This is a genomic window from Candidatus Clostridium radicumherbarum (genome assembly GCF_045310525.1).
In the GTDB taxonomy this organism is placed as follows: domain Bacteria; phylum Bacillota; class Clostridia; order Clostridiales; family Clostridiaceae; genus Clostridium_AT; species Clostridium_AT radicumherbarum.
Window position 1 is genome coordinate 807,399 of the sequence record NZ_JBJHZY010000001.1, and the last position, 43,620, is coordinate 851,018.

At 31.5% G+C, this 43,620-nt stretch carries 52 protein-coding genes and 1 tRNA gene (1 of these 53 cut by a window edge); 40 read left to right on the top strand and 13 right to left on the bottom strand.

What is annotated here, in order from left to right; translation table 11 throughout:
• The 4 genes from ACJDUH_RS03835 to ACJDUH_RS03850 all read right to left on the bottom strand — a co-directional run.
• Positions 1–245: the 5' portion of a hypothetical protein gene (locus ACJDUH_RS03835; RefSeq protein ID WP_406763833.1), read on the bottom strand. Its footprint begins 181 nt before the window's first position; the window shows 245 of its 426 coding nt (coding positions 1–245); the start codon lies at positions 243–245; its stop codon lies beyond the left edge, outside the window.
• Positions 246–659: 414 nt separating this feature from the next.
• Entirely contained in the window at positions 660–1,016 is a 357-nt protein-coding gene (locus ACJDUH_RS03840) for a hypothetical protein (RefSeq protein WP_406763834.1), read from the bottom strand.
• A 145-nt stretch (positions 1,017–1,161) separates the two neighbouring features.
• A complete protein-coding gene (locus ACJDUH_RS03845; protein WP_406763835.1) occupies positions 1,162–1,515 on the bottom strand; it encodes a hypothetical protein in 354 nt (117 codons plus the stop codon).
• Positions 1,516–1,794: 279 nt separating this feature from the next.
• A complete protein-coding gene (locus tag ACJDUH_RS03850; RefSeq protein WP_406763836.1) occupies positions 1,795–2,076 on the bottom strand; it encodes a YmaF family protein in 282 nt (93 codons plus the stop codon).
• Positions 2,077–2,448: 372 nt separating this feature from the next.
• Between ACJDUH_RS03850 and ACJDUH_RS03855 the strand changes: the two genes are divergently transcribed.
• Positions 2,449–3,486, top strand: coding sequence for an alpha/beta hydrolase (locus tag ACJDUH_RS03855; protein ID WP_406763837.1), 1,038 nt, complete (start codon positions 2,449–2,451; stop codon positions 3,484–3,486).
• A gap of 276 nt (positions 3,487–3,762) precedes the next feature.
• Here the strand turns inward: ACJDUH_RS03855 and ACJDUH_RS03860 are convergent, their stop codons facing one another.
• On the bottom strand, positions 3,763–4,014 hold the full coding sequence (locus tag ACJDUH_RS03860) for a hypothetical protein (RefSeq protein ID WP_406763838.1): 252 nt from the start codon (positions 4,012–4,014) through the stop codon (positions 3,763–3,765).
• Between the two features lie 163 nt (positions 4,015–4,177).
• On the opposite strand from ACJDUH_RS03860, the gene ACJDUH_RS03865 reads away from it, so the two are divergent.
• The 9 genes from ACJDUH_RS03865 to ACJDUH_RS03905 all read left to right on the top strand — a co-directional run bounded on the left by ACJDUH_RS03865 (position 4,178) and on the right by ACJDUH_RS03905 (position 7,286).
• Entirely contained in the window at positions 4,178–4,348 is a 171-nt protein-coding gene (locus ACJDUH_RS03865) for a hypothetical protein (protein WP_406763839.1), read from the top strand.
• Between the two features lie 75 nt (positions 4,349–4,423).
• Positions 4,424–4,588 (top strand): hypothetical protein, encoded by a 165-nt coding sequence (locus ACJDUH_RS03870; protein WP_406763840.1) that lies wholly within the window; start codon positions 4,424–4,426, stop codon positions 4,586–4,588.
• A 40-nt stretch (positions 4,589–4,628) separates the two neighbouring features.
• Positions 4,629–4,904 (top strand): hypothetical protein, encoded by a 276-nt coding sequence (locus tag ACJDUH_RS03875; RefSeq protein WP_406763841.1) that lies wholly within the window; start codon positions 4,629–4,631, stop codon positions 4,902–4,904.
• A gap of 113 nt (positions 4,905–5,017) precedes the next feature.
• The gene (locus tag ACJDUH_RS03880) at positions 5,018–5,155 is read left to right on the top strand and encodes a hypothetical protein (RefSeq protein WP_406763842.1); all 138 of its coding nucleotides are present in this window, start codon (positions 5,018–5,020) and stop codon (positions 5,153–5,155) included.
• A 72-nt stretch (positions 5,156–5,227) separates the two neighbouring features.
• The gene (locus ACJDUH_RS03885) at positions 5,228–5,482 is read left to right on the top strand and encodes a hemolysin XhlA family protein (protein ID WP_406763843.1); all 255 of its coding nucleotides are present in this window, start codon (positions 5,228–5,230) and stop codon (positions 5,480–5,482) included.
• 55 nt (positions 5,483–5,537) lie between these two features.
• Positions 5,538–6,266 (top strand): peptidoglycan recognition protein family protein, encoded by a 729-nt coding sequence (locus ACJDUH_RS03890; RefSeq protein ID WP_406763844.1) that lies wholly within the window; start codon positions 5,538–5,540, stop codon positions 6,264–6,266.
• A 238-nt stretch (positions 6,267–6,504) separates the two neighbouring features.
• A complete protein-coding gene (locus ACJDUH_RS03895) occupies positions 6,505–6,663 on the top strand; it encodes a hypothetical protein (protein WP_406763845.1) in 159 nt (52 codons plus the stop codon).
• A gap of 190 nt (positions 6,664–6,853) precedes the next feature.
• Positions 6,854–7,063, top strand: coding sequence for a hypothetical protein (locus ACJDUH_RS03900; protein WP_406763846.1), 210 nt, complete (start codon positions 6,854–6,856; stop codon positions 7,061–7,063).
• Between the two features lie 55 nt (positions 7,064–7,118).
• Positions 7,119–7,286: a hypothetical protein gene (locus tag ACJDUH_RS03905; RefSeq protein WP_406763847.1), complete on the top strand. Its 168-nt coding sequence runs from the start codon at positions 7,119–7,121 to the stop codon at positions 7,284–7,286.
• Between the two features lie 213 nt (positions 7,287–7,499).
• On the opposite strand, the gene ACJDUH_RS03910 is transcribed toward ACJDUH_RS03905, so the two are convergent.
• Positions 7,500–7,919, bottom strand: coding sequence for a hypothetical protein (locus tag ACJDUH_RS03910; protein ID WP_406763848.1), 420 nt, complete (start codon positions 7,917–7,919; stop codon positions 7,500–7,502).
• Positions 7,920–8,742: 823 nt separating this feature from the next.
• On the opposite strand from ACJDUH_RS03910, the gene ACJDUH_RS03915 reads away from it, so the two are divergent.
• The 8 genes from ACJDUH_RS03915 (at position 8,743) to ACJDUH_RS03950 (ending at position 13,040) form a co-directional block, all read left to right on the top strand.
• Positions 8,743–8,877 (top strand): hypothetical protein, encoded by a 135-nt coding sequence (locus tag ACJDUH_RS03915; RefSeq protein WP_406763849.1) that lies wholly within the window; start codon positions 8,743–8,745, stop codon positions 8,875–8,877.
• A gap of 17 nt (positions 8,878–8,894) precedes the next feature.
• The gene (locus ACJDUH_RS03920; protein ID WP_406765008.1) at positions 8,895–9,320 is read left to right on the top strand and encodes a DUF1064 domain-containing protein; all 426 of its coding nucleotides are present in this window, start codon (positions 8,895–8,897) and stop codon (positions 9,318–9,320) included.
• Positions 9,321–9,570: 250 nt separating this feature from the next.
• Positions 9,571–9,834, top strand: a complete 264-nt coding sequence (locus ACJDUH_RS03925; RefSeq protein ID WP_406763850.1) for a hypothetical protein — start codon at positions 9,571–9,573, stop codon at positions 9,832–9,834.
• A gap of 385 nt (positions 9,835–10,219) precedes the next feature.
• Positions 10,220–10,732, top strand: a complete 513-nt coding sequence (locus ACJDUH_RS03930; protein WP_406763851.1) for a ferritin family protein — start codon at positions 10,220–10,222, stop codon at positions 10,730–10,732.
• An 89-nt stretch (positions 10,733–10,821) separates the two neighbouring features.
• Positions 10,822–11,634 (top strand): alpha/beta fold hydrolase, encoded by an 813-nt coding sequence (locus ACJDUH_RS03935; protein ID WP_406763852.1) that lies wholly within the window; start codon positions 10,822–10,824, stop codon positions 11,632–11,634.
• A gap of 91 nt (positions 11,635–11,725) precedes the next feature.
• The gene (locus ACJDUH_RS03940) at positions 11,726–11,932 is read left to right on the top strand and encodes a putative HNHc nuclease (RefSeq protein WP_406763853.1); all 207 of its coding nucleotides are present in this window, start codon (positions 11,726–11,728) and stop codon (positions 11,930–11,932) included.
• A gap of 583 nt (positions 11,933–12,515) precedes the next feature.
• A complete protein-coding gene (locus tag ACJDUH_RS03945; protein WP_406763854.1) occupies positions 12,516–12,779 on the top strand; it encodes a hypothetical protein in 264 nt (87 codons plus the stop codon).
• A gap of 18 nt (positions 12,780–12,797) precedes the next feature.
• Positions 12,798–13,040, top strand: coding sequence for a hypothetical protein (locus tag ACJDUH_RS03950; RefSeq protein ID WP_406763855.1), 243 nt, complete (start codon positions 12,798–12,800; stop codon positions 13,038–13,040).
• A 76-nt stretch (positions 13,041–13,116) separates the two neighbouring features.
• On the opposite strand, the gene ACJDUH_RS03955 is transcribed toward ACJDUH_RS03950, so the two are convergent.
• Positions 13,117–13,191: transfer RNA gene (locus tag ACJDUH_RS03955), tRNA-Trp, on the bottom strand.
• A 127-nt stretch (positions 13,192–13,318) separates the two neighbouring features.
• On the opposite strand from ACJDUH_RS03955, the gene ACJDUH_RS03960 reads away from it, so the two are divergent.
• On the top strand, positions 13,319–13,528 hold the full coding sequence (locus ACJDUH_RS03960; RefSeq protein WP_406763856.1) for a hypothetical protein: 210 nt from the start codon (positions 13,319–13,321) through the stop codon (positions 13,526–13,528).
• A 50-nt stretch (positions 13,529–13,578) separates the two neighbouring features.
• On the top strand, positions 13,579–14,853 hold the full coding sequence (locus ACJDUH_RS03965) for an NAD(P)/FAD-dependent oxidoreductase (protein WP_406763857.1): 1,275 nt from the start codon (positions 13,579–13,581) through the stop codon (positions 14,851–14,853).
• A 16-nt stretch (positions 14,854–14,869) separates the two neighbouring features.
• On the opposite strand, the gene ACJDUH_RS03970 is transcribed toward ACJDUH_RS03965, so the two are convergent.
• Positions 14,870–15,493, bottom strand: a complete 624-nt coding sequence (locus ACJDUH_RS03970) for a RusA family crossover junction endodeoxyribonuclease (RefSeq protein WP_406763858.1) — start codon at positions 15,491–15,493, stop codon at positions 14,870–14,872.
• 90 nt (positions 15,494–15,583) lie between these two features.
• Between ACJDUH_RS03970 and tsaD the strand changes: the two genes are divergently transcribed.
• On the top strand, positions 15,584–16,603 hold the full coding sequence (gene tsaD, locus ACJDUH_RS03975) for a tRNA (adenosine(37)-N6)-threonylcarbamoyltransferase complex transferase subunit TsaD (protein ID WP_406763859.1): 1,020 nt from the start codon (positions 15,584–15,586) through the stop codon (positions 16,601–16,603).
• A 72-nt stretch (positions 16,604–16,675) separates the two neighbouring features.
• The gene (locus ACJDUH_RS03980; protein WP_406763860.1) at positions 16,676–17,962 is read left to right on the top strand and encodes a LysM peptidoglycan-binding domain-containing protein; all 1,287 of its coding nucleotides are present in this window, start codon (positions 16,676–16,678) and stop codon (positions 17,960–17,962) included.
• Between the two features lie 90 nt (positions 17,963–18,052).
• Here ACJDUH_RS03980 and ACJDUH_RS03985 read toward each other — a convergent pair whose 3' ends face one another.
• On the bottom strand, positions 18,053–19,186 hold the full coding sequence (locus ACJDUH_RS03985) for an HD-GYP domain-containing protein (RefSeq protein ID WP_406763861.1): 1,134 nt from the start codon (positions 19,184–19,186) through the stop codon (positions 18,053–18,055).
• A 260-nt stretch (positions 19,187–19,446) separates the two neighbouring features.
• On the opposite strand from ACJDUH_RS03985, the gene asnB reads away from it, so the two are divergent.
• Positions 19,447–21,288, top strand: coding sequence for an asparagine synthase (glutamine-hydrolyzing) (gene asnB / locus ACJDUH_RS03990; RefSeq protein ID WP_406763862.1), 1,842 nt, complete (start codon positions 19,447–19,449; stop codon positions 21,286–21,288).
• A 118-nt stretch (positions 21,289–21,406) separates the two neighbouring features.
• Entirely contained in the window at positions 21,407–23,155 is a 1,749-nt protein-coding gene (locus tag ACJDUH_RS03995) for a MutS-related protein (RefSeq protein WP_406763863.1), read from the top strand.
• A gap of 69 nt (positions 23,156–23,224) precedes the next feature.
• Here ACJDUH_RS03995 and lepB read toward each other — a convergent pair whose 3' ends face one another.
• Positions 23,225–23,788, bottom strand: coding sequence for a signal peptidase I (gene lepB, locus ACJDUH_RS04000; protein WP_406763864.1), 564 nt, complete (start codon positions 23,786–23,788; stop codon positions 23,225–23,227).
• A 542-nt stretch (positions 23,789–24,330) separates the two neighbouring features.
• Between lepB and ACJDUH_RS04005 the strand changes: the two genes are divergently transcribed.
• The 12 genes from ACJDUH_RS04005 (at position 24,331) to ACJDUH_RS04060 (ending at position 36,094) form a co-directional block, all read left to right on the top strand.
• Positions 24,331–25,170, top strand: coding sequence for a hypothetical protein (locus ACJDUH_RS04005; RefSeq protein ID WP_406763865.1), 840 nt, complete (start codon positions 24,331–24,333; stop codon positions 25,168–25,170).
• A gap of 238 nt (positions 25,171–25,408) precedes the next feature.
• Positions 25,409–26,701, top strand: coding sequence for a trigger factor (gene tig / locus ACJDUH_RS04010; protein ID WP_406763866.1), 1,293 nt, complete (start codon positions 25,409–25,411; stop codon positions 26,699–26,701).
• Positions 26,702–26,779: 78 nt separating this feature from the next.
• Positions 26,780–27,364, top strand: coding sequence for an ATP-dependent Clp endopeptidase proteolytic subunit ClpP (clpP, locus tag ACJDUH_RS04015; RefSeq protein ID WP_406763867.1), 585 nt, complete (start codon positions 26,780–26,782; stop codon positions 27,362–27,364).
• Between the two features lie 18 nt (positions 27,365–27,382).
• Complete coding sequence (gene clpX / locus ACJDUH_RS04020; protein WP_406763868.1) at positions 27,383–28,675, top strand: ATP-dependent Clp protease ATP-binding subunit ClpX; 1,293 nt, start codon at positions 27,383–27,385, stop codon at positions 28,673–28,675.
• Positions 28,676–28,838: 163 nt separating this feature from the next.
• On the top strand, positions 28,839–30,518 hold the full coding sequence (gene lonB, locus ACJDUH_RS04025; RefSeq protein WP_406763869.1) for an ATP-dependent protease LonB: 1,680 nt from the start codon (positions 28,839–28,841) through the stop codon (positions 30,516–30,518).
• Between the two features lie 131 nt (positions 30,519–30,649).
• Entirely contained in the window at positions 30,650–32,971 is a 2,322-nt protein-coding gene (gene lon, locus ACJDUH_RS04030; protein ID WP_406763870.1) for an endopeptidase La, read from the top strand.
• Position 32,972: 1 nt separating this feature from the next.
• Positions 32,973–33,554: a ribosome biogenesis GTP-binding protein YihA/YsxC gene (gene yihA / locus ACJDUH_RS04035; protein WP_406763871.1), complete on the top strand. Its 582-nt coding sequence runs from the start codon at positions 32,973–32,975 to the stop codon at positions 33,552–33,554.
• Positions 33,555–33,635: 81 nt separating this feature from the next.
• Positions 33,636–34,373, top strand: a complete 738-nt coding sequence (locus ACJDUH_RS04040) for a CPBP family intramembrane glutamic endopeptidase (RefSeq protein ID WP_406763872.1) — start codon at positions 33,636–33,638, stop codon at positions 34,371–34,373.
• 111 nt (positions 34,374–34,484) lie between these two features.
• Positions 34,485–34,844, top strand: coding sequence for a hypothetical protein (locus ACJDUH_RS04045; protein ID WP_406763873.1), 360 nt, complete (start codon positions 34,485–34,487; stop codon positions 34,842–34,844).
• 73 nt (positions 34,845–34,917) lie between these two features.
• On the top strand, positions 34,918–35,205 hold the full coding sequence (locus ACJDUH_RS04050; RefSeq protein WP_406763874.1) for a hypothetical protein: 288 nt from the start codon (positions 34,918–34,920) through the stop codon (positions 35,203–35,205).
• A 46-nt stretch (positions 35,206–35,251) separates the two neighbouring features.
• The gene (locus tag ACJDUH_RS04055) at positions 35,252–35,581 is read left to right on the top strand and encodes a hypothetical protein (protein ID WP_406763875.1); all 330 of its coding nucleotides are present in this window, start codon (positions 35,252–35,254) and stop codon (positions 35,579–35,581) included.
• A gap of 273 nt (positions 35,582–35,854) precedes the next feature.
• Complete coding sequence (locus ACJDUH_RS04060; RefSeq protein WP_406763876.1) at positions 35,855–36,094, top strand: hypothetical protein; 240 nt, start codon at positions 35,855–35,857, stop codon at positions 36,092–36,094.
• Positions 36,095–36,135: 41 nt separating this feature from the next.
• Here ACJDUH_RS04060 and ACJDUH_RS04065 read toward each other — a convergent pair whose 3' ends face one another.
• A complete protein-coding gene (locus ACJDUH_RS04065) occupies positions 36,136–36,507 on the bottom strand; it encodes a bactofilin family protein (protein WP_406763877.1) in 372 nt (123 codons plus the stop codon).
• Positions 36,508–36,772: 265 nt separating this feature from the next.
• Positions 36,773–37,720, bottom strand: a complete 948-nt coding sequence (locus ACJDUH_RS04070; RefSeq protein WP_406763878.1) for an FG-GAP repeat domain-containing protein — start codon at positions 37,718–37,720, stop codon at positions 36,773–36,775.
• A 122-nt stretch (positions 37,721–37,842) separates the two neighbouring features.
• Between ACJDUH_RS04070 and ACJDUH_RS04075 the strand changes: the two genes are divergently transcribed.
• On the top strand, positions 37,843–39,069 hold the full coding sequence (locus ACJDUH_RS04075) for an ABC transporter substrate-binding protein (protein ID WP_406763879.1): 1,227 nt from the start codon (positions 37,843–37,845) through the stop codon (positions 39,067–39,069).
• 55 nt (positions 39,070–39,124) lie between these two features.
• Here the strand turns inward: ACJDUH_RS04075 and perR are convergent, their stop codons facing one another.
• The gene (perR, locus tag ACJDUH_RS04080; protein WP_406763880.1) at positions 39,125–39,559 is read right to left on the bottom strand and encodes a transcriptional regulator PerR; all 435 of its coding nucleotides are present in this window, start codon (positions 39,557–39,559) and stop codon (positions 39,125–39,127) included.
• Positions 39,560–39,773: 214 nt separating this feature from the next.
• Between perR and ACJDUH_RS04085 the strand changes: the two genes are divergently transcribed.
• From ACJDUH_RS04085 to ACJDUH_RS04095, 3 genes are all read left to right on the top strand, one after another.
• Positions 39,774–41,150: a PhoH family protein gene (locus ACJDUH_RS04085; RefSeq protein ID WP_406763881.1), complete on the top strand. Its 1,377-nt coding sequence runs from the start codon at positions 39,774–39,776 to the stop codon at positions 41,148–41,150.
• 205 nt (positions 41,151–41,355) lie between these two features.
• Positions 41,356–42,381 carry a phosphodiester glycosidase family protein gene (locus tag ACJDUH_RS04090; protein WP_406763882.1) on the top strand — a complete coding sequence of 342 codons (1,026 nt, stop codon included), beginning with the start codon at positions 41,356–41,358 and terminating at the stop codon, positions 42,379–42,381.
• Between the two features lie 26 nt (positions 42,382–42,407).
• Positions 42,408–43,457 carry a hypothetical protein gene (locus tag ACJDUH_RS04095; RefSeq protein WP_406763883.1) on the top strand — a complete coding sequence of 350 codons (1,050 nt, stop codon included), beginning with the start codon at positions 42,408–42,410 and terminating at the stop codon, positions 43,455–43,457.
• Positions 43,458–43,620: the final 163 nt, after the last annotated feature.

Sequence of the window (43,620 nt, forward strand, 5' to 3'; positions counted from 1 at the left end):
AAATCAGCACATTCTTCTGTATTCCTTCTCATTGTTTCTCTTCTTCTTTCATCTGTACAACAATTGCCAAGTGCACATCCTGGAGCAGAACCAATTGCGCTTATTAATCTAACAAAACATCTATTAACAGATATAAGAACTCCTGTAAAGCCCTCTCCCGAATCTCCACCGCTAGTTGTAAATATAGTGACAGTTTGTCCAATATGACGTGCTAAATGAGCTGCAAGGCTATTTCCATCTGGCATATTAAAGTCCTCCTTATTATATAAAAATAGTTGAATAACTTGTCCTGCTTCATATTATGCTGTTAGCTTAAAATTGCTACTCCTAACTTTAGTTGGCAGATTAAATTTTATCAAAAGTAATTTTAGCAATATTTTCTTGGCTACTACCGGAATTGGTGTTCTTGCTTTCTTATTCTCAGTACTACCCCAATGTATCCAGAAAAAAGTTTGTCTTTAAGATGACCATGACGATTATCCATTAAAATCTTTTATAGTGGCATTCAATAAGTATTGATAAATTAGCCGGAGCTTTATTTTTAAAACTTAACATACGAGCAAAAGAAGAAAGCACTATCAAATTTAAAGCTTGATAGTGCTTTTTTAGGAAAATTTTTAGGCTAACAAATAATGTTAGCTAAATTATTTTAATCTATCCTAACGAAAGAATGGGAAAAAGGGGAAAAAAGGACGGAAAAAATGGTGATGAAAATGGTGATGAAAATGGTGAAAACGACGACGCCCAAAGCGAGGATCCGGGTCACCAGGATCCATTTGAGACATCATATTAGATTCTCCCATCATAGGACAACTTTCCTTCATTGGACATGTTTCCATTGAAGGACAATAGGACATTGGAGCCATCATATAAGGCATAGCGTACCCCATGTGATGATGGCCTGTTTTGTGATGATGGTCTGTTCCATGGTGATGGTGCTCTGTTTTCCAACGATCTTGTTCTGTTTGAATATTTAACTCTCCAGTGTTGTTTTGGTCTTCAGAACTATAATACATTAATAACCCTCCATAAAATTTACCTACAATAATATGATATTCAATTAGATTAGATTGTGATACATAAGTTATATTAAGTTGAAAGCCTAGAGGAATAATTCTCTCTAGGCTAAAATTTTCTTTTATTAGAACATATAGTATAAATTTATTGCCAACCAGTACTTCCAACAGCATTATGAACAAAGGCTGCAATTCTGTCAATTGGAATATCAACTACTGCACCAAGAGTTCTGCCACTACAATCAAATCTACCCGTAGTTCTCCTTCTGTCTGTATTTCTTCTTGATGTGCTCCTTCTTCTTTCATCTGTACAACAATTACCTAATGCACATCCTGGAGCAGAACCAAGATTAACAATTAATCTGACAAAACCTCTACTAACTGAAGCAAGAACTCCTGTAAATCCTTCTCCTGATTCTCCACCACTAGTTGTAAAGATAGTAACAGTTTGTCCAATATGACGTGCTAAATCACCTGCAAGACTAAATCCATCTGGCATATTAAATCCCTCCTTATTATATAAAAATAATCGCATAACTTGTCCCGCTACATATTATGAATGCAGCTTAAAATTGATACTATTCATGATGAGGTAGAATAAATTTTTTTCGATTATGAATATACGTTACGTATAAAATGTAGGCATTTAGGGTGGAAGTTGAGATAGATGAGATTAAAGAATAGACTTACCGTTTGAAATAAGGAAAAAGGTTCTAAATATAAATAGCTGTCATGCAAACGGCAGCTATTAATAAAAATTTATTAAAAGGTTTTTAAATTAATCGGCACTTGTAAAGCCTTGGATATAGTGAATATGGCCATTCGCAATTTCAACTCTAGTTTCGAAACGGTGATAATGTCGGCCATCTTGTATTTGAATAGCAGGACCAGTTCTTGTGGTATATTTATGATCATGGTCAGTGTAATAGCTTGTTTTACCTTCCATATTGTGTGCATGAGGTACTCCACTTGTTGCTTTAGTAGTAACTCCACCGTAGTGATGGATATGTCCATTATCATATGTAGTTGCGCCTGAAAAACTGTGAGAATGCTCTTTCATACGAATTCCTCCAAATAATATCTTTTATTCTAATAATATATGTCAACATAATTTAGTTGTTACAATCAGAAATTTGTTTTGAAAAATTCAAGTTATAAAAGAATTTTGAAGCAGTAAGCGAGCTTGAAAAAGATTATTTAATCAAGGAGAGGATAAAAAGTAGAAAGGAAACCACATATCAAAAACTGATTGTATGATTATTGAGTAATAAAATTAAAAATTGTTCTTTGAATATTGAATAATACGGTATTAAAATAATTTAATTTTTTTTATTGATGATAGTTAAGTATAATAAAGTGCTATTCGTATAAAATACGTAATGAAATTTATATTCATAGAATGAATTTATGCATACTATTGGAGGCTGACTAAATGAAGAATAAGAAAGGTATTTGGATATTTTTAATTCCAGTTATAGCAATTATTATTGTGGCTTTTTTATTTATTAAAAACTTAATAACAACAAGTTATGGAAAGGCAGATATGAAGATTGCTGTAATGATGAGGATTAATAAATATTTAAATCCTAACTCTATTAATGGAAAGCCAGTAAAAGAAATACGCCAAATTTTAAATAATGACGCCACCAAATGGAGTGCGAAACCTATACCTTTTTCTAATATAAAAAATGTTAGTATAGATACTCCTATAAATAAGATTCCTGTACGCATATATACACCTGAAGGTACCAGTAAGTATCCTATAATTATTTATTCACACGGAGGTTATTGGATTGAAGGAAATGTAGACTCTCGTGATAATGTATGCAGGAAGCTTGCAAAAAACACAAAAGCAATAGTAGTCTCAGTTGAATATCGGCTTGCCCCTGAAAATCCTTTTCCAGCTGGTTTAAATGATGTTTATAATGTTGTCCAGTGGGTTTATAAGAATGCTGAAAGCATTAATGGGGACGCAGGACATATAGCTGTTGCAGGGGATAGCGCTGGTGGAAATATTTCAGCTGTAGTTTCTCAAATGGTTCGTGACAAAAATGGACCGCACATAACTTGCCAAGTTTTAATATACCCATCTACAAATATTTATGAATTAAATAGTAAATCTTGGTCTTATGTGTCCGATGAACTTACTATTTCTCGAGAGGATATGGAGAAATTTATATCTCTATATGTGCCAAAGAAAGAAGATAGAAAAAGTCCATATGCATCTCCTTTGTTAGCTAAGGATTTTAAGGATTTACCTCATACACTTATAATAATAGCTGAAATTGATCCATTGCGTGATGAGGGGAAAGCCTATGGTCAAAAGTTGAAGGAAGAGGGTAATCAGGTAGTTGTAAGTATGTATAAAGGCTGCCCACATGGCTTTCTTACAATGGATAGAATTTCAAGTGCAGGGGATAAAGCTATAAACGAAATTTCTTTATATCTTCAAAAAGAGTTTCAGAGATAAACTTTGATTTTAAATTTATAAGGTTTAAGGGTAATTTATAATATAAAACCGAATAGTCAATAAGAATACCGTATAATTCAGAAGAAATGGCTACTACGGTATTTTTATTTTTAAAATTAAGGAGATGATAAATTGAATATTGTGTAAATAATTACAAAAGTAAAACCTCTTATTTATAGTTTTCATTTTTTAGTCTCCAATTTTATTTTTGGCGGCTGCTTTTTATTTTGAAGAAATAATAGCATCAGAATTACCTGAAGCTATTATTTAATTTACCTATAGAATGAAGAACCACCACCAAGGAAAGCCGCCACCAGGAAAAAATGGGCGTCTACGCCTATGGTGACGTCGTCTAAACATATCGTCATATGCAGGATATTCAGGATATTCATCAGTCGGATACATCATAGGATTATAATATCCAGGATATTGACGTAAGTAAGGACAATCTAGGCAAGGATATTCCCCATAATCCATATATTCAGGATTATTATAGCTATTATCTTGTGCTACTTCGTTATTATTCATTGTTTACCTCCAATAAAAATTAGCTCACATTAACATATTATGAAAAACATTGATAGTGGTTACTGTTTTATTTTGGATTCCCTCCAGGCTGTAGAAACTTTAGAAGCCTACAGCTTTTATTATATAAAAAAGCAAGTAGGAACCTTTTTGAAATAAAAGCATTATGTTAGTAGAATGTGAGAAGATTATAAAATCTTACAATGGCCTTACATTTGATGTTGCATTACCTAAATTTCAAGATAAATTATGGGCAATAGCTAAAATTTATAATACTACTGGTCCAGAATTATTAAACCTTACCATGAAAAGATTAATTAAGAACAACATCAATTGAGCTCTTAAGAGGGCTCTTTTTTTATATACACATATTAAACATCATCTTGGTAATGATAATAAATGAGGTGGTAATATGAAAAATAAAGAAAAAGTAATTAATTATCAAAATATGGCAATAGTAAAGCAGTTAAATACCATGACTGCTTATGGAATTGGTGGATTAGGCAATACACCAGTACCGAAAGAAATAATACATAATGAAGATATTGAAACAGGCAAAGAAAATTCGAAAGAGTAATTGCTCTCTTTTTTTGTACAAAAAATTAAGAGGTGAGCCTATGTCAAAACCTAAATGGGAAGATGTTAAAGAAAAGTTAGTATTAGTAGAAGGATGGGCCAGAGACGGGCTCACAGATGAAGAAATAGCTAAAAATTTAGGCATAGGTAAGACAGCGTTTTATAAATACAAAAAGGAACATGCGAAGTTTGCGAACACCCTAAAAAGAGGAAAAGAAGTTATTGACTATGAAGTAGAGAATGCATTACTTAAAAGAGCTCTAGGTTATGAATATACTGAAGTAAAAGTGTATCTAAGATACTTGCGGGTGATATAAGCACAACTAAGTTCCGAGTTGTCACTGATGCGGGCAATCTTCTTATCTCGGACAATACTATTCAGATAAAAGATGCTATATGTATCTAAGGGGCTACCTTAGATACATGAAATATGAATTTAAGCTTAAATGCTAACACAGTAAATAAAGCACTTGTTACAGCTAATGCAGCTGATGTAAAGGATCAATATTCAGAATTCGAAGCTGAAGTTAAAGCTAGGGCAACCGCTCTAGGATATGCAATATTTTAATAAAGCAAATATAAAATATTTTAAGAGAGTAGAAAAGTCTACTCTCTTTTATTTTAAGAAAGTTGGTGCAAAATGAGCGAAAACTATAACGAAGTGCTATGCCAAGAGAAACATAAAACCATAACCGAGACTTTAAAAGATCATATAAAGAGGCTTGATGGACATTCTAAAAGACTTGATGATTTAGAAAAAGATAGTACAGAATTTAGAACTGATATTAAAAATCTAATAAAGAAAATAGATGATTTCATGATAACCATAAGATGGGGACTTGGCATATTTGTCACAGTCTCTATTTTTGTTATTGGAATTTTATTAAAGAAATAAATTTCACAGAATAATATAAAGTTCATATTATACAGTAATAAAGGAGGAATGGTCTATGTCTTACGAAATTATACAAAAGTATATAAGCAAAAATCGTTCAGGACAAGCTTTAACAGCTATAGGAATGGTATTGCATGACACAGATGATAAGGGAGCTACAGCACAGAATGAGCAATCTTACTTCAATAATAATAATGTTTCAGCTTCAGCTCATGCTTTTATCGATTGGTCAAGCATAATAGAGACAGTTCCAGATAATGAAGTTGCTTGGGGAAGTGGTCCTACCTCAAACCATAAATTTTTACAAGTAGAGCTTTGTGTGCCAACAACGCATGATGTGACTAAATTCAATGAAGTTTGGAATAGAGCTGTATGGTACTTTGCTTATAAGTTTGTAAATAAGCTTAATGTTAATACTATAACTAAGGACAACCTTATGAGCCATGCAGAAGTTTCAAATAAGTGGCATGAAACTGACCACCAGGATCCAATAGCTTACTTTAATGAATATGGAAAAACAGTAGATCAATTTAGAAGTGAAGTTCAAGTTCAAATAAATATTATATTAGGAAAGGGAGTATCTGATATGAAAAAAATAGTAGTTTATTATGGTGATGCAGATGTATTTGCAGCTTTAATAGTATCTCAAAAAAATCAATGTCCTTTGATGTCAAAGGCTGATTTTGTAGCTAGCGGCTTGCAAGCAGATCAAGTTATCGAAATAGGAGGAAAACCTAATAGTACAAGATATTCAACATTTAAAGATGCTGCTAATTTAGTTTAAAAGGGTGCTTGAAGCACTCTTTTATTTTTTAAAAATTAAGAAAGAAGGAATATTAAAATGTTAAATCAAATTCTATCAAATTCTTATTACTAACACTCTTTATTATAGCTATTGCACTTATTGCTATTACAATTGTATATATAGTAATTCCTGCTTAGGTGAAACAGTAACTAGCTTAGAAAGTATAGTAAAAAACTGCGGCAAGGGTGTCACAATACAGAATGTCAGAACTGCTTTAGTGCGATTTGAAAAACTCGGGTTTTTAACAAATAAATCAACAAAGACTGGAAGGCTTATAACTATTGATAATTGGGAGCTTTATCAAGTTGAACTAAAGCAAACTAACAAAGGTTCTAACAAAGACCTAACAAAGAGCCAACAAAGACCTAACACCTAACAATAATGATAATAATGATAAGAATGTAAAAAATGATAAGAAGTATATATATTCGTCGGAATCTAACGAATACCTACTAGCTGTTTACCTCTATAAATATATTAAAAGTAATAATGATAGGACTAGGGAACCTAATTTATATACCTGGTCTAAGGAGTTTGATAAGATTCTTAGATTAGACAATCGGGACTTGGAAGAAGTAAAGCAAGTAATAAGGTTCTCACAAACGGATAGCTTTTGGCTTGCAAATATCTTAAGCCCAAGAAAGCTTAGAGAGAAATATGACCAGCTGCTATTAAAAATGAAAAATGATAAACCTCAAAAAAATTACGGTAAGAAAGTTAGTAACTTTAATAATTTTGAACAACGCAAATATGACTTTGAAAAGCTAGAAAGATAGTTATTAGGGTGGGAAGAACCAGAGCAAACTCAAAATTGATGGAAGGGGGATAAATATGAAAGAAGATGTTATTAAAGAGCTAGAAACTGAAATAGACAACCTAAAGCGTCAAGTAATATTCCACATGAAAAGAGCTCATGAAGCTGAAATGCTGCTTAGAGAAGTACAACCTTATTGCATACCGGAGGACAGGCAGAAGATTAGTGAGTTCTTTAAGGGATAGGACTGAATCTGAGAAAAATGCGACGTAACTATAGAAATTAATAATACGAATAATGTTCTTTGAAAATTGAATAATGCGGTGAAAAAATAGTATGAAGATCTTCTGTAATCTATAAGATGCATGAAATTAATTTTATTATGAAGAAGAGACTGCCTAAAAAACAGCCTCCATATCTTAGTTCTAAACTTTCTACAGTATAAAAATGAACCCTGCTTATTTTTTACAGATATTAAATGTTTTTGAGAAAGTTCCACTTACAGATATAATGACGTTATTTGTGTCATCTTTAAGGGTTACGCCAGTATAGCTTACATCTAACAATTCTTGGTGTTGTCCATTAGGACAAAAAGGATTTACTTGAGGTGGAGATACTTGCAATGAAGCAGTAACTTGTCCATTTTTACCGGAGGAAAAACTACCTGTAGAGCTTACTGGACCTGTAGCAGTCTGTTTATTTGCAGCTTGCGGACACCCTCCTCCATTATTAACACATTGATATACAGCCATTGCAGATGCTGAGAGTGTATAGTCAATCAATACGTTATCACCCAATCCAGCTTCCTTAAATGTGACAGTAAGAACACCTTTATTATCTATAGATCCTTTAGCATTGATAAAATGAGGTTGTGCCATATCGATTCAAACTCCTTCTTATTAAATATTTAGGATAATAAAACATTATTATTGAAATACTTTCTAATAGAATTACAAAAGTTTTGTTTTACTGTATAGGAATATTATAAGCTACTTTTTTATATTTCAAGCTTGTCCTTTATCCTAATTTAATAATATGACCAAGCACACAAATTGTTACAGTTTCTATATTATTTAATATTATGAAATCTTTAGATGCTCCGATGTGTACAGCTAAATGCAGATCCACTTTGAAGCAAGATTTAGAAACGTCTGAGTAAATAATTAGTTCGTAACTTTCATATTTAACATAACAATAATAAAAAAATGAATAATTATTTTGAACACCGCAATATTCATGATTGAATTTTGTGGCGTTTTTTCGTCGCAATACAAATATAAAAACCAACAAGAGTTTGCTTCTTCATAAGGGGGAATGTAGATGATAAGCTCATAGTACATATTACAAACTCTTGTTAGGAGATATAAATTTGGTGCTTAATACCATTCTATGATTAGAACTTAAATATGTTACGAAAATCAAAGTTTAGACGACGAAAGAATGTTATTTATCTTTATTAGACGTACCTAGAAAATAGAGGCCACATAGAACAATTAAAATCCCTATGAATGTAAATATACCAACAACCAGGTTGTTATAATCACCTAAGAAATCCACTATATTATTCATAATTATCCTATCATTTAAAGGGTGCTTATGTTTATTATTACAAAAGATATATTTTGTATGTATATAAGCATTTTGGGATATGGTTATAACTTTAAATTCTCATATGAAAATCAAATGAAAGAAGATAATTAAGTGACAAATAAAGATAAATTCATGAATAATGCTAGAAAAAGACTTTCTGATAAAGCATATAAAGCAAGAAAGGCAACTCAAGAAGCAATACAAACACGTATTGAGGGCTATGAAAGATGTGCAAAAGGAAGATGAAGGGCAGGGCAACAATAATGGCAACTAGTAAATATGGATCTAAGAAAATTGTTATTGATGGAATTACATTTGACAGCAAAGAGGAAGGTAGATTTTATGAGTACCTTAAGAAATTAAAAGCTAAAGATAAAATACTTAATTTTGAGTTGCAACCTAAGTACATTTTACAGAAAAGTTTTAAGAAATATGGAAAAACTCATAGGGCTATTACATATACCCCTGATTTTCTTATATACCACTTAGATGGAAGCTTAGAGCTTATAGATGTAAAAGGCTCAAATACTCAGCAGGGCGACATGAGAAGAAAGATGTTTGATTTTAATTACCTAGATTTAAAACTTACTTGGATAGCTAGTAATTATAAATGGGGTAATGAAGATGGCTGGGTAAATTATGATGAATTAAAGAAAAAGAGAAAGAATAAGAAAAATGTTATCAGATAATTTAAAAATAGAACTAGAGGAAATTTGTAATGATAATGATTTGACTATAGATTTTGACTTTAATCACCCAATTAATGTGACAGTAAGATTTTAAAATATAGTAACATATTAATATGCGATTGGATTATTTTTGGTAGTTATGTCAAATATCCGAAAAAGGATCTGTAAACTATAATTTAAAGTTTGTAACAAGGGTTACTTCGCTTCATATAATATAAATGTAGGTAAAATTATTTGTGGGGTGTAATTATTGAAAACTAATATGAGCTATCCAATGCAAGGTATGCATTCAATGATGGGAATGCAAGGTATGTGCCCAATGATGATGCAAGGTATGTATCCAATGATGGGGATGCACGGTATGCATCCAATGATGATGCAAGGTATGTGCCCAATGATGATGCAAGGTATGCATCCAATGATGATGCAAGGTATGTATCCAATGATGGGGATGCATGATATGTATCCAATGATGATGCAAGGTATGTGGCCAATGATGGAGTATGAAGAATAAAATCGCTGAGATTTTGTGAAAAAATCTGAATGAGTTAAGTTAATTAACTCAACACCTTTCGGTTTATATTGGTAAAATAACTTTTATTATGTCTTTAAAGTAAAATGAAGATGGAAATATGCTACTGGAGCATATATAGAGCATTAGATCTAATTGAAGAATATTCATTTATAACTATCAGTAATAACAATCCAAAACTATCTTAAAATACCGTATTATTCAGAAATGAGTACTACGGTATTTTTATTGTTCTTTGAAAACTGAATAATACGGTATTAAATAATGAAACCCTTATAAAATGAATGGATATAATCGAACATCGATGAATAATATATTAATAACAGTGTCTGGTTAATCAAAGTAAGTTCTATTATAGGAGGTAAAAATGAGTTATACCAATCCCAATGGAATGCCACAAGGGAATGCAAGATTTGACACAAATAAATTAAGGGAGATATTAATAGGTGAAATTATTGCGATAAATGGTTATGCTGAACATATTGCAAATTCAAACATGGAAGATATTAACGCAGCTTGGAAAAGTATAATGGGAGATGAAAAAAAGCACTATGGTATGATTCTTTCATTATTGCGTAAATATGACCCATCACAATATCAAGCATATAAGGAACATATTGGAGATAAATCAGGACCAAAGTCATCAATGCAAAAATATACACCCAAATACGATAAACAGATTATTTTAAATAATATAAGAGAAGACATAAAAGGTGAATTTGAAGCCGTTATCTTGTATGAACAGCATTTAGCAAGTATTTCTTACAATGATGTTAGGCAGGTATTGTATTCAGTAATTAATGAAGAAAAGGGGCATGCCGAGCATTTAACTCAGTTATTGTTAAAATATGATACAGATAAATATAACAGTCTTGAATAAAAGAAAACAAATAAATCAGTTTGGTCATTCATAAATTTATTATTTTTAGAATAACCTATTATTAGTTGATTATTTATTGGAGGTTATGAATGGGTTACTATGTTAAAGTAGAACCTAATGTAAAAATTTATGTAGAGGATCTCAACCCAGAGGGCAATAAGACAATCTTGTTTTTACATGGTTGGCCTGGAAGTCATAAGCTGTTTGAATATCAGTTTGATCAGCTACCAAAGATGGGATTTAGATGCATTGGAATAGATACAAGAGGATTCGGAAACTCAGATAAGCCTTGGACTGGCTACGGTTACGATAGACTATCAGATGATGTTCGGTGTGTGGTTGAAGCACTTTCTTTACATGATTTTACATTAGCAGGACATTCAACTGGAGGAGCAATGGCTGTTCGATACATGGGTCGCCATAAAGGTCACGGAGTATCTAAGCTAGTTCTTATTGATGCAGCAGCTCCTAGCCTTATAAAGCGTCCTAATTTTCCCTATGGAGTAGATAAAGAAACCGTTTTGCAATTGATTCAAGGGACATATACTGACCGTCCTAAAATGTTGAGGGGTTTCGGCGACATATTTTTCTTTCAGTATATAACTGAACCATTCTCTGATTGGTTTTTTCAATTGGGATTGCAGGCAGCCGGTTGGTCAACTGCTGCTATTGAAAATACTTGGATAAAAGAAGTACTGTTTTCTGATTTAGAAACAATAAATGTTCCTACTTTAATTATCCATGGTACTCATGATAAGGTTGTTCCATTTGAACTAGGCGAAATACAAAATAAGAGCATTAAAAATTCAAAACTTATACCATTTGAATATAGTGGTCATGCAACATTCTATGACCAGCGTGACAAATTCAACGAAGAAATAGTCAAGTTTATTCAAGAATAAATTATTTATGGATACCGTATTATTCAGAAAAAAATGAGTAATTACGGTGTTTTTATTTATAAAATTAAGGAGCTGATAAAGTGAAGCAGCTATGGCAACCTGTAAAGATTATAGGAATAAAAGAACGGAGGAAGTCCTGAGATACTCAACTAATGGAAGTTTACAAGGTGAATTAAAGCTAGATGATGGAAGGTTAATTAGTGCAGAGCAAAGGAAAAAGGTCTTTGCCTGTGTAAAGGATATTTCACTCTATACGGGATATGAAGCAGAGTATATAAGAGATTTATTGCAATTTTAACTGGTAATGGATATGTTGAAATTAAAAGTACAGACGTTGCTGTTAAATTAACAGGAGTTACTTTAGAGCCTATTAAACTTGATGATCTAAAACCAGCCTTAAAGAATGAAGCTTCTGATGGAATATACTTAATAGGATATGACTTAGCACCAGGTACTTATAAAGTAGAAGTAACAGATACAACAACAAAAAAGGGATATGTAGAAAGGTCAAAAAGTGTAGCAATGGGTCTAGATGATATTATTGCAAACGAAATTCAGCAAGGACCAGGATATGTAAAAATAGTTAAAGGTGATTTTGCGGTTAGATTACAGGGTGTAAAAATTACTCTTCAAAAATAATATAAATACATTTAAAAAGCTCTGATTACTCAGGGCTTTAATTTTTACTTTGACTACGAGCAAAATAAATCAGCACTATCAAATTTAAAATTAGATAGTGCCTTATTTAGGAAAATATTTTGGGCTAACAAATAATGTTAGCCCAAAATATTTTCATAAAAAGATAGAATAAATTGTCATTGACACACGAACAAACATTCTCGTATAATATAACCATTATGTCGCACTTGGAAGGTGAAAACATGAAAATCCTAGCTACACCTATAGATATGGTCTGTTGGTTCGAGAAATCAGGTTTACCGCATCCAGTTAGATTTAAACTCTTAGCTGATGATGAAAGCCAAGTAGTTATAAAAGTTGATAAAGTTAAATTTATAGACAAAGAAAAGATAGCCGGCAATGAAATGCTAATATTTAAGTGTGAGAGTGTATTTGGTAACCAACAAAAGATATTTGAATTAAAGTATGAGCTAAGGACTTGCAAGTGGATCCTTTGGAAAATATAAAGTGGATGGGGTTAATAAATGACAAATGGGGAAGTAAAAAAATCTTATTATGGATTGAAAGCATTTTTGATATTAAATGGTATTAATAGAAAAGAACGTGCCAAAACTATGAAGATTAGTACAAGAACTCTTAATAACAAATTGAATGGTTATTCTGATTTTACATTTGATGAAGTTATGATTTTTTGCAATAAATATAACAGTTGTAGTGATCTATTTTCAAAAAGTTCAAAATTTAAAATAACTAAAATAAAGGAGTAGAAATTATTTCTACTCCTTTTAAATTCCGGTTTTAAACATTCTGTCCGTTTTTTGTCCGGTATTAATTTTAAGAATATGGCAGGGGTACTAGGACTCGAACCTAGGCCAACGGTTTTGGAGACCGCTACTCTGCCAACTGAGCTATACCCCTAAGACAAGAAATATTATATAACATGATTAATAAAAAAGCAACAGTTTTTAAATATAATATTTTAAAATATATTTCAATAAGAAATTGTGGTAAAATGGTAATAGAAAATTGATGGAGAGGATAACATATGAGAAAGAATAAAAATTTGGCATTTTTGATACTAATATTTGGTGTTTTAGGGCTTGCTGCAACAGCATATTTTATAATAAATTCTTATTTTAAAGCTAAAAATATGGAGGCACTTTTGAAACCTGTGGCCATTGGCTTTATTCCGTTTTTTATATCCTTTGCGTTTTTAAGAATAGGAATAGATGGATTGATTAAAAAAAATAGCTAATTTACATTTCTAGAAAAATGCTAACATTCATAAAGAAATGAGAGGATATTATGCAGAATTTTGATATAGTTATAATAGGTGGAGGTCCTGCTGGGCTTTCAGCAGCTATAGCAGCAAAGGAGAAGGAAGTTCAAAAGGTATTACTAATAGAAAGAGAAAACGAACTTGGTGGAGCTTTAAATTATTCTATTCATTGTGGCTTTGAAAGAATTAAGGATAATAAGATTCTTACAGGACCGGAATTTGCACAAAACCTTATAGATAAAGCAAATAAACTTAATGTTTCTTATATATTAAATACTGAAGTAATTGATATTTCTAAGGACAAGATAATTACAGCAGTTAATGAAAATGGGATATTGGAAATTGGTGCAAAAACAATTATTCTAGCCCTTGGAGGAAGAGAAAAGCCGAAGGGGACTATTAATATTCAAGGAAAAAGCTGTGCTGGAATTTTTACTGCTGGAGCTGCTCAAAGATTTATCGTTAATGAAGGATATATGCCTGGAAAGCAAGTAGTTATTATTGGATCTGGGGATACTGGACTAATTGCTGCTCAGAGAATGGTCCTTGAAGGAGCTTCTATTAAATCAATAATTGAAAGCGCATTTTTTCCCAAAGGATCAAAGAAAAACATTGAGGATTGTATTAATGATTTAGATATTCCACTAAAACTTGGATATAAAGCTATAGATATAAGAGGTAAGGACAGAGTTGAAGGAGTAACTGTTATAAAAGTAGATAGTGACAATAAAGCTATTATTGGCACAGAAGAATATATACCTTGTAATACCGTAATTTTATCTATGGGTCTTCAACCTGAAAATGAACTACTAAAAAAGGTTGGTATTAATATTTCAAATTCAACAAATGGCACAGTAATTGATGAAGAACTTAACACAAATGTGGAAGGCATATTTGCCTGCGGCAATGTAATTAACATTCATAACACGGTAAAAAATGTAACAATAGAAGGCTATAAAGCAGGAGGAAATGCTGCAGATTATTGCACAGGTAAGACTTTTTCTGCAGATAGAATTGAAGTTTATGAAGGTGAAGGCATAAAATATGCCGTACCAAAATTTATTAATTTAGATAAATTGGATGAAAAGGTAAATATAAGCTTCAAAACTGATAAATTATATAAATCTTCCTCGGCAGTTTTATATATTAATAATAGAAAGATACAAGAAATATTTAAAGAAGAATTCTCTCCTGGTGAAATAGAAAACATGACATTAGAAAAAAAACATTTGAAAACAGATGAAGGAAAAATGAGTATTGCGATTAAAATTGAGAATTTACAAGGACAGAAGGTTAATTAGCCCTCTGTCTTTTTATTTAGAAAAGCTTTTTAAAACAATCTTTGCAAATTATCATTTTACCATTATTTGCAGTTACGGCACTGCTTGGACTAATAGACTTTTCACAAATTTCACATACCTTTAAACTTTTATCTTTTTCGGTTTTTTTGCTTTTAATTCCCATAACTCGCTTTTTATTACTTGGAGGATTGTATTTTATTACCTCTTTTTCATGTTCATTTTTAATTATATTATAATTCATAGAATATGTACTTTCACAAAACAACTCCAATTCAAATCTAGGATTCTCCGAGTCATAAAACTCTTCAATTATAAGTCTCCTGACCTGAGCATCATTTACTATCAGACCACTTTTTTCTATTCCATCAAAAATACTCTTTGTAATGTTATTTGTATCTGGATGCCTAAGTTTACTTTTGTAGTAGACTTTAAGTACTGCAATAAGAGCTTCAGCCAGTATTACACCAGGATTTTGTGATCTGGCTTCATAGGCAATTTCCTCTTCATATAAGGCATATCTGTCGTGATATTTACCTGAATTATATGGGAGTATCGCCCGACCCTTAAGATTAAAGAGCTTAAAATTAGATTTTGATATTGGAGAACCTTTTACTACAACCCTTGCGTAACGATTATTCATAATTTGCTCCTTTTTTGTAAGATACACATTTGATTATAACATATATTTTTGTGTATAATAAAATTTAGTTATACAAAAGGGAGTGTTCTTATGAAGGACTTAAAAATACTTGCAATAGAAAGTAGCTGTGATGAGACCTCAGCTGCTATAGTAGTAAATGGAAGACAGGTTCTTTCAAATATAATCTCCTCTCAAATTGATATTCATACCAAATTTGGTGGGGTTGTACCTGAGGTTGCCTCAAGGAAGCACATTGAGGTAATAAGTGAGGTGGTAGAAGAGGCCTTAAATAAGGCAAATGTATCTTTTGAAGATTTAGATGCCATTGGAGTAACCTATGGCCCAGGACTTGTAGGAGCATTATTAGTTGGGCTCCAGTATGCAAAATCCTTAGCTTATGCATTAGATAAACCTCTTATTGGAGTAAATCATATAGAAGGACATATTTGTGCAAATTTTATAGAGCATCAGGAGCTTAAACCACCCTTTGTATGTCTTGTAGTTTCGGGAGGACATACATTTATCGTTTATATGAAGGACTTTGGAGATTTTGAGGTTATCGGAAAGACTAGGGACGATGCAGCAGGGGAAGCCTACGATAAGGTTGCTAGAGCTATTGGGCTTGGATATCCAGGAGGCCCTAAAATAGATAAAATATCAAAAGAGGGAAACGAAGATGCAATAAAGTTTCCAAGAGCTAATTTTCATGATGATTCATTAGATTTTTCATTTAGCGGCTTAAAGTCAGCAGTACTTAATTATTTAAATAAAATGGAAATGACTAAACAGGAAATAAACAGGGCAGATGTTGCTGCATCCTTTCAAAAGGCTTTAGTTGGTGTGCTAGTTGATAATGCAATTAAAACCTGTAAGATGAGAAATGTTTCTAAGATAGCAGTTGCAGGTGGCGTTGCCTCTAATTCCAAGCTTAGAGAAAATCTAATAGAGGAGGGAAGGAAAAATGGCATAGAAGTATTGTTTCCATCTCCAATATTATGTACAGACAATGCGGCAATGATTGGAAGTGCGGCTTATTTTGAATTTATTAAGGGAAACACTGCTGATCTATCACTTAATGCCATTCCTAATTTAAAGCTTGGTGAGAGATAATATTTTTTAGTCACTCCTTAAAAATTTTAGAATATAATAATTATTGATAAAAAATATTTGGGAGTGTAAAACTTGAAAATACACGTTGTTTCTGGGGGAGATACTGTATACAGTATTTCAAAAACTTATAACGTTCCTGTTAATAGTATTATTAATGTAAACGCAATAAATCCAAATAGAAATTTAGTAATAGGCGAAGCTTTAGTGATTCCTGGGATAAAGAGGGAGTATACTGTAAAGCCCGGTGACAGCCTTTGGAGTATTTCAAGAAAGTTTAATGTAAGTGTTGACAGTATAGCAGATTTAAATAAGATTGCAAGGCCAGCTGATATTACACCAGGCCAGGTAATAATGATACCTGAGTTTTCTAAGAATTATGGCTATATTGAGACTAACGGCTATGTTAAACCTTCCACACCTGAAGCTGAAACAAAAACAGTCAGCGATGTAGGCAGCTACTTAACTTACGTCAGTGCTTTTAGCTATCAAGTTACTGAAAATGGGTCTCTTACACCAATGAAGGATGAGGCTATACTTAACGCTGCAAGAATCTATAAAATAGCCCCTATAATGGTTATTACAAATATTAAAGACGATGCTTTTGATACGGTACTTGTTAATACCATACTTAATAATGAAGCTCTGCAGCAGACTTTAATAAATAATGTTTTAAAAACTTTAAAGGACAAAGGTTATTATGCTTTGACAATAGATTTTGAGAAGATTTCCCCAGAAAACAGGCAGAAGTATAATGCTTTTTTAAGAAAAGTAGTAGCTGCTCTCCACCCTCAGGGCTATTTAGTTGGAACAGCTTTAGCACCTAAAACCTATGATATAACTGAAGGTTCTTGGCATGGAGCTCATGATTACAAGGCACACGGAGAAATAGTAGATTTTGTAGTATTAATGACATATGAATGGGGCTGGTCTGGAGGACCACCTCTTCCTGTAGCACCAATAAATGAAGTAAGAAAAGTTTTAGATTATGCTATTTCAGTAATTCCAAAGAAGAAAATATTGATGGGAATGCCTCTTTACGGCTATGACTGGATTCTTCCTTATGTTCCAGGAGGAGGCTATGCAAAGGCAATAAGTCCTTTAGCAGCTGTTGAACTAGCAGCGAAGTTTGGTGCCCAAATTAAATATGATACTAAGGCGCAAGCTCCATTTTTTAACTACTTTAATCAAGGAAGAGAGCATGTAGTTTGGTTTGACGATGCAAGAAGTGTTCAAGCAAAATATAGAATGGTTAGTGAATTAGGTCTTAGAGGTGTAAGTTATTGGGTACTTGGCTTAGATTTCCCACAAAACTGGGCAGTGCTTGAGGATATGTTTAAAATAGTTAAAGTTATTAAATAAGAATAAAAAGGAAGAGTCTTGAAATGCATACAAATGTTAGACAAAAAATATCTAATATTTGCTATGGATTTCATTTAGACCTTCCTTTTGTTATTCTGAAAACTTTGGAACTTCATATTGAACTCCCTGGATTACTAAATTAAGTTCTTCCAATAAATCAACATGTGTATTTCTTTTTATGGTTGGATCAATTGATTTTACTATTTTAAGCTTTGGTCTTAATGGATAATTGGGATGATTTTCTTCAACAATAGCAATATCACCATTTGTTAACCTTACCAGTGTTCCTTCTGAATAGGGGACTACTACTTTAGAAAAAGCCAGAACCATATTGTAATCAAATAAAGTTCCTCCACCTGCCATAATATATTCAAGGGCTTCATTTGGACTTAGAGCTCTTCTTTGGGGTCTGTCAGAGGTTAAAGCATCATAGACATCAGCTATTGCCACAATTTTTGCTAATTTATTTATATCATTACCTTTTAGAGACTCTGGATACCCATAACCATTAATTCTTTCATGATGTTCAAGGGCAATTATTCTTGCTGGGGCGGAAATATCAGGGCTTCCTTTTAGATATTCATAGCCCTTTAGTGAATGCTCTTTAACAATATTATATTCTACTTCTGTCAGTTTATCATATTTTTGAATTATTTCATTTGGTATAAATACCTTGCCTATATCATGCAGCAAAGCTCCAAGACAAAGAGAATATAATTCTGCTTTAGAAAGCTGAAGCTGCATTCCTATAATTAATGATATTACAGCTACATTAACACTGTGTTGATAAGTGTAACTGTCTAAGTTCTTTATATCTACAACATTTATAAGAACATTTTTTTGTGCAAATATTTCCTCCAAAATACTGGCAGCAATTTCTCCAATAGATAAGAAATATTTTTGCTTTTCTTGAATAAATTTAGAATCCTTATTGGAGCTAGTGCCTTTTGAAGCGTAGGTATTATACTTTTCAAAGCTTACAAATGTATCCTTGATGGTTTTAATTGCCTTTTGCCTCAGTTCAGGCTTAATTACTTCTTCTATAATGTCATCGCTATACTCATCATTTATGTATATAGAAAATATTTTAATATGTCTTATTCTTTTCAATAATGTATCATTAAGTTTTACTCCTTCCCTAAGTAAAACTCGACCTTCACTATCGTAGATGGTTTTAGCCAAACTACTACCTTCATTTACACATTCAACTGGAACAAGTCTCATAATATGGCCCCCAAGATTATTATTATTGAAATATAAATTTATTTATAATAAAAAGTGATATTAATAAAATATTTGAATCTTTTTCTTTATTATAACAGGTTAAAAATAATAATTCCATATTATAACTATGTAATTTTAAGTAACTACAAAGTACTAATAATTGCGAAAATAATTCTAAAGCTTTTTAATATGCACCCTTTACCCATCAAATCATAGTATGTAATTGAATATATGAAATTTGATTATTAGGAGATGATACTATGTGTGGTATTGCTGGATGGGTGGATTACGATAAAAACCTTTTAGGATTTGAGCAAATTATTGAAAACATGACAGCTGCACTTAAAAAGAGAGGACCAGATGCGTTTGGAATATATAAGCACAAGCATGCACTGCTGGGACATAGAAGACTTGTGGTGGTAGATCCTTCCGGTGGAGCACAGCCTATGACAAGGGAATTAGGAAGAAATAAATACACTATTGTCTATAATGGAGAACTATATAATACTGAAGAAGTTAGAAATAAATTAAAATCAGAGGGTTTTTCTTTTAAGTCCTATTCAGATACGGAGGTTTTATTAATTGCCTTTATTGCTTGGGGTGAAGAATGCTTAAGGTATATTAACGGTATTTATGCCTTTGGAATTTGGAATGAAGCTAACAATTCACTTTTTTTAGCACGGGATCCTCTTGGAGTAAAACCACTATTTTATACTAAAAGGGAGAATTCTATTATTTTTGGTTCTGAAATTAAAACTCTGCTTAGCCACCCAGATGTAGAGGCTGTAGTGGATAAAGATGGGCTTACTGAGTTATTCGCACTTGGACCAGCTCGTAATCTTGGAAGCGGTATTTTTAAGGATATAAAGGAGGTGCCCCCAGCTCATTGTCTTGTGTTTAATTCTCATAGCTTAAAGCTTAAAGAATACTGGAAAATTGAAAGTAAACCTCATGAAGAAAGCTTTAAACAAACTATTGAGCATACAAGAAGTTTAATAATTGATGCAGTAGAAAGGCAGCTTATTGCTGATGTACCTGTCTGCACATTTCTATCAGGAGGACTTGATTCAAGTGCCATTTCTTCAATAGCTTCTAATTATTTTAAAAACAATAATATGCATAAGTTAAATACTTATTCTATAGATTATATTGGAAATGATAAATATTTTAAAGCAAATGAATATCAGCCTAATGCTGATAGTTCATATATAAAATTAATGTCAAATTATATTGACAGTAACCATCACAATATAATAGTTGATAATGAAGCTGTGGCTATGGCTTTAAAAGATGCTGTTTTAGCAAATGATCTGCCTGGTATGGCTGACATAGATTCTTCATTATATTTATTTTGCAAAGAAGTAAGAAAGGATGCAGTTGTTGCTCTCTCAGGAGAATGTGCTGATGAAATTTTTGGGGGCTATCCATGGTTTAGAAGAGAAGAGGATATAAATGCAAAAACCTTTCCTTGGTCAAGATATGTAAATGAGAGAAAAGATATTTTATCAGAGGATTTAAAAAAATTGCCCTTAGAAGAAAATTCAAAAGAAAAGTATGAAGAAGCCATAAAAAGGGTTCAAAGGCTTTCTGGAGAATCTGAAAGGGAGCATAGAATGAAAGAGTTATTCTATTTAAATATTAAATGGTTTATGGTAACTTTATTAAACAGAAAAGATAGAATGAGTATGTCAAACAGCTTAGAGGTAAGAGTACCCTTTGCAGATTATAGAATTGTAGAATATGCTTTTAATGTGCCTTGGAATATTAAATATTATGGCAATATTGAAAAGGGACTTTTAAGAAAGTCACTTGAAGGTTTACTGCCAGAGGAAGTCTTATATAGAAAAAAGAGTCCTTATCCTAAGACTCATAATCCCACATATACAAAATTCGTGCAAAAATGGCTTAAAGAAATTTTGGAGGATAAGAGCTCACCTATTTTAAGTCTAATTGATACTAACAAAGTTAATGAACTAATAGAATCAGAAGGAAAGACTTTTAAAAAGCCTTGGTATGGTCAGCTAATGACAGGTCCTCAGCTTATGGCTTATTTAATTCAAATAAATATATGGCTAAAGGAATATAAGGTTAGATTGATTTAATTGGAATGTCAAAAGGTCAGCGTAAATGCTGACTTTTTATCTTTTGTTGCAAAGAAATCCTCTATGGTATATAGTATAAACTATGAAAATTTAGGAAAAATTGATAGGGGGGAGCACCTTGAATGAAAAAGAAATGCTTATACAAAAGGCAAGCTATATGAAATTTGCTATGTGGAGCTTTATTGTGTTAATAGGCATATCCGCTTATGCCGCTCTTTTATTAGGTGAACAAATAGGTAAAGAATATTATTTAGGCTTTATTTTAATTATTCCTTTAGGGATTTTAGTCTTATATTTCAGAAGAAAAATGCTTAAATACAAGGCTCTGTATAGTATTAAAAATAACTGGGCAAATAAGGATACTAGAAAAAGGAAATTTGAGGATATAAAAAAGCTCTATGATTATATAAAAGGAGAAAATAAAGATGTATTTTTCATAGATGATCAAACCTGGGATGACTTTACTATGAACAAGATATTTGAAGAAGTAGACAGAACTTTTTCAGCACCAGGTGAACAATTACTCTACCATATGCTAAGAACTCCAAAGTTTAATGATAAGGAACTCTCAAAAAGAAAGTCTCTTCTAAAGTTTTTTAAAGAAAATAAAGAATTAAGAGAAAAAATACTAGTGGAGCTTTATTATCTAGGAAGACAGACAAAAAATAGAATAACTGATTTGCTCTGGGGGGAACTTCCGAAAAAGAGCAGGATAAGTATCTTTTTCAACTTTATGGCTCTTCTTCCTATTATAATTTTGATATTCATTCCTTTTATGGGGATTAAAATTGGAATTTATATAGTATTAGTTTTCATTATTAACATGTACATAAGTTTTAAGTTTAGAAATGAAATATCGGCTCATGTTGAAGCTATGTCATACCTTAGTGCAGTTGTTAATACAGGAAAAAAACTTGGGGAAATTAACTCTAGTGATTTAAGTGATTTTACAGAAGGGCTAAAGTCTAGCCTAAAGCATATTAAGGCTTCTAAATCAGCTTCCTTATTAGGAAATATAGAAGCAGATGTTATAATACAATATTTTAATATATTATTTCTAACAAAAGAAAGAAGCTTTTTTAAAGTTATAGGAGAACTTACAAAATACAAAAAGGAACTTCAGAATGTTTACATTACAATAGGTGAAATAGATGCCTTAATTTCTATTGCCTCCTTTAGGGAAGGACTGACCTTTTATGTGGAACCTGAACTTGTATCAGGAGAAAGGGTTCTAGAAATAAGCAATTTAGTTCATCCTCTAGTTAATAATCCAATAGCAAATTCAATTTCTATATGTAATCAGGGTATAGTACTTACTGGCTCTAATATGTCAGGTAAATCTACCTTTTTAAGGACAATAGGTGTAAATGCATTGCTAGCGCAAACAATAGCTACCTGTCTAGCAAAAAACTACAAAGGAAGCTACTTTAAAATATTGTCCTCAATAAGTCCAAATGATGACATACTTCAAGGGAAAAGTTATTATCTAGGAGAAGCTGAAGCTGTACTCAGAATAATCAATAATTGTGAAGTGAGCATTCCTTCATTATGTATTATTGATGAAATTTTCAGGGGAACGAATCCTATAGAAAGGATATCAGCTTCCGCGGAAATTTTAGATTATCTAATTAACCACAACAGTGTTCCTATTGTTGCAACACATGACCTAGAATTAACTGAAATAGTTGATAGATCTTATGAATGTTATTACTTTACAGAGGATGTTGGAGAAGATGGCCTTAAGTTTGATTATTTAATAAGAAAAGGAGTATCAAAAACTACGAATGCCATAAAATTATTAAAGTTTCTAGGTTATCCGGATAACATAATAGAGAATACTTATAAGAGAATAGTAAATTGTTTTTAAAATAATAAAAGCTGCAATATATAAAATATACTATTTTATATATTGCAGCAAACTTTTCTGCCAAATTTTTTAAAAGAATCTCATAGTATTAAAAGGGTAAGCTCGTAAAATTACATGGCCCTTTATATCATTTATAGATATGGGTCCCAGAATTCTACTGTCTACGCTGTCCCCTCTATTGTCACCCATAACAAAAATGTAGCCGGGTTTTATGGTATAAAGCTGATTTTCAGTCAAAAATGGACCGGGGTTTGTTATTATATTTTTATCTAAATAAGGTTCATTTATTTCTTTATTATTTATATACACCTTTCCATTTTTAACCTCAATTTGATCCCCTGCTGTAGCTATAACTCTTTTAACGTAAATATCATGTGTGGGGTTTTGGGAATCAAAAATAATAATTTGTCCTTTACTTATACTATGTGTCAAAAGGCTGAGCTTTTCTACGAATAATACATCCTTATTATTTAAGGTGGAATACATAGATTCACCTTCAACATCCGCTCTTGCAAAAACATAATTTCTAAAAGTAAGTGCAATTAATATGGCAATGACTATGGAAATAATATAATCTTTAATTTGGGATTTTTCTTTAGTTGGTTTCTTTTTAATGTTATCATCATTTTCCATTTATTTTTCTCCTTAAATCAAAATACTAGATAACTAATTACAGTGGTATATAAATATGTAATATAAAAACAGTTTAATATTTTTTACTAACCTTGTCAATTTAACAATGAGCTACATAAATATATATATATAATATGCAGAATATACAACATTTATTTTATTTTTTTTTATATTTACTTGCAAATTATAGTAAATTATATATAAAATTAAAACAGGAAGTAAAAGCAAAATCCAAAATTCGTATTAATTGTAAATCAAATTCAAAAATTGCTAAAATTATTTAAAAAATTGAATTTACAAAACTATTTTGTGACATAATAAATAGACTATGATGCTGTTTATAAGAAAGCAAGTTGTTTAGCTGTAAGGAGGTAAATGTCCTAAATGGACATTTACGAGCAATTATCGAGTGGAACGAGAGAGCTTAATTGCTCAGTGTTCCGACGAAGGAGGAAAATGTCCTAAATGGACATTTACGAGCAATTATCGAGTGGAACGAGAGAGCTTAATTGCTAAGTGTGACCGCTGAAAGGAGGATACTTTTGGGAAAAGTAAGTATCTTTAGTAGTGATTATAATAAACGTAGAAGAAAAAGAAAAAAAAGAACTATTACTGTAGTTATAATTTTTGTAATGGCAATTTTGGTGATCTTTTTTAGTAGCAGCCTTAAGGCTTATGTTTATAATAAGTATGATTATATAAGAAACAGTAAATTTTTTAGTATTATTAATAAATCAAATAAAAATGATAAGGTAATTAAAAGCAATGAAAATGTTTCAAGTAAAGAAACAAAAATACCAGAAGCCTCATCTAATAGTACAACAGAAAAAACTATAGAAGTCAATTTAAGTAATGGTACTAAAATTCAAGCAGTTTACGAAAACAAAGATGGCAAAAATATGTTTAAATACATAACTCCTTTAGATGCACCTGTCAGCAGCAGCATAAGTCCCTCAGGTACAACTATGATAGTGCTGGAAAACAGTACACAAAGTATGTTTAAAATCACTATTGATGGAAGTGTAAATAAGATAAATGATTCAAAATATATTTCCTCCTCAGGAGGTATTTTACCTAAAGATGCTGTATTAGCATCAAAACCAGGCTATATTTGGTGTTCATCTCCTAAGTTTATAGATGATAATTATGTAGCATATATATCTCAGGTACCCTGGTTTGATAAGAGAACAACAAAATATGTATGGATTTTTAATATTAATGACAACAAAATAAAAGATAGAAATGATCACATCTTGTATGAAAAATTAGGCGGTGACAATGTTAAATTTGGGAATATAACACCTAAAGGTCTTGAAATATCAATAGATAACAATACGAAGTTTATAATGTATAATGGAAAATCAATAGTAATTTCAGAATAAGATTTGAAAAGCTAGTAATAATAAAAATTTCTTGTAAACTTTATCCTTTATGATATAATTATTATGCAAGAAATTTATATAAATATTTGTAAATTTACAAAGTGGTATGTTATAATGTTGTGGTTAAATATATTTATTTTGTAGAAATATAAAGTTTATAAATTGACTAATAAGTAAGGCTTACTGAAAAGAATCAGAGAGCTTACATAGGATTTATTCATTTTAGGAGGAAAGTACAATGAACGTTAAAGTAGAAAAAATAGAAAAAAATGCCGTTAAACTTGAAATAACTGTAGAAGTTGAAAAGTTTAATGAGGCTTTGAAGAAATCTTATGCAAAGAATGCTAAGAAATTTAATATTCCTGGATTTAGAAAAGGTAAGGCTCCAATTCATATTATAAAAAGATACTATGGAGACGGAGTATTTTTCGAAGATGCTATCAACTTCTGCTGTGATGATACATATCCTGTAGCAATAAAAGAAAATAATATTAGACCAGTAGATTATCCAAACATTGATATAGTTCAAATTGAAGAGGGTAAAGATTTTATATACACTGCTGATATAACTGTATATCCTGAAATTGAACTTGGAGAGTATAAAGGCGTAGAAGTTAAGAAAGTAGAATATACTGTAAGTGAAGAAGAAATTGAAAATCAGATTAAAAACATGCAGGAAAAAAATGCTAGAATTGAAAGCATGACTGAAGGAACTGTTGAAAATGGAAATATAGCTATTATTGACTTTAAAGGTTATGTAGATGGTATTGCCTTTGAAGGCGGAGAGGCTAAAGATTATTCCTTAGAAATTGGTTCAGGTACATTTATAGATACCTTTGAAGAACAGCTTATAGGAATGCAGATTGGAGAAACTAAAAATGTTAATGTTAAGTTCCCTGAAAACTACGGTAAAGAGGACTTAAATGGCAAACCAGCTGTATTTGAAGTTACAATAAAAGAGAGAAAAGTTAAAGAACTTCCAGTCCTTGACGATGAATTTGCTAAAGAAGTTTCAGAATTTGACACTTTAGACGAATTAAAGGCTGATTCAAGGAAAAAGCTTCAAGAATCTAATGATATGAGAGCAAAGAGAGAATATGAAGAAGCTGTTATAGATGCTGCAAGTGCAAATGCAGCTGTAGAGATTCCAGAAGCAATGATTAATAAAGAAATAGACAACATGATTAAAGATCTTGAAATGAGATTGCAATATCAGGGACTTGATCTTAACTCATATTATCAATATACTAACACAAACGAAGAAAAAGTTAGAGAATATATGAAGGAAAGTGCTGAAAAGAGGGTAAAGATTGATTTACTTCTTGAAAAAATAGCAAAAGAAGAAAATGTAGAAGCATCAGAAGAAGAACTTAAAGAAAGAGCAGCTGAGCTTGCAAAGCAATATGGTGAAAAAGATATAGATAAGACTACTGAATTAATACTTAATGCTCAGAAGGATTACTTAAAGCTTGATGTAGTTAATGAAAAAGTAATAAAATTACTAGTTGATAATAGCAAGGCTATTGCATAGTATAAAGGGTAGCTAATTGCCAGAGATATTTCTGGCAATTAATTTTATAAAAATATAGTTTTATAAGGAGGAGATTTTATGAGTTTGGTTCCAATGGTTATAGAACAGACTAATAGAGGCGAAAGATCCTATGACATTTATTCAAGATTGTTAAAGGATAGAATAATATTTTTAGGCGAAGAAGTAAATGATACTACTGCAAGTTTAATTGTTGCCCAGCTGCTGTTTTTAGAAGGTGAAGATCCAGACAAGGACATTTATCTTTACATAAATAGTCCTGGAGGATCTATTACTGCAGGTATGGCTATTTATGATACAATGCAGTACATTAAGCCTGATGTCTCAACTATTTGCGTAGGAATGGCTGCATCCATGGGTGCCTTTTTACTTACAGCTGGTGCACCAGGAAAGAGATATGCACTACCTAACAGTGAAATTATGATTCATCAGCCATTAGGTGGTTTCCAAGGGCAGGCTACAGATATAGGGATTCATGCTGATAGAATTTTAAAGATAAAGAAAAATCTTAACAAAATATTATCAGAAAGAACAGGGAAACCCTTAGAACAAATTGAAAAGGACACAGAAAGAGATAACTTTATGACTGCAGAAGAAGCAAAAAATTATGGGTTAGTTGATGAGGTTATTACTAAAAAGAAATAACCTAAAGAGGTGAAATGTATGGCTAAAAATGAAGATAAAAAGCAATTGAAATGTTCCTTTTGCGGTAAAAATCAAGATCAGGTAAGAAGGCTTATTGCCGGACCAGGAGTATATATCTGCGATGAATGCATTGAGCTTTGTTCTGAAATAATTACTGATGAGTTTGATGAAAATATTCAGATTGAAACTGGTGCACTTCCAAAACCAATGGAAATTAAGACCTATCTTGATGGCTATGTAGTAGGTCAGGAAGATGCAAAAAAAGCCTTGGCAGTTGCAGTTTATAATCACTATAAAAGAATAAATTCTAATATGGATTTTGAAGATATTGAACTTCAAAAGAGCAATATTCTGCTTTTAGGACCTACTGGTTCAGGTAAGACTTTATTGGCACAAACACTAGCTAAGTTTTTAAATGTTCCTTTTGCTATTGCTGATGCTACTACACTTACTGAAGCTGGCTATGTAGGTGAGGATGTTGAAAATATTCTTCTAAAGCTGATCCAAAATGCAGATTATGACATTGAAAGAGCAGAAAAAGGTATAATTTACATTGATGAAATAGATAAGATAGCAAGAAAGTCTGAAAACCCATCTATAACAAGAGATGTTTCTGGTGAAGGCGTACAGCAGGCGCTGCTGAAAATTCTTGAAGGAACGGTAGCTTCCGTACCTCCACAAGGTGGAAGAAAACATCCGCACCAGGAGTTTATTCAGATTAATACTACAAATATACTTTTTATTTGCGGCGGAGCTTTTGATGGAATTGAAAAAATTATAGAAAAAAGAACAAGACAAAGTGCTATGGGTTTTGGTGCAGAAATACAATCAAAAACAGAAAAGGATATAGGGAAGCTCTTAAAAGAAATAATGCCAGGAGATCTTTTGAAATTTGGGCTTATTCCTGAATTTGTTGGAAGATTACCTATAGTTGTTACTCTCCAGTCCTTAGACAAAAATGCATTAATGAGTATTTTGACAGAACCAAAAAATGCTTTGGTTAAGCAGTATAAAAAACTCTTCGAAATTGATAATGTGCAGCTAGAGTTTAAAGAGGAAGCATTACTTGCAATAGCCGATGAAGCTATAAGAAGAAATACTGGCGCAAGAGGGCTTAGAGCAATTATAGAGGACATAATGAGAGATGTTATGTTTGAAGTTCCTACAAGAGAAGAGATTTCCAAGGTAATTATTAATGAAGAAACTCTAAAAAATAAGACTCCAGAGCTTGAACTAGCTGAAGGGGATAAGAGGACTCCCTTAAAATCTTCAAAAAAAGCAAAAAATAAAAAAGGAATAGAATCAGCATAAGAGCAGAAACTTTCTGCTCTTTTTTCCTTTTTATCTGCTAAATTAAGGAATATATTAGATTAAACTTGTGCATACTAACAAGGGATAAGTTTATAAAATTTATTTATATTGAAGGGAGGTACAGGTTTAGTTTTAGGTTTTTTAAAATTAAATCAGATTTTATATGACGAATTTTTTAATATTTATTGAGCTTTTAGTTACAGTTATTATGGGCTTATATTTTTTTAATGCCCTAAAAGGCCAACAAAGCAGCAAAGTTGTTGTTGACAAAGAAAATAAAAAAGAAATGGAAAAACTTAGAAAACTAAGAAATATAAATCTAACAGAACCCCTTACTGAAAAAAGTAGACCTTCTACTTTTGAGGAAATAATTGGTCAAGAAAAGGGAATAAAAGCCCTGCAAGCAGCACTATGCGGCCCAAATCCTCAGCATGTAATAATATATGGACCTCCTGGTATCGGCAAAACTGCTGCTGCTAGATTGGTATTAGAAGATGCAAAGAAAAGAATGAATTCTCCCTTTAAAGCAAATGCAAAGTTCATTGAAATAGATGCTACAACAGTGCGTTTTGATGATAGAGGAATAGCTGATCCCCTTATTGGTTCGGTTCATGACCCTATTTATCAAGGTGCAGGTCAGCTTGGTGTAGCTGGTATTCCACAACCTAAACCTGGAGCAGTTACTAAGGCTCATGGTGGAGTTTTATTTTTGGATGAAATTGGTGAACTACATCCAATTGAGATGAACAAACTTCTGAAAGTATTAGAAGATAGAAAGGTGTTTTTAGATAGTGCCTACTATAATTCCGAAGACAACAATATGCCATTATATATAAAAGACATCTTTGATAATGGTCTACCAGCAGATTTTAGACTAATAGGTGCAACTACAAGAAATCCAGATGAAATAGTTCCAGCCTTGAGGTCAAGATGTGTAGAAATTTTTTTCAGGGCTCTCCTTCCTGATGAAATAGAAAAAATTGCGCAAAATTCTGTAGATAAGGTTGGCCTCAAGATAGAGGAAAAAGCAAAAGAGATGGTTGGAAGATATGCAAGTAATGGAAGAGATGCTCTTAATTTAATTCAATTGGCCTGTGGCATAGCAATTAATGACGAGAGAACAGAAATTAACATAGATGATGTTGAATGGGTTATTGAGAATGGTCAATACACCCCAAGGCTCGAGAAGAAGGTATATGATAAACCGCAGATAGGGTTTGTAAACGGCCTTGCTGTATACGGAGCAAATATGGGAGCAGTAATGGAAATTGAAGCTACAGCCATGAAAAGCAAATTTAGAAAAGGTACCATAAAAATTACTGGTATTGTTGAAGAAGAAGAAATAAGCAGCTTTAACAGAAAAATGGTTAGAAAGAGTATGGCAAAATGTTCTGCTGAAAATGTAATAACAGTACTGGAGAAAGTGCTGAATATAAACTGTGAAAAATATGATATTCATGTTAATTTTCCAGGGGGATCCCCTGTGGATGGTCCATCAGCTGGTATAAGTATAAGTACAGCAATATATAGTGCTATTACAGGCATTCCTGTGGATAATGAGGTAGCAATGACTGGAGAAATTTCACTTCACGGAAATGTAAGGCCTATAGGTGGAGTAAATGCTAAAATTTCCGCTGCCGTTAAAGCTGGAGCAAAAAAAATTATTATCCCTAAAGATAATTGGCAAGATAGTTTTTCAGCATTTGAAGGGGCAAATATTATTGCAGTTAGTAATATTAGAGAGGTTTTGGATATTGCTTTAATAAAAGATGAAAGCAGCAGTAATCCTATAACTATAGATGGAAATAATAATATCCTTACTGCAAAGCCCTTTGTTTCCTAACAAATATTTAAAAAATATAATTGAAAATCCAATGTTTTATGGGTATAATATATTAAGTCTAGCCAAGTGTGGTTGAATAAATGTCAAGACACTTGGCTGTCTAATCTTATTTGATAAGTGAGGGGAGTAAAATGGAAAATGAAATAAAGATTCTTCCTCTAATTCCCTTAAGAGGTATTACTGTATTTCCGTATATGGTTATGCATTTTGATGTAGGCAGAGAAAAATCTATACTTGCATTAGAAGATGCAATGATAAATAATCAGGAGATATTTTTGGTTTCTCAAAAGGATGCAAAAATTGAGGAACCTGAAGAAGCAGATATATATGAAATAGGAACTATTTGTACTATAAAACAGATATTAAAGCTTCCAGGGGATACTGTTAGGGTATTAGTAGAAGGTACAAATAGAGGCAGAATAAATAAATACACAGAGGCTGATCCTTTTTTTAAAGGAGAAGTAGAGATATTAGTCGATAAAGAATGTTCTGATGATAAAAAATGTGAGGCCCTTGTTAGAAGTGTTAGGAAAGCCTTTGACGATTACATTAAGTTTTCCGGGAATATGCCTACAGAACTTTTAATATCATTAGATGATTTGGAGATCCCAGGAAGATTAGCAGATGTCATTAGCTCCTATTTAATGCTTAAGGGTGATAAAAAACAAGAACTCTTAGATGCCTATGATACTGCCTCGAGATTAGAAAAATTACTTTTAATATTAAATAATGAAATTGATATTTTAAGAATTGAGAAAAAGATAGGGGTAAAAGTAAAGAGCAATATAGATAAAGGTCAAAAAGAATATTATTTAAGAGAACAGTTAAAGGCAATTCAAGAAGAACTTGGAGAGGAAGACGAGGATAAAAAGGAAGTTAATAGGTATAAGAATAAAATAAATAAGGCAAAACTGCCAAAACCAGCAAAGGATAAGGCTCTATATGAATTAGATAGATTAAAGGGTAGTGGTTCTTATTCAGCTGAGGGTGGCGTTATTAAAACCTATTTAGATTGGATTTTAGAACTTCCTTGGAATAATGAAACAAAAGATAATCTAGACATTAAATCAGCCAAAGAAATCCTTAAAAAGGAACACTATGGACTAGAAGATGTAAAGGAAAGAGTTATTGAGTACCTTGCAGTTAAAAATATGAGTAACAATTTAAAGGGGCCCATACTCTGTTTAGTAGGACCACCAGGAGTAGGTAAGACTTCCATTGCAAAATCAATAGCACATGCACTTAATAGAAACTTTGTTAGGATGTCCCTTGGCGGTGTTAAGGATGAAGCTGAAATTAGAGGCCACAGAAAGACTTATGTAGGCTCAATACCTGGACGCATAATATATGGTATGAAACAAGCAAAATCAAAGAACCCTTTATTTCTCTTAGATGAAATAGATAAGATGAGCAATGATTTTAGAGGGGATCCTGCGGATGCACTTTTAGAAGTTTTAGATTCTGAGCAAAATAGTACTTTTAGAGATCATTATCTTGAATTAGAATTTGATTTATCAAAGGTTTTATTTATAACAACAGCTAATAGTTTAGAGACTATTCCTAGACCACTTTTAGATAGAATGGAAGTAATTGAAGTTTCAGGCTATACCTATGAAGAAAAGTTTCATATAGCTAAGGAACATTTAATGCCAAAACTTATTAAGGAACATAATCTTAATGATGGCATACTTAATATTGCTGATAATGCTCTATATAATGTTATCGAAAGTTATACAAGAGAATCGGGTGTTAGAACCTTAGAAAGAACTCTTGCAACTTTAATTAGAAAAAGTATTGCTGAAATGGTTGAAGAAAATAAAAATACTGTTAATATAACTACAACCCAAGTCAAAAAATATCTTGGTCCAGCCCGTTTTACCTATGATAAGATTCAAAAGGAAGATAAAATAGGTGTTGTTACTGGAATGGCTTGGACTGGATATGGCGGTGATACATTACCTGTAGAAGTAACAGTTATGCCAGGTAATGGGAAATTAGAGCTTACTGGACAACTTGGTGATGTTATGAAGGAATCTGCCAAAGCTGGTTATAGCTATGTAAGAGGGAATACAAAAAAATATGGAATAGATGAAACCTTCTATAAAGAGAAGGATATTCATATTCATGTACCTGAAGGTGCAGTTCCTAAGGATGGTCCCTCAGCTGGTGTCACTATGATTACGGCTATGATATCAGCTTTAAGCCTTAAAAAAGTAAGACACAATGTAGCAATGACAGGTGAAATAACCCTTACAGGAAGGGTTCTGCCAATTGGTGGCCTAAAAGAAAAAAGCTTGGCTGCTTTTAGGGCTGGTATTGATACAGTGATTATACCTAAAGAAAATGAAAATGACTTGCAGAAGATACCTAAGAGTATAAAAAATAAGTTAAAATTCATTTTAGCTGATAAAATTGATGTGGTGCTTGATAACGCGCTTATAAGTGAGGAATAATATGGAGATAAAGCAATCTGAGTTTATCACTTCTGCAGTGACTAAAGTTCAATATCCCATGGATGATAAAGCTGAAATAGCCTTTGTTGGCAGATCTAATGTTGGTAAGTCATCTATTATTAACAGTATTACAAATAGAAAGAGTTTGGCAAAAGTCAGTGGAACGCCCGGAAAAACAAGACTAATAAATTTTTTTCTAATAAATAACTCCTTCTATCTTGTGGATCTACCTGGATATGGTTATGCAAAAGTTTCAAAAAGTGAGAAGGAAAATTGGGGTAAAATTATAGAGACTTATCTCTTAAACAGACCCCAATTAAAGAAGGTAGTTTTACTAGTAGATTCTAGGCATAAACCAACAAATGATGACATATTGATGTATAAGTGGATAAAGCATTACGGACATGAAACAGTTATAGTTGCTACAAAAAAGGATAAGCTTACTAAAAATGAAGTTATTAAAAGTGAAAAATTAATTAGAGAAACCTTTGAGCTTAATAAAAATGAAGGTATTATGTTCTTTTCATCTTTAAACAAAGAAGGTAGAGAAGAACTTATTGATACTATCTTTTCAGATCTTTAAGATAATTAAATAGAAAGCATTTCTAATTTTTTAGAAATGCTTTCTTTACATATTTTTTTATAAAAGGCAAGGAGGAGGAAAGTGAATTATATTGAAAATATTCTAGTATTTATTTTTTTATACATACCACCTTTAATATTTTTTTTAAGCTGCTCTATTAAAAGAGGCATCAATAAATTTTTATTAACAATAGTAAGTATTGCATATTTACTTCTTTCAATAAGCACTCAGAATCTATTACCTTTCATAATTGTCATCATAAGCATAAGATACTTAAGAAAAAATGCAAATTTTGAAAGCTATGAATCTAGATACATTAATGAAGAAATTCATGATTATTATAGATTTAACTTCGATATTCGTAAGGTTAGGATTTTTAAGGCTTTAAAATATGCAATAGAAACCTATGGGGTTACTATTTTACTTGGAATAGCAACAACTATTATTTTAAATTACTTCAATTTAAACCTTAAGGAGCAGGAAATTGTAACGGATTTAATGAAGGTACCTCTTAATAAATTTATATACATGATACCAATTATGATAATCTTTGCGCCTGTGGTAGAGGAATTTACTTTTAGATGGCTTTTATTTGAGAAGTTATTTAAACCTAAAATAGGCATATATTTTTCAGCAATTCTCTCCAGCATAATTTTTTCCATGGTACATTTTAATTTAAGATCTATGCCTGTAATGATTACAATAGGACTTATTAACTGCTATCTTATAGAAAAGAAAGGCTATTGGTACGCGGTCTTTAATCACTGCTTTTTTAATAGTATTAATACACTTTTAATGCTGCAGCAAAAAATAAGTTGAGTACATTTATTTGTACTCAGCTTATTTTTTTGTGTCAAAAAGTTATTAACAGAATAGTATATATTAGAAAACAAAAGATAGGATAATCTTCTTAAAAGGAGGAGAGAAATTATGAACGGTTTATCACAAGAGCTTGCAGTAACTAGAATAACAGATGCTAATAATGCCTTTTGTGGAGATGGAAGATCAAATAATAATATATTTATTTGGGTAATTATTTTTGTTATCTTCTTTATCTTCAATGGAGGAGACGGTTTCGGCTTTGGAGGTTCAAATAACCAATGCTGTTGCAAGAGATGTCGTCGTCGTCGTCGCCACTGCCGCGATGAAAATGACAATGGACTTGATGGCATCTTTGGTGGGGGGAATGGATGGTTTATTCTAATTATCTTTGCAGTACTATTCCTATTTAACGACGGAGGAGCAAACACCAACATTATTAATGTAGACACAGATGATGCACAAGTATAATTATAAGCATAAGCAGGAAAATAAAAAGCTTGGGCTGTGAAATAGCGCCCTTAATGAGAAGGAGGATATATTAATGAGTAGAAGAAGAAATGAAAATTGCGAGGAAAAAAATACATTTTTTGGAATGGGAAATTGCTGCTGTGATTTCTCTACTTTAATCATTCTTATACTGATAATTCTTCAGTTTAATAGGAGAAGAGATTTCTTTGGTATCACTTCACCTATAGCTTCAGAGGAAGATTGTGGAACATCAAAACCACAACAGACAATATTTGGAAGCAATAACTTAATAGACAATAGCATTCTGTTCATAATTGCACTGTTCTTCCTTGCATGCTGCAATCCTTGCAGAGAGTATTAAAAATTGGGGGGCTACTTAGCCCCTCCATAACATAAGGGGTGATTATATGTCTAAGCAAAGAAAAAAACATAATAATTCTAATAATACTAATAATGGCTTTGATATAAATAATTTAGATTTAAATAACATTGGAAGTTTATTAAATAATATGAATCCTAATCAATTATCAGGATTATTAAACAACGTAGATATTAATCAATTTAAAAATATGTTTTCAGGCTCTAATAATGGTCAAGGAGGCAAGGGAAATCAAATTGGCAACATTAGAAGCGTTGAACTTTTAAATGCAATGAAACCTTTAGTAAATGCAGAAAGATCTCAACTTATCGATTCAATTATTCAGCTCTTTAATATAAGCCAGATAATGAAAAAATAGAAACTTTAATAAGCAGCTGACTTTTCAGAGATAAATATACTAATAGCTGTTTATTTAAGCATAAATTAACCTAAGACAGCTTATTTGAGTGTTATCTACTATGGACTAGAGTTAAATAATAACAAAGGAATTCAATGCCCAAAAGGCTACAGCAGAAATCCATATATCCCAAACAACAACAGAATTAAGCTTAAACAAAAACTAAAATTATTAAAATACAAAAGTTAAAAATTAGATTACTTTAAACCATTGCCCAAGAAAGGGGGGGTTCATATGAGTAGAAAGCACAGAAACGAGTGTAGTTATGATGAAAAAGGTCTTAGCAATTGCTGCTGCAGTTTTCCAACTTTAGTTATACTAATTCTAATAATCCTACAATTTAACAGAACAGGAATATTAGGACTTACAGGAACTGAAGGAATAGGAGACAGAGAAGGATCTTTAGTGGATAATGGCATATTATTCATCATAGCTTTATTCTATCTTTCCTGCTGCAATCCATGCAAAAGATAGTTTAATATAAAATAATGGAGGGGCTAGCCCCTCCATTATTTTTATTCAAGGACTTCTTCTATTCTTTTACTTACAAGCATAGTACATTTACCTTCAAAGGATCCGCCTTCCTTTACAATTAAGTTTTTCACCGTGAGATCTCCTGTTATTTTACCGTTAGCTTCTAAATTTAAGGCGCTCTCACATATAACATTGCCTTCTACTTTACCATTTATTAAAGCATTTTTACAAGTGATTGTGCTTTTGCAGTAGGAAGTTTCACCTACTATAACATCATCCTGCCAAGTTATATCACCTTCAATAAAGCCGTCTATTTTTATTAAGCCTTCACCCTGTAGTGAGCCTATTATTTTACATCTTTCTCCAATTAGTGTCTCAATTTTATTGGTATTTCTTTCTTTATCGCTAAACATTATAATGATCACTCCTTTTATCTAAAATAATATTACATTTAAAAATATATAAAACAAAAATTAGAATATAAAAAAATTTGTGCTTATATATTTTAAAAAATAATAAATTTTTTTATGTATAAAATCTTCGATGTTTGTCAATATTAATAATGTAAATGGAGATAACATCTCCAAAGCATACAATAAAATATTAATTTTAATTGTATGTTAGAACCCCCCATCCCCCTTGGGACCGTGAATAACGGTCCCTTTTGTTTTATAGATATTAATTTAATGTTATAGCAATTATTTTGAAATAATTTGAATCATCTGACTTTCCCTCAGGTCTTAAGTAAACATTTAAGGTATAATTTCTTGTTTTGCCTATGCTAATATTTGAAACTGCTTTAAAGTTTAGAGTCCAGGTAACATCGGTGATTATTCCATTTTTATCTGACTTACTATCCTTAAATACGCTGTTTTGGAAGGAATATGTATTTTGTTCACCAGCTAGTCTCCCAATTACTGAAAGATCTTGTCCATTTAAACCAGGATAAAATATATTTGCAGGACTATTAGACTCGCTCTGAGGCAGACCTTCTATGTATTTAATAAAGGAATATATTGTATCTTTTCCTAAAAAATTATCTTTGTAGTTGAATACAATATTCTCAAGTTTACCTTTATCATACATAAACATATAGCTAGATAGTTCTATTTTATTTCCTACAATTTTTCCTGTTAGAAATTTTGGCGTTTTATTATTACTGCTGTCGCAGAAGCCTATGATGTTGTTGGAACTGCAAAAAATATCATTGAATTTACTTCCGTTCCAGAAAAATATGTGCTGCAGCGAAGTATCCTTTTGGTTAGACTGAATAAAAATCTCAGGAATTTTATCTCTTGTAATATCCATTAGAGTTATCTTAAGAGGATTAAACTCATCGTAAATACCTGTTGTAGCAAGCTTTTTATCAGGCTCTAGATAAAAACTTTTATCTCCTGTATTTACTTCCAAGTAATACTTGTCCTTTTCGGTTTTAATATAAAGTATATCTTTTTTGCCATCACCAGTTAAATCTGCTTGTATCATCTTGTTATTACTAACTAAGGTGTTAAAGGTTTCAGTTGTTTTCTTAGTAAAAAGAAGAATAATAAATAAGATGATTAGTATTATTGATAAAATAATATAGTAGATATGTTTTTTCTTTAGAAAAATTACCCTAAATTTCATATAATTCACCTCCACTTTAATTATATGAAGCAATTATATATTTAATTATTTTACATAAAATAAATATAATTTATATTAAAAGGTTAATTAGCGATGGAAATGAGGAAAGGAGGTAAGTAACGTTGAAAAGTAAAAATATATTTATTATCATATTAGTTATTATTTTTGTTTTTCCATGCTTATCATGTCAGAAAAAGAATAAAGATAATAATGAAAAAAATTTAAACATCTATATTGACCTTAAAGATAAAAGTGCTATTAATATAATAAAATTCTTGACTGATGAATATAAAAAAGAAAATCCAGATGCTAAACTTAAAATAAATGATGTGCTCGGAGCAGATAATATAGCAAGCGACATAAGTAAAGGCACAATGGCAGATTTAATAATAACATCAAGAAACACAATGATCGAACTGTCAGAAAAGGGTTTAATAAGTGACATGGCACAATATTACGAAAAAAATAAAATTAATGATAAATTTTATAATATTATTCCTTCTTATGGCAGAGTAAGTGACAAATATTATGGTATATCAATACTACCTTTCTCTTTTGAAGTATATTATAATTCTGATGCACTTAATAAACTTGGAATAACACCACTTACAAATATTAAAGACATTTTGAATATTGCAAAAAGGCTAAATGATAACAATGTGAAAATTCCTGTGGTAGTCCCAGAAGACCTAGATATAAACTTAATGTTATCTTCTATTATAGCAAGCAATACAATAAAAATTCCAAGATTAGATTCAATTTATGACAGTAAGGATGAATATAGAAGACTTAATGATATGCAAACTATTTTCAGTTCTATAAATAATATGGTAAAGATTAGCTCCATTAATAAAAATTTATTTGAACTTGGTAATGACAGCAGCTTTACTGCCTTAGCAAAGGGTAATATACCATTGGTAATTAGTTATTCCTATTACTTTAATAAAATTAAAGATGAGAATGTCAGCTTAATAGAAAATTATATTGTTACTCCAAATAAGAAAGAAAATATACCAGTAATAGTAAATAGTCTAATATGCATGCCTTCAAATGGGAAAAACTCTGAAGAGGCGGGCAAATTTGTAAAATATGTAATAAGTGATGAAACTCAGAAAATGTTAAGTAAAAAAGATTATATTACTAGCAGTAAAAAAACAAATGAAAATCTAGTTGGTACCTCCCAGGTTGTTGCTAAGCATTTGTCTTTAGGAGATGATAATAGTATAATTTATACTTATAGTCTGCCTAATAAACTTCACAGCATTATTTCAGGTAAAATAGATAATATATTGCAGGGAAAATATACTGGCAATGAGTGGCAGGATATAATTAATGAAGCTTATAAATAAAAAAACAGATATGTAGGATTATTTCTACATATCTTTTATTTTCCAAATAAAAATATTATTCTTCGTAATTATTAGTAGGTTTATTTTGACATCCTTTGCATAACCCGTAAAAGTATACTTGATTAGTTAAAACTTCATAATCTGTATGAGATTTAATGGTCTGATTTAAATCGGATAAGCAGAAGCCTTCTATATCATCAACTCTACCACAGCTTAAGCATTGTATATGAGAATGATCACACATATTACCGTCGTATCTGAAGTTTCCTTCTCCTACATTTAATTCCTGAATCAATCCAACTTCAACAAGCGTTTTAAGAGCTTTGTAAACTGTAGCTAAGCTCATTGTACTGTATTCAGGTTGAAGGGCTTTATAAATAACTTCAGCTGATGGGTGCTCTTTTGTAGCTTTAAGATATTTGTATACTGCGATCCTCTGAGGAGTTAGTTTTAGCTTCTTATCTTTAAAAACTTCAGTCAAATTATCCATTGGTTCACATCCTTATTAAGTAATTAGTTATATTATATAATAAATATTATTCTTTGTCAAAGAAAACTCACTTGAATCATAGTTTTGATAATTAAAGCATATTATTTTTTAACAGTATATTAATACACAAATTAGCAACTAATCATATTATATTAATAATATATATTTTTCTCAATACTTAATTATTATGCCTGATGTAAAGGAGGACAATATTTTGAAAAAAACCTATGTATTAGATACAAATGTCATTTTGTATTCGCCAAACGCACTTTTCTCATTTGGCAACAATGATGTTGTAATTCCTGAGGTGGTTTTGGAGGAACTGGACTCTTTTAAAAAGGATAAAAGTGATTTAGGTTCCAATGCTAGACATGCTGCTAGAATTTTAGATAAGCTAAGGAAAGAAGGTAAGCTTAACAAGGGCATTGAGCTTCCAAGCGGAGGGAAGCTGAGGGTGGAAATGAATCATTTTGATACTGAAATTCCTCAGTCCTGGAGCAGGCATAAGGCAGATAATAGAATAATACAGGTCTGCAAGGGCTTAATGGAGAAGGGGAATGAGGTTTGTTTAATTACCAAGGACATATTTGAGAGAATAAAAGCTGATATTGTAGACATTGATTCAGATGATTTCTATGAAGAACTAGTACCAGAATATGAAAGTCAATATACTGGAAGAATAGAAGTTTTTACTGCATCAGAAAAAATAGATGAGTTTTATCAAAAAAAATATATGGAAGCAGAGGATTTACTGTGCTACGGAGCAGAAGAAGATGATTATTACTTACCTGAACTTATAATAAATCAGTTTTTAATCATACATGCTATAAATAATCCAAGAAAAAGTGCCTTAGGCAGATATGATGGAAAGTTAGTTATACCTCTATTATTTAAAGAAATGAATCCACTAGGAATAGCAGCAAGAAATGTAGGCCAAAAATTTATTCTAGAAGCTTTATATATGGATGCAGATAAGGTACCTCTAGTAATAATAAAAGGGCCTGCAGGAACAGCAAAAACTTTATTTTCCTTAGCAGTTGGACTTCAAAAGGTGATGGAGGAAAATTCATGTCAGTACAGAAAAATTTTGGTATGCAGGCCTAATGTTACTATGGATGAAGATATAGGATTTTTACCGGGTACCGAGCAGGAAAAAATATCTCCGTTTATGAGACCTATTTTTGATAATCTTCAAATACTTGTGGATTCAGATGAAAAGGAAAGGTACAAAAATGAAAAAGAATTAGATGATAAGGTTAGAGAATTATTTGATAGAAAGATAATAACTACTGAAGCCGTAGCTTATTTAAGAGGAAGGTCTATTGTGAAAAATTGGGTAATAATTGATGAAGCACAAAATTTATCTCCAAAACAGGTAAAGGCTATAATAACAAGGGTAGGAGAAGGAACAAAGCTTATACTAATTGGGGATCCTGAGCAAATAGACCAGCCTTTCTTAGATTCAAGATCTAACGGGTTATGTTACGCAGCTGAAAGAATGAAGGGAAGCGAGCTGTGTTGTCAGGTGAGCTTAAAATACGATGAGTGTGAAAGATCACCTTTAGCCTATGAATCCTCAAAAAGATTATGATAAGTTTTAGGGGTTGTTTTAAGCAACCTCTTTTTAATTTACAAATTTAATAAGAATTTAAAATTCTTTTACATATTTACTTTAGAAATACTATTTTAAATTGGATTGTTTTATAGTAGAATTATTAATGTATTTGTATGAAAGATAAAGCGAAAATCACATAGTATATATAAATATGTAGAAAAGAGAAAGGATGTTACTGAAAATGACTACTAAGGGTAAAGGTAATAAGAAAGAAACGAAGAAAAAATTTTCATGGAAATTTTTAATAATGTTCATTATATTTGAAATAATTTTTACTGGTGTAACTGGGCCATTTCTCCTTTATTATGGGCCTTTTCAAAATGTGAAAAAATCAATGGTCAGTGCAATAATGCAGACTAAAACTCATCAATATTTAGCTACTACTTTCCTTTCAAAAGACAGTATTAGCAAAATATTAAATAGAGATGCAAATAATTTAGGCTCATGGACTACCGGAAGTACTGCTGATGAGCAGCTAAATGATGTCAAGATTTCTAGTAGCCATGACGATACAATTACAAGATACGATATTCCAGGGAAAAAATGGTCTGGTGCCTACATGCTGGAAATAAAAGATCCATCTAGAATCAAAGTTGGCTATACGAAAAAACTTGGTAAAGAAGGACAAAGAACAAGCCAGATAGCTGAAAATAATAATGCCATAGCAGCAATTAACGGAGGAGGTTTCACTGATAAATCCTCTGATGGTAAAGTTTGGGCTGGAACAGGAGGAACTCCATTAGGTTTTGTTATTTCTAATGGAAATGTAATATATAATGATATGTCTGAAAACGAAAAAACAAGCGTTATGGCTATGTCAAGTGATGGCCACTTAATAGTTGGACAAAAAAGTCTTACCGACTTAAAAAAGGAAAAAGCAACTCAAGCAATTGCCTTTGGACCAGCTCTTATTGTTAATGGTCAACTCCAAAAGGGATTAGATGCAGGACCAAATCCAAGAACTGCTATTGGACAGAAACAAGACGGAACAATATTACTGCTTGTTATTGACGGTAGGCAAGGTATAAAGCTTGGGGCCAGCCTTCAGGACGTTCAGCAGATAATGCATCAGTTTGGTGCATGGAATGCTACAAATCTTGATGGAGGATCTTCTTCTACCATGTATTATGACGGAGAAGTTATTAGTAATCCTAGTGATCCACTAGGGGAAAGGTCTGTAGCCACTGCTGTATACGTTGAGAGATAAGTTATAACTTATTCAAGGAGGGAATTATGAATAACTTTAAAAGGATAGTTACTTGGATTGTAATTTCTTTGATTTTACAGTCTTCTGTACTTTTATATTTAGATAAATATTATTTCGTAACTGAAACGAATTTCCAAGCTAAAAAGGTAGATGATAGTAAAAAAGTTGTTGTAAAAAATGTAAAAATAAATGTACCAAGTAGTGCAACAAAATTAAGCGTTTCCTTTGATGGAAAATATTTAGCTTATTATGAAAATGAGGTTTTGAAAGTAGTTAACACCCAGACAGGAGAATTAAAAGAAGTAAACTTTGATCAAAATATAAAATTATCCTATTATAAATGGCAGGCAGATGTTGATAATCTGTTAATTGCTGAAAAAAAGACTACTTCAAATGGTGATTCAATAAAGTTATCAAGATATGAGCCTCAAAAGGATAAAAAAATAGATATAAATAATGATAATAAGGGTAATCCAGTATTTATTTCCTTACCAGATAAACAGTCAGAAGTTCAGGATTTAGAATTTAGTGCTATTACAAATATGATATACGCTAAGATTGGACACAGTGGAAGCAGAAATAGTATTTATTCCATAGATGTAATGGCTCGAATGAATAAACTAAAGATTAATAGCTATTTTACTGGTAATATAGTAACCTTTAGAACTGATTCAAGAATGGCCTACGAGAATTTAACATATCATAAAATATATGTTACTGGTATCCAAAATCCTATAAGTATAAAAGGTGTAACAAGCCCAGCTCTTCTTGCCACTGATGAAGAGGATAATTTATATATAGGTAAACGAGAAGGCGGTAATATTACAAAGATATACTATGGAAATATAAATGAAAGTACAAGTAACTGGAAAAGTATAGATCTGAAAAATCCTGCAAAGGCTGAAGATATATATGTTACAAGCAATGGTAAAATTTATACTAATGATAATCTTAAGGGTATAGTTTATAATATTTCAGAAAATAAAGAAATACAATATGATGGACAATTTTTGCAGATATATAATGCTGGTGTATATTCTGTATCTGAGGGGATATTAAGTAAAAAAACCTTTTAATATGGAGGTTAAAGCCCTAAATGGGCTTTAACGGGTAACTTGTGAGCGGATGCGAACATCTTAAGTTACCCAGTGGGCGGAGCCAAAGCCCTAAATGGGCTTTAACGGGTAACTTGTGAGCGGATGCGAACATCTTAAGTTACCCAGTGGGCGGAGCCAAAGC

Excerpts from the sequence above, each read along its gene's own strand:
- ACJDUH_RS03840 (WP_406763834.1), bottom strand. The coding sequence starts at position 1,016 with ATGTATTATAGTTCTGAAGACCAAAACAACACTGGAGAGTTAAATATT.
- ACJDUH_RS03845 (WP_406763835.1), bottom strand. The coding sequence starts at position 1,515 with ATGCCAGATGGATTTAGTCTTGCAGGTGATTTAGCACGTCATATTGGA.
- ACJDUH_RS03850 (WP_406763836.1), bottom strand. The coding sequence starts at position 2,076 with ATGAAAGAGCATTCTCACAGTTTTTCAGGCGCAACTACATATGATAAT.
- ACJDUH_RS03855 (WP_406763837.1), top strand. The coding sequence starts at position 2,449 with ATGAAGAATAAGAAAGGTATTTGGATATTTTTAATTCCAGTTATAGCA.
- ACJDUH_RS03860 (WP_406763838.1), bottom strand. The coding sequence starts at position 4,014 with ATGAATAATAACGAAGTAGCACAAGATAATAGCTATAATAATCCTGAA.
- ACJDUH_RS03865 (WP_406763839.1), top strand. The coding sequence starts at position 4,178 with ATGTTAGTAGAATGTGAGAAGATTATAAAATCTTACAATGGCCTTACA.
- ACJDUH_RS03870 (WP_406763840.1), top strand. The coding sequence starts at position 4,424 with ATGAAAAATAAAGAAAAAGTAATTAATTATCAAAATATGGCAATAGTA.
- ACJDUH_RS03875 (WP_406763841.1), top strand. The coding sequence starts at position 4,629 with ATGTCAAAACCTAAATGGGAAGATGTTAAAGAAAAGTTAGTATTAGTA.
- ACJDUH_RS03880 (WP_406763842.1), top strand. The coding sequence starts at position 5,018 with ATGAATTTAAGCTTAAATGCTAACACAGTAAATAAAGCACTTGTTACA.
- ACJDUH_RS03885 (WP_406763843.1), top strand. The coding sequence starts at position 5,228 with ATGAGCGAAAACTATAACGAAGTGCTATGCCAAGAGAAACATAAAACC.
- ACJDUH_RS03890 (WP_406763844.1), top strand. The coding sequence starts at position 5,538 with ATGTCTTACGAAATTATACAAAAGTATATAAGCAAAAATCGTTCAGGA.
- ACJDUH_RS03905 (WP_406763847.1), top strand. The coding sequence starts at position 7,119 with ATGAAAGAAGATGTTATTAAAGAGCTAGAAACTGAAATAGACAACCTA.
- ACJDUH_RS03910 (WP_406763848.1), bottom strand. The coding sequence starts at position 7,919 with ATGGCACAACCTCATTTTATCAATGCTAAAGGATCTATAGATAATAAA.
- ACJDUH_RS03920 (WP_406765008.1), top strand. The coding sequence starts at position 8,895 with ATGGCAACTAGTAAATATGGATCTAAGAAAATTGTTATTGATGGAATT.
- ACJDUH_RS03930 (WP_406763851.1), top strand. The coding sequence starts at position 10,220 with ATGAGTTATACCAATCCCAATGGAATGCCACAAGGGAATGCAAGATTT.
- ACJDUH_RS03935 (WP_406763852.1), top strand. The coding sequence starts at position 10,822 with ATGGGTTACTATGTTAAAGTAGAACCTAATGTAAAAATTTATGTAGAG.
- ACJDUH_RS03940 (WP_406763853.1), top strand. The coding sequence starts at position 11,726 with ATGGCAACCTGTAAAGATTATAGGAATAAAAGAACGGAGGAAGTCCTG.
- ACJDUH_RS03945 (WP_406763854.1), top strand. The coding sequence starts at position 12,516 with ATGAAAATCCTAGCTACACCTATAGATATGGTCTGTTGGTTCGAGAAA.
- ACJDUH_RS03950 (WP_406763855.1), top strand. The coding sequence starts at position 12,798 with ATGACAAATGGGGAAGTAAAAAAATCTTATTATGGATTGAAAGCATTT.
- ACJDUH_RS03960 (WP_406763856.1), top strand. The coding sequence starts at position 13,319 with ATGAGAAAGAATAAAAATTTGGCATTTTTGATACTAATATTTGGTGTT.
- ACJDUH_RS03965 (WP_406763857.1), top strand. The coding sequence starts at position 13,579 with ATGCAGAATTTTGATATAGTTATAATAGGTGGAGGTCCTGCTGGGCTT.
- ACJDUH_RS03970 (WP_406763858.1), bottom strand. The coding sequence starts at position 15,493 with ATGAATAATCGTTACGCAAGGGTTGTAGTAAAAGGTTCTCCAATATCA.
- tsaD (WP_406763859.1), top strand. The coding sequence starts at position 15,584 with ATGAAGGACTTAAAAATACTTGCAATAGAAAGTAGCTGTGATGAGACC.
- ACJDUH_RS03985 (WP_406763861.1), bottom strand. The coding sequence starts at position 19,186 with ATGAGACTTGTTCCAGTTGAATGTGTAAATGAAGGTAGTAGTTTGGCT.
- asnB (WP_406763862.1), top strand. The coding sequence starts at position 19,447 with ATGTGTGGTATTGCTGGATGGGTGGATTACGATAAAAACCTTTTAGGA.
- lepB (WP_406763864.1), bottom strand. The coding sequence starts at position 23,788 with ATGGAAAATGATGATAACATTAAAAAGAAACCAACTAAAGAAAAATCC.
- tig (WP_406763866.1), top strand. The coding sequence starts at position 25,409 with ATGAACGTTAAAGTAGAAAAAATAGAAAAAAATGCCGTTAAACTTGAA.
- clpP (WP_406763867.1), top strand. The coding sequence starts at position 26,780 with ATGAGTTTGGTTCCAATGGTTATAGAACAGACTAATAGAGGCGAAAGA.
- clpX (WP_406763868.1), top strand. The coding sequence starts at position 27,383 with ATGGCTAAAAATGAAGATAAAAAGCAATTGAAATGTTCCTTTTGCGGT.
- lonB (WP_406763869.1), top strand. The coding sequence starts at position 28,839 with ATGACGAATTTTTTAATATTTATTGAGCTTTTAGTTACAGTTATTATG.
- lon (WP_406763870.1), top strand. The coding sequence starts at position 30,650 with ATGGAAAATGAAATAAAGATTCTTCCTCTAATTCCCTTAAGAGGTATT.
- yihA (WP_406763871.1), top strand. The coding sequence starts at position 32,973 with ATGGAGATAAAGCAATCTGAGTTTATCACTTCTGCAGTGACTAAAGTT.
- ACJDUH_RS04045 (WP_406763873.1), top strand. The coding sequence starts at position 34,485 with ATGAACGGTTTATCACAAGAGCTTGCAGTAACTAGAATAACAGATGCT.
- ACJDUH_RS04050 (WP_406763874.1), top strand. The coding sequence starts at position 34,918 with ATGAGTAGAAGAAGAAATGAAAATTGCGAGGAAAAAAATACATTTTTT.
- ACJDUH_RS04055 (WP_406763875.1), top strand. The coding sequence starts at position 35,252 with ATGTCTAAGCAAAGAAAAAAACATAATAATTCTAATAATACTAATAAT.
- ACJDUH_RS04060 (WP_406763876.1), top strand. The coding sequence starts at position 35,855 with ATGAGTAGAAAGCACAGAAACGAGTGTAGTTATGATGAAAAAGGTCTT.
- ACJDUH_RS04065 (WP_406763877.1), bottom strand. The coding sequence starts at position 36,507 with ATGTTTAGCGATAAAGAAAGAAATACCAATAAAATTGAGACACTAATT.
- ACJDUH_RS04070 (WP_406763878.1), bottom strand. The coding sequence starts at position 37,720 with ATGAAATTTAGGGTAATTTTTCTAAAGAAAAAACATATCTACTATATT.
- perR (WP_406763880.1), bottom strand. The coding sequence starts at position 39,559 with ATGGATAATTTGACTGAAGTTTTTAAAGATAAGAAGCTAAAACTAACT.
- ACJDUH_RS04090 (WP_406763882.1), top strand. The coding sequence starts at position 41,356 with ATGACTACTAAGGGTAAAGGTAATAAGAAAGAAACGAAGAAAAAATTT.
- ACJDUH_RS04095 (WP_406763883.1), top strand. The coding sequence starts at position 42,408 with ATGAATAACTTTAAAAGGATAGTTACTTGGATTGTAATTTCTTTGATT.